This window comes from Cryptosporangium sp. NPDC051539, assembly GCF_044454545.1.
Lineage (GTDB): Bacteria > Actinomycetota > Actinomycetes > Mycobacteriales > Cryptosporangiaceae > Cryptosporangium.
Genome location: NZ_JBITDV010000003.1, coordinates 212,263 through 269,933, shown reverse-complemented (window position 1 = coordinate 269,933; position 57,671 = coordinate 212,263). Strand labels below are relative to the sequence as shown.

52 protein-coding genes and 1 pseudogene (1 of these 53 running past the window's edge) are annotated in these 57,671 nt (G+C 67.8%); 29 read left to right on the top strand and 24 right to left on the bottom strand.

Annotated elements, in window-relative coordinates; translation table 11 throughout:
* Positions 1–63 precede the first annotated feature (63 nt).
* Together ACIBZJ_RS11530 and ACIBZJ_RS11525 are read right to left on the bottom strand one after the other, a co-directional pair.
* Positions 64–480: a nitroreductase/quinone reductase family protein gene (locus ACIBZJ_RS11530; protein ID WP_395928253.1), complete on the bottom strand. Its 417-nt coding sequence runs from the start codon at positions 478–480 to the stop codon at positions 64–66.
* A 14-nt stretch (positions 481–494) separates the two neighbouring features.
* The gene (locus tag ACIBZJ_RS11525; RefSeq protein ID WP_395929089.1) at positions 495–1,679 is read right to left on the bottom strand and encodes an MFS transporter; all 1,185 of its coding nucleotides are present in this window, start codon (positions 1,677–1,679) and stop codon (positions 495–497) included.
* Positions 1,680–1,769: 90 nt separating this feature from the next.
* Between ACIBZJ_RS11525 and ACIBZJ_RS11520 the strand changes: the two genes are divergently transcribed.
* From ACIBZJ_RS11520 to ACIBZJ_RS11475, 10 genes are all read left to right on the top strand, one after another.
* Positions 1,770–2,705, top strand: a complete 936-nt coding sequence (locus ACIBZJ_RS11520) for a LysR family transcriptional regulator (RefSeq protein WP_395928251.1) — start codon at positions 1,770–1,772, stop codon at positions 2,703–2,705.
* Positions 2,706–2,715: 10 nt separating this feature from the next.
* Positions 2,716–4,053: a PQQ-dependent sugar dehydrogenase gene (locus tag ACIBZJ_RS11515; RefSeq protein WP_395928250.1), complete on the top strand. Its 1,338-nt coding sequence runs from the start codon at positions 2,716–2,718 to the stop codon at positions 4,051–4,053.
* 54 nt (positions 4,054–4,107) lie between these two features.
* The gene (locus ACIBZJ_RS11510) at positions 4,108–4,500 is read left to right on the top strand and encodes a DUF6313 family protein (protein WP_395928248.1); all 393 of its coding nucleotides are present in this window, start codon (positions 4,108–4,110) and stop codon (positions 4,498–4,500) included.
* A 323-nt stretch (positions 4,501–4,823) separates the two neighbouring features.
* Positions 4,824–5,984 (top strand): DUF6879 family protein, encoded by a 1,161-nt coding sequence (locus ACIBZJ_RS11505; RefSeq protein ID WP_395928246.1) that lies wholly within the window; start codon positions 4,824–4,826, stop codon positions 5,982–5,984.
* A gap of 134 nt (positions 5,985–6,118) precedes the next feature.
* Positions 6,119–6,976 carry a tetratricopeptide repeat protein gene (locus ACIBZJ_RS11500; RefSeq protein WP_395928243.1) on the top strand — a complete coding sequence of 286 codons (858 nt, stop codon included), beginning with the start codon at positions 6,119–6,121 and terminating at the stop codon, positions 6,974–6,976.
* 17 nt (positions 6,977–6,993) lie between these two features.
* Positions 6,994–7,611 (top strand): HDIG domain-containing metalloprotein, encoded by a 618-nt coding sequence (locus ACIBZJ_RS11495; RefSeq protein ID WP_395928241.1) that lies wholly within the window; start codon positions 6,994–6,996, stop codon positions 7,609–7,611.
* 275 nt (positions 7,612–7,886) lie between these two features.
* The gene (locus ACIBZJ_RS11490) at positions 7,887–8,405 is read left to right on the top strand and encodes an RICIN domain-containing protein (RefSeq protein ID WP_395928239.1); all 519 of its coding nucleotides are present in this window, start codon (positions 7,887–7,889) and stop codon (positions 8,403–8,405) included.
* Positions 8,406–8,619: 214 nt separating this feature from the next.
* Positions 8,620–10,416, top strand: a complete 1,797-nt coding sequence (locus tag ACIBZJ_RS11485) for a DUF4062 domain-containing protein (protein ID WP_395928237.1) — start codon at positions 8,620–8,622, stop codon at positions 10,414–10,416.
* A complete protein-coding gene (locus ACIBZJ_RS11480) occupies positions 10,416–11,390 on the top strand; it encodes an AAA family ATPase (protein ID WP_395928235.1) in 975 nt (324 codons plus the stop codon). Before ACIBZJ_RS11485 ends, ACIBZJ_RS11480 begins: the two co-directional genes overlap by 1 nt.
* Positions 11,383–14,769 carry an SCO2524 family protein gene (locus ACIBZJ_RS11475; RefSeq protein WP_395928233.1) on the top strand — a complete coding sequence of 1,129 codons (3,387 nt, stop codon included), beginning with the start codon at positions 11,383–11,385 and terminating at the stop codon, positions 14,767–14,769. Before ACIBZJ_RS11480 ends, ACIBZJ_RS11475 begins: the two co-directional genes overlap by 8 nt.
* A gap of 117 nt (positions 14,770–14,886) precedes the next feature.
* Here the strand turns inward: ACIBZJ_RS11475 and ACIBZJ_RS11470 are convergent, their stop codons facing one another.
* From ACIBZJ_RS11470 to ACIBZJ_RS11460, 3 genes are all read right to left on the bottom strand, one after another.
* Positions 14,887–15,297: a peptidase inhibitor family I36 protein gene (locus ACIBZJ_RS11470; protein WP_395928231.1), complete on the bottom strand. Its 411-nt coding sequence runs from the start codon at positions 15,295–15,297 to the stop codon at positions 14,887–14,889.
* Between the two features lie 179 nt (positions 15,298–15,476).
* Positions 15,477–16,037 carry a hypothetical protein gene (locus ACIBZJ_RS11465; RefSeq protein ID WP_395928229.1) on the bottom strand — a complete coding sequence of 187 codons (561 nt, stop codon included), beginning with the start codon at positions 16,035–16,037 and terminating at the stop codon, positions 15,477–15,479.
* A 55-nt stretch (positions 16,038–16,092) separates the two neighbouring features.
* A complete protein-coding gene (locus tag ACIBZJ_RS11460) occupies positions 16,093–16,626 on the bottom strand; it encodes an SAM-dependent methyltransferase (RefSeq protein ID WP_395928227.1) in 534 nt (177 codons plus the stop codon).
* A 75-nt stretch (positions 16,627–16,701) separates the two neighbouring features.
* Here ACIBZJ_RS11460 and ACIBZJ_RS11455 point away from each other — a divergent pair, with 75 nt between their 5' ends.
* The 3 genes from ACIBZJ_RS11455 (at position 16,702) to ACIBZJ_RS11445 (ending at position 20,669) form a co-directional block, all read left to right on the top strand.
* Positions 16,702–18,123, top strand: coding sequence for a hypothetical protein (locus ACIBZJ_RS11455; protein WP_395928225.1), 1,422 nt, complete (start codon positions 16,702–16,704; stop codon positions 18,121–18,123).
* Between the two features lie 100 nt (positions 18,124–18,223).
* Positions 18,224–18,772: a hypothetical protein gene (locus ACIBZJ_RS11450; RefSeq protein ID WP_395928223.1), complete on the top strand. Its 549-nt coding sequence runs from the start codon at positions 18,224–18,226 to the stop codon at positions 18,770–18,772.
* A 919-nt stretch (positions 18,773–19,691) separates the two neighbouring features.
* Positions 19,692–20,669, top strand: coding sequence for a hypothetical protein (locus tag ACIBZJ_RS11445; RefSeq protein ID WP_395928221.1), 978 nt, complete (start codon positions 19,692–19,694; stop codon positions 20,667–20,669).
* 654 nt (positions 20,670–21,323) lie between these two features.
* Here the strand turns inward: ACIBZJ_RS11445 and ACIBZJ_RS11440 are convergent.
* The gene (locus ACIBZJ_RS11440; protein ID WP_395928219.1) at positions 21,324–22,100 is read right to left on the bottom strand and encodes a hypothetical protein; all 777 of its coding nucleotides are present in this window, start codon (positions 22,098–22,100) and stop codon (positions 21,324–21,326) included.
* 319 nt (positions 22,101–22,419) lie between these two features.
* On the opposite strand from ACIBZJ_RS11440, the gene ACIBZJ_RS11435 reads away from it, so the two are divergent.
* Together ACIBZJ_RS11435 and ACIBZJ_RS11430 are read left to right on the top strand one after the other, a co-directional pair.
* Positions 22,420–22,947 carry a hypothetical protein gene (locus tag ACIBZJ_RS11435; RefSeq protein WP_395928217.1) on the top strand — a complete coding sequence of 176 codons (528 nt, stop codon included), beginning with the start codon at positions 22,420–22,422 and terminating at the stop codon, positions 22,945–22,947.
* Entirely contained in the window at positions 22,947–23,420 is a 474-nt protein-coding gene (locus ACIBZJ_RS11430) for a winged helix-turn-helix domain-containing protein (RefSeq protein WP_395928214.1), read from the top strand. Before ACIBZJ_RS11435 ends, ACIBZJ_RS11430 begins: the two co-directional genes overlap by 1 nt.
* A gap of 22 nt (positions 23,421–23,442) precedes the next feature.
* Here ACIBZJ_RS11430 and ACIBZJ_RS11425 read toward each other — a convergent pair whose 3' ends face one another.
* Both ACIBZJ_RS11425 and ACIBZJ_RS11420 read right to left on the bottom strand, forming a co-directional pair.
* Positions 23,443–24,114, bottom strand: a complete 672-nt coding sequence (locus ACIBZJ_RS11425; protein ID WP_395928212.1) for an HAD family hydrolase — start codon at positions 24,112–24,114, stop codon at positions 23,443–23,445.
* 27 nt (positions 24,115–24,141) lie between these two features.
* Entirely contained in the window at positions 24,142–25,521 is a 1,380-nt protein-coding gene (locus ACIBZJ_RS11420) for a helix-turn-helix domain-containing protein (protein WP_395928210.1), read from the bottom strand.
* A 701-nt stretch (positions 25,522–26,222) separates the two neighbouring features.
* Between ACIBZJ_RS11420 and ACIBZJ_RS11415 the strand changes: the two genes are divergently transcribed.
* The 3 genes from ACIBZJ_RS11415 to ACIBZJ_RS11405 all read left to right on the top strand — a co-directional run bounded on the left by ACIBZJ_RS11415 (position 26,223) and on the right by ACIBZJ_RS11405 (position 29,488).
* The gene (locus tag ACIBZJ_RS11415; RefSeq protein WP_395928208.1) at positions 26,223–26,738 is read left to right on the top strand and encodes a hypothetical protein; all 516 of its coding nucleotides are present in this window, start codon (positions 26,223–26,225) and stop codon (positions 26,736–26,738) included.
* A 468-nt stretch (positions 26,739–27,206) separates the two neighbouring features.
* A complete protein-coding gene (locus ACIBZJ_RS11410) occupies positions 27,207–27,653 on the top strand; it encodes a hypothetical protein (RefSeq protein ID WP_395928206.1) in 447 nt (148 codons plus the stop codon).
* A gap of 32 nt (positions 27,654–27,685) precedes the next feature.
* On the top strand, positions 27,686–29,488 hold the full coding sequence (locus ACIBZJ_RS11405; RefSeq protein WP_395928204.1) for an FtsK/SpoIIIE domain-containing protein: 1,803 nt from the start codon (positions 27,686–27,688) through the stop codon (positions 29,486–29,488).
* Positions 29,489–29,901: 413 nt separating this feature from the next.
* Here ACIBZJ_RS11405 and ACIBZJ_RS11400 read toward each other — a convergent pair whose 3' ends face one another.
* Positions 29,902–31,359 (bottom strand): recombinase family protein, encoded by a 1,458-nt coding sequence (locus ACIBZJ_RS11400; protein WP_395928202.1) that lies wholly within the window; start codon positions 31,357–31,359, stop codon positions 29,902–29,904.
* 47 nt (positions 31,360–31,406) lie between these two features.
* On the bottom strand, positions 31,407–31,739 hold the full coding sequence (locus ACIBZJ_RS11395; RefSeq protein WP_395928200.1) for an SAM-dependent methyltransferase: 333 nt from the start codon (positions 31,737–31,739) through the stop codon (positions 31,407–31,409).
* Between the two features lie 182 nt (positions 31,740–31,921).
* Between ACIBZJ_RS11395 and ACIBZJ_RS11390 the strand changes: the two genes are divergently transcribed.
* Together ACIBZJ_RS11390 and ACIBZJ_RS11385 are read left to right on the top strand one after the other, a co-directional pair.
* Positions 31,922–32,512, top strand: a complete 591-nt coding sequence (locus ACIBZJ_RS11390) for a hypothetical protein (protein ID WP_395928198.1) — start codon at positions 31,922–31,924, stop codon at positions 32,510–32,512.
* Positions 32,513–32,573: 61 nt separating this feature from the next.
* Positions 32,574–32,720 carry a hypothetical protein gene (locus tag ACIBZJ_RS11385; RefSeq protein WP_395928196.1) on the top strand — a complete coding sequence of 49 codons (147 nt, stop codon included), beginning with the start codon at positions 32,574–32,576 and terminating at the stop codon, positions 32,718–32,720.
* Between the two features lie 77 nt (positions 32,721–32,797).
* Here the strand turns inward: ACIBZJ_RS11385 and ACIBZJ_RS11380 are convergent, their stop codons facing one another.
* A complete protein-coding gene (locus ACIBZJ_RS11380; RefSeq protein ID WP_395928194.1) occupies positions 32,798–34,039 on the bottom strand; it encodes a hypothetical protein in 1,242 nt (413 codons plus the stop codon).
* 346 nt (positions 34,040–34,385) lie between these two features.
* The gene (locus ACIBZJ_RS11375; protein ID WP_395928192.1) at positions 34,386–37,304 is read right to left on the bottom strand and encodes an AAA family ATPase; all 2,919 of its coding nucleotides are present in this window, start codon (positions 37,302–37,304) and stop codon (positions 34,386–34,388) included.
* Positions 37,305–37,553: 249 nt separating this feature from the next.
* Here ACIBZJ_RS11375 and ACIBZJ_RS11370 point away from each other — a divergent pair, with 249 nt between their 5' ends.
* The gene (locus ACIBZJ_RS11370) at positions 37,554–38,960 is read left to right on the top strand and encodes an MFS transporter (protein WP_395928190.1); all 1,407 of its coding nucleotides are present in this window, start codon (positions 37,554–37,556) and stop codon (positions 38,958–38,960) included.
* A gap of 49 nt (positions 38,961–39,009) precedes the next feature.
* Here the strand turns inward: ACIBZJ_RS11370 and ACIBZJ_RS11365 are convergent, their stop codons facing one another.
* Positions 39,010–39,546 carry a TetR/AcrR family transcriptional regulator gene (locus ACIBZJ_RS11365; protein ID WP_395928188.1) on the bottom strand — a complete coding sequence of 179 codons (537 nt, stop codon included), beginning with the start codon at positions 39,544–39,546 and terminating at the stop codon, positions 39,010–39,012.
* A 72-nt stretch (positions 39,547–39,618) separates the two neighbouring features.
* Between ACIBZJ_RS11365 and ACIBZJ_RS11360 the strand changes: the two genes are divergently transcribed.
* Positions 39,619–40,665: an aldo/keto reductase gene (locus tag ACIBZJ_RS11360; RefSeq protein ID WP_395928186.1), complete on the top strand. Its 1,047-nt coding sequence runs from the start codon at positions 39,619–39,621 to the stop codon at positions 40,663–40,665.
* 24 nt (positions 40,666–40,689) lie between these two features.
* On the opposite strand, the gene ACIBZJ_RS11355 is transcribed toward ACIBZJ_RS11360, so the two are convergent.
* The 7 genes and pseudogenes from ACIBZJ_RS11355 to ACIBZJ_RS11325 form a co-directional block, all read right to left on the bottom strand.
* A complete protein-coding gene (locus tag ACIBZJ_RS11355; protein WP_395928184.1) occupies positions 40,690–41,487 on the bottom strand; it encodes an ABC transporter ATP-binding protein in 798 nt (265 codons plus the stop codon).
* Positions 41,484–42,281: an ABC transporter permease gene (locus ACIBZJ_RS11350; RefSeq protein WP_395928182.1), complete on the bottom strand. Its 798-nt coding sequence runs from the start codon at positions 42,279–42,281 to the stop codon at positions 41,484–41,486. The genes ACIBZJ_RS11355 and ACIBZJ_RS11350 overlap by 4 nt, the downstream gene beginning before the upstream one ends.
* Positions 42,278–43,114: an ABC transporter permease gene (locus ACIBZJ_RS11345; protein ID WP_395928180.1), complete on the bottom strand. Its 837-nt coding sequence runs from the start codon at positions 43,112–43,114 to the stop codon at positions 42,278–42,280. The genes ACIBZJ_RS11350 and ACIBZJ_RS11345 overlap by 4 nt, the downstream gene beginning before the upstream one ends.
* 28 nt (positions 43,115–43,142) lie before the next feature.
* Entirely contained in the window at positions 43,143–44,105 is a 963-nt protein-coding gene (locus tag ACIBZJ_RS11340) for an ABC transporter substrate-binding protein (RefSeq protein WP_395928178.1), read from the bottom strand.
* 29 nt (positions 44,106–44,134) lie between these two features.
* Entirely contained in the window at positions 44,135–45,193 is a 1,059-nt protein-coding gene (locus ACIBZJ_RS11335) for a TauD/TfdA family dioxygenase (RefSeq protein ID WP_395928176.1), read from the bottom strand.
* Positions 45,194–45,340: 147 nt separating this feature from the next.
* Entirely contained in the window at positions 45,341–45,469 is a 129-nt protein-coding gene (locus ACIBZJ_RS11330) for a hypothetical protein (RefSeq protein ID WP_281174610.1), read from the bottom strand.
* A gap of 191 nt (positions 45,470–45,660) precedes the next feature.
* A pseudogene (locus ACIBZJ_RS11325) lies at positions 45,661–45,936 on the bottom strand (hypothetical protein); the annotation flags it as partial.
* Positions 45,937–46,152: 216 nt separating this feature from the next.
* Here ACIBZJ_RS11325 and ACIBZJ_RS11320 point away from each other — a divergent pair.
* Positions 46,153–46,677: a hypothetical protein gene (locus ACIBZJ_RS11320; protein ID WP_395928174.1), complete on the top strand. Its 525-nt coding sequence runs from the start codon at positions 46,153–46,155 to the stop codon at positions 46,675–46,677.
* Positions 46,678–46,757: 80 nt separating this feature from the next.
* On the opposite strand, the gene ACIBZJ_RS11315 is transcribed toward ACIBZJ_RS11320, so the two are convergent.
* Entirely contained in the window at positions 46,758–47,219 is a 462-nt protein-coding gene (locus ACIBZJ_RS11315; RefSeq protein ID WP_395928172.1) for a hypothetical protein, read from the bottom strand.
* 758 nt (positions 47,220–47,977) lie between these two features.
* Between ACIBZJ_RS11315 and ACIBZJ_RS11310 the strand changes: the two genes are divergently transcribed.
* Entirely contained in the window at positions 47,978–48,463 is a 486-nt protein-coding gene (locus ACIBZJ_RS11310) for a fructosamine kinase family protein (protein WP_395928170.1), read from the top strand.
* Positions 48,464–48,560: 97 nt separating this feature from the next.
* Here the strand turns inward: ACIBZJ_RS11310 and ACIBZJ_RS11305 are convergent, their stop codons facing one another.
* From ACIBZJ_RS11305 to ACIBZJ_RS11295, 3 genes are all read right to left on the bottom strand, one after another.
* Positions 48,561–49,364 (bottom strand): nuclear transport factor 2 family protein, encoded by an 804-nt coding sequence (locus ACIBZJ_RS11305; protein WP_395928168.1) that lies wholly within the window; start codon positions 49,362–49,364, stop codon positions 48,561–48,563.
* 256 nt (positions 49,365–49,620) lie between these two features.
* The gene (locus tag ACIBZJ_RS11300) at positions 49,621–51,189 is read right to left on the bottom strand and encodes an ABC transporter substrate-binding protein (RefSeq protein WP_395928166.1); all 1,569 of its coding nucleotides are present in this window, start codon (positions 51,187–51,189) and stop codon (positions 49,621–49,623) included.
* Between the two features lie 597 nt (positions 51,190–51,786).
* Entirely contained in the window at positions 51,787–52,062 is a 276-nt protein-coding gene (locus ACIBZJ_RS11295) for a hypothetical protein (protein WP_395928164.1), read from the bottom strand.
* A gap of 725 nt (positions 52,063–52,787) precedes the next feature.
* Between ACIBZJ_RS11295 and ACIBZJ_RS11290 the strand changes: the two genes are divergently transcribed.
* The 5 genes from ACIBZJ_RS11290 to ACIBZJ_RS11270 all read left to right on the top strand — a co-directional run.
* Positions 52,788–53,798, top strand: a complete 1,011-nt coding sequence (locus tag ACIBZJ_RS11290) for an ABC transporter permease (protein ID WP_395928162.1) — start codon at positions 52,788–52,790, stop codon at positions 53,796–53,798.
* Positions 53,795–55,780, top strand: coding sequence for a dipeptide/oligopeptide/nickel ABC transporter permease/ATP-binding protein (locus ACIBZJ_RS11285; protein WP_395928160.1), 1,986 nt, complete (start codon positions 53,795–53,797; stop codon positions 55,778–55,780). The genes ACIBZJ_RS11290 and ACIBZJ_RS11285 overlap by 4 nt, the downstream gene beginning before the upstream one ends.
* Positions 55,781–55,856: 76 nt before the next feature.
* Positions 55,857–56,819, top strand: a complete 963-nt coding sequence (locus tag ACIBZJ_RS11280) for an ABC transporter ATP-binding protein (protein WP_395928158.1) — start codon at positions 55,857–55,859, stop codon at positions 56,817–56,819.
* Between the two features lie 136 nt (positions 56,820–56,955).
* Complete coding sequence (locus ACIBZJ_RS11275) at positions 56,956–57,624, top strand: hypothetical protein (RefSeq protein WP_395928156.1); 669 nt, start codon at positions 56,956–56,958, stop codon at positions 57,622–57,624.
* Positions 57,625–57,658: 34 nt separating this feature from the next.
* On the top strand, positions 57,659–57,671 hold the 5' portion of the coding sequence (locus ACIBZJ_RS11270) for a sensor histidine kinase (protein ID WP_395928154.1). Its footprint extends 1,970 nt past the window's final position; 13 of the gene's 1,983 nt are visible here — the first part of the coding sequence; its start codon is at positions 57,659–57,661; its stop codon lies off the right edge, out of view.

Genomic DNA, 57,671 nt, shown 5'->3' with positions numbered 1-57,671 from the left:
CACCCGGCGTCCGGGGTCGCCCGGCGACCGGGCCGGCGAGGGATCCGGCCCGGCCGGTGGACCTCAGCGCGGGGTGACGACGACGACCGGGAACTTGCGGTCGGTCTTCGTTTCGTAGCCGGCCGCGTCCGGCCAGTACGCGCGCCAGACGCCGTAGAGCGTCTCCCAGTCGGCGTCGCGCTCCGCACGCACGACCCGGTGGTCGGCCTGCACGGTGTCCGAGCCGATTTCGACCGTGAGCGGGCCGTCGACGGCCTCGACGTTGGCGACCCACTGCGGCGTCTCCGGCGCCCCGCCGCCGCTGCCGCACACGAGATACGAACCCTCGTACGGCGCCGCGACCAGCGGGTTCACGAAATCCTTGCCGGACTTGCGGCCCGGTACGTGCAACAGCAGAACGGTCTTGCCCTCGAAGTGCCCACCGAGCACACCGTCCTTCGCGCGGAAGTCGTCGATCACCGTGTCATTGAAGGAAGCCATGGGACGACGCTAGCTCAGCGGATTCGCCGACCGCGGCGCAGCAGCACCGGCGTCCCCAGGACCAGCACACCGGCCACCGCGATCGCGATCCGCGGGCCGGTGATCGCGGCCAGCACCCCGCCGAGTGCGCTGAGCGCCGCGATCGAGGCGCTGCTGCTGATCGACCAGGCCGTCAGCACGCGGGCCAGCCGATCCGTGGGCGTCTGCTCCAGCCGGTAGGTCGCCAGCACCGGCTGGTACAGGCTCATGCCGACGATGATCGCCAGTTCGACCACGATCACCGTGACCAGGCCGGTCACGCCCGGACGCACGAACGCGAGTCCGACCAGCGGCACCACCCGCAGCGTCCCGACCACGCGCAGCACCCACCGCCGCCCGAACCGGGCCACCACCGGCCGGGCCAGCCGCGATCCGATCAGCCCGCCCACGCACGGCGCGGCGAACGCCAGCCCGTACTGCCAGGGCGGAAACCCGAGCTCGCCGAGCAGCAACACCGCCAGCAGCGGCTCGGTCGCCATGATCAGCCCGTTGACCAGCAGGTTGTTCAGGAACAAGGCGCGTAGCGCGGGGTGCTCGAGGAGGAACCGCCAGCCGGCCCGCACGTCGTGCGTGCGTCGGCCGGTCCGCTCCGGCCGCTCCTCCGGGCCGCTGGCCCCGCCCAGGCACAGCGCCGACAGTCCGTAGCTGACCGCGTCCGCCACCACGGTGGTGACCGGCCCGAGCACCCCGATCGCGGCCCCGCCGAGCGGCGGCCCCACCGCGAGCGAACTCCACGTCGTCGACTCGAACCGCGCGTTGGCCGCCAGCAGGCCGTCCGGCCGGACGACCGCCTTCAGGTACGCGCCTGCCGCCGCGTTGAACGCGATCTTCCCCGCGGCCATCACGAGGGCGACGCCCACCAGGTGGACGTAACTGAGCACGCCCAGTGCGTAGGCGATCGGAATCGAGAGCAGCACCGCGAACCGGACCAGGTCGGTACCGATCATCACCGGACGCTTGCGCCGGAACTCCACCCACGGGCCCAGCGGAACCGCGATCAGCGCCCCCACGGCGGGCGCCACCGCCGACAACGCCGACACCGCGGCCGGCCCCTCGTGCAACACGAGCACGGCGATCAGGGGAAACGCGCCGAAGCCGAGGCCGGATCCGTACGCACTGACCGCGAACGCCGCCCAGAGCCAGTTGAACTGCCGTCCCAGTGACACCGGGCGATTTCATCGGCAGGCTGGTGCGCGAGCAAACAACGGTGGGCCTGGCGCGTCACAACCGCCGGTTGTATTGCTAGGTCCGTGGACCTTCACGCCGTGCGCACGTTCGTCACCGCGGCCGAGACCGGTCAGTTCCAGGACGCGGCCGCCGCGCTCACGATCACCCAGCAGGCGGTCTCCAAACGCGTCGCCGCGCTGGAACGCGACCTCGGTGTCCGGCTCTTCGCCCGCACGCCCCGCGGCGTCGTCCTGACGATCGACGGCCAGGCCTTCCTGCCGCACGCCCGCGAGCTGCTCCGCGTCGCCGACCGCGCCGACGCGTCGGTGCGTCCCGGCCGGCGCGCGTTCCGGGTCGACGTCCACAGCCGGCGCATCGCGCCCGCGGTGGTGCTGCAGGATTTCTACCGTCTGCACCCGGACCTCGATCTGGACGTCGTGACGATGCTGAACGCCGACGTCGACACCGCGATCGCCGAAGTCGCCGCCGGAACCGTCGATGCGACGTTCCACGCGGTGCGCGGACCGGTGCCGCCACCGGTGAGAGCCGTGCGGGTGATCGACGACCCGCATCACCTGCTGGTCGGGCCGGACCATCCGCTGGCGTCGCGCGCCGTCGTCACGCCGGCCGACCTGACCGGGCACCGTCTGTGGATGCCGGGCCTGGAGCCGGGCACGGAGTGGGCCGACTACTACGACGAGCTGGCCGAGGCGTTCGGCCTGACGATCGACGTCGGTGGGCCGGTGTTCGGGTACGAGGCCCAGCTGGAGGAGATCGCGGGCTCGGCCGAGCTGGCGACGCTGGTCGGCGAGGGGTCGCGGTACCTGTGGCCGGACCGCTACGACCTGCGGCGCATCCCGATCCGGCACCCGACGCCGGTTTACCCGACGTCGCTGATCTGGCGGGACGACAATCCGCACCCGGGGCTGGCCGCACTGATCGGCTTCTTCGACGACCGGCGAACCGGGCCGGGGAGCACGGACGTGTGGATACCGAGCTGGGTCGACCCGACCGGGTAGGAATGGACAGATGAAGAGCGTCGCGCGGGCGGTAGTGGCCGGTGGTCTGGTGTGCGCGTTGGCGGCGTGCTCGACCGGCGGGCGGGCCGACGACACCCGTCCGAAGGAGACCGTGCCCCCACCCGCGTCGGTCGCCGACGCCGACGTGCCCGCGCTGACCACCACCGTCGTGCGTCCGCTCCGTGGCACCGGTGACGAGCCGTTCGACGAGACCCGGCGGCTGAAGGCCCCGCCCGGCTGGACGGTGACGATCTGGGCCCGGGTGACCGGTGCGCGGCTACTGGCCTGGACCCCCGACGGCCGGCTGCTCGTGTCCCGGCCCGGCCCGGGCGACGTCGTCGAGCTGGTGCCGGGCGGCACGCCGACCCAGCGGACGCTCGTCCGCGGGTTGAACCAGCCGCACGGCCTGGCGTTCGCGGGCAACACCCTGTACGTCGCCGAGAGCGATCAGGTCGACGCGTTCACCTATCGGGCCGGAAGGGTCTCGGGAAAGCGCGTGGTCGTCGACGACCTGCCCGACGCGAAGAGCCCGGAACTCGGCGGGCACTACGCCCATGCGCTGAAGAGCGTCGCGATCGGGCCCGACGGCGCGCTCTACGTCTCGATCGGGTCGACCGGCAACATCTCGGCCGGAGACCGGGACGCCGACCCGGAGCGGGCCACGATCCTGCGGGTGCCCCCGGGCGGTGGCAAGCCCGAGGTGTTCGCGCGGGGCGTCCGCAACGGGACCGGCCTGGCGATCGCCCCCGACGGCGCGGTGTGGACCGCGGTGAACAACCGCGACAACATCGAGTATCCGCACCGGGGCTCCGACCGGGGCGAGGTGCTGCAGTCGTACGTGAACGACCACCCGCTCGAGCCGCTGGCCCGGCTGGTTCAGGGGCGCGATCTGGGCTGGCCGTACTGCAACCCGGATCCGGACCTGAAGCCCGGCGAGAAAGACTCGCCGCTGAGCTACACCCGCCGCCCGCTCGTGCGTGACGTCCAGACGAACGCCGACGGGTCGAAGCTCGACTGCGCGAAGCTGCCGCCGGTCGAGCAGGGGATGGGCGCGCACTCGGCGCCGCTCGGGCTGAGCTTCGCACCCGCCCTGGCCGGTGGGTACGGGCCGGGAGCCCTGGTGGGGATCCACGGCTCGTGGAACCGGCACCCGCCGCGCCCGCCCGAGGTCGCCTTCTTCGCGTGGCGCGGCAACACGCTCGGCCCTCAGCAGACGCTGCTCACCGGCTTCCAGAATCCGGACGGCAGCCGCTGGGGCCGCCCGGTGATGGCGGTACAGGGCCCCGACAAGGCTCTCTACGTCAGCGACGACAAGGCCGGCGCCATCTACCGCGTAGTGCCTCATTAGCAAGCCCCCATGTGGAGGGTGCCCCGCTACGGAGAGGGCCGCTACGGTGCTCCCATGGAGCCGGATCCTCCAGAGCCGTCGCCGGTTGAGCCACCTCCGCGAGAGTCGGTATGGGATCTTGCCAGGCGGGCGCTCCGAAGCCGCGAGGCGATGTCCGGGCTCGTGCATTGGCTGGTAGTCCGCGGCTCCATCATCTTCGCTCTGTTCGCAATAGTTTATGTGGCAAATGGCTTGCTGATCGGTTGGCAGTCCACGTACGACGTCACGTTGGGCATTCGCTCCCCGGGTGATACGTCGGTAGCCTGGGCTGCCTGGCCCCTGTCGTTAGCCGGCTGGCTGGCCATGCCGGCCGTGGCCGGAGCTGTGGCCGGGTACGTGCTCAGCGTTGCGATCACGAATCGGCGCCAGGACTCCATTGCTCAGAAGTTCGGCGGCCAGGATGTTTAGGCGCCGCCCGGCGATCATTCCGCGCCTGCGCGACCTCCGGAAAGAGGACTGCGGCTATGAGATCCCGTGGTACTTCGTCGATGACTTCGTGCGTATTCATCCAGACCAGTGGACGTCGGCCCAAAAGGACTGGGAACGACTAGTCATGCACGTGCTGGACACCGACGCGGTAAGCAGAAGAGCGTCCGGTCGCCGGGCGATGAAACAGGCCGTTGAGGCCGCCGTGATTTTCCTGGTCGCCACGCCGGCTGACGACAAGCCGGTCTGGCCGTGGTGTCCAATTTGCCGAGCGAAGTCGGATCGATCGGTAAGGAGGGTCACAAATGGCAACTGAGCGATCGACGCGTGCTGCGGGCAGCTTCGAAGCGCTGGGCAAGCGACTCGTGGCCGAGACCTTTACTGACAAAGACCTCGCCTGGGTGGACGGATACGTCGCCGCTGCCGTGCGGGAAATCAACGAGCCCCGAGCTCGGCTGAATGCGGATCGGCTGGCGCGCAGGGTCCCGGACGTTCCGTTTCGGTCGCGATCCGCAGGCGGGATGCGTCAGATGTCCATCGCGGTACTGGCTGGAACTGTCGTCTTCGGTCTCGGAGCTGTTTCCGGCTTCGGTGTCGGCGCATCTCCGCTGGTTTCACTCGCGATCGCGGTCGTGGTAGCCGGCTTCGCCCTTCTGTCGCAGATGGTGGCCGGTCTGACTACTGAATTACGCGCACTGACGGTTCAGCAAATCAGTCACGAGGATGGTATGCGGAGTTTGGTTGCGGGTGCGTTCGCCCAAATCAACGATTCGGCACGCCTGTTCGGCTTGCTGGAGCAGACGGCAGCGCGGACGGATCCGGTCACCCAGATGGTGCAGCATGCGATCCTCATCAAGCCGGGCGACTCCGATATCGTGTACGAATTCGCGCAGAACGAAATCAGCCGTACCTCGTCGTTTTTGAAGTCATTGGCAGCCGGGGAAACCACGTATGAGGGAGAGGATCAGGATTGGCTGATAGGCCTGACCGACGTCGCGCGGTCGAGCATCGACGCAACCACCTTCGCGACCATCGACGCCGGAGACGAAAGCTCCGATCGCGGTTTCTGGAAAAGTCCGCTCGGTCGTCGCTATCTGACTGCGCAGCAGGAAGCCATCAGTACGCGCGGTGTGACGATCCGTCGCGTCTTCGTGGTCGACGAGGCGGACTTGATCAACAGCAGGAGTCTGGTCGACATCGCTGCGGCTCAGACTCGGGCCGGCGTCCAGGTCCGAATCCTCGACTTCAACCGAATAAAACGCTTTTACACCGACTTCCGGGAATTCACCGTGTTTGATGGCAGCGTCAGCCGCGAAACAGTTGTTTCCGCCGGCGCCGGGGCGGAAGCGCCCGCGATCTTGAATACCAAGCTCGTGCTGGACATAGGGCAGATCCGGAAGAGGGTCGCCGATTTCGAATACCTGTGGTCCTTGGGAGAGGCGTTCGATCGCACGCCGGGCGGTTAGCGTGCCCTGTGGTGTTGGCGGGGCCCGTCCGTCGCCGGTGGGCTGACGCCGCCCGACCGGCGGTGCCTCGCGCACGAACGTCGACGGGTGATCCGTCCGCCGATACCGGACGTCCTACGAGCGTGGAGCTACGCGTGCGACGGCGATCGCCGGAAGAGCTGTACCAGGAGGGGCGTCGCCTCGATCTCCTGGGTCACGAGGCGCGGTCGGTGCCGTTCTACGAGGAGGCGGCGGAAGCCGGCCACGGCCCGGCCTGCAACGAGCTGGGCAAACAGCGGATCCGCTCGGGCCGGACGATCGAGGGCCTGCACCTGCTGCGGAAAGCCGTCGCCGCCGGAGTTCCGGAGGCCTGGCTCAACCTGGCCGCCGTCCACACCCGGCGCGGACAGACCGCCAAGGCCGACGAGTGCCGGGCCGGCGCCGAGCCGCTGCTGCGCGAACTGGCCGGCACCGGCGACCTGACCGCCGCACTGGGGCTCCGCCGCCTGTACCGCGATCGCGACGACCGCGCCGCCGCCGACGCCGTGGTCGTCACCGCCGCCGAGCACGTGCGGACCAGCACCGATCCCGACACCTGGTGCGGCTTCGGAGCCCTCCTCGACGACGCCGGTCGTGTCGCCGAGGCGGTCGAGTGGTGGCGCAAGGGCGCCGAACGGGGACACGTCGAATCGATGTACCTGCTCGGCCTCGGGCTCCACGACCTGCGGGACGAGTCCGCCGAGCACTGGATCGAGCGGGCCGCCCGCAAGGAGAACGCGTACGCGATGGGCTCGCTCGCGCAGCTGGCCCTCAGCCGGGGCGACGAGCGCACGGCCGAGCAGTGGCTGCGCCGGGCCGCGAAGGCCGGCTTCTCCGGCGCGATGAACAACCTGGCGGTCCTGTACAAGGAGCGCGGCGACGTCGTCGCGGCCGCCCGGTGGTACACCGAAGCCGGGAAGGCGGGCGACCCGAACGCGGAGTACAACCTCCAGGAGCTGGAGTCCGGCGACTGACGCGTAGGGTCGTCGGGGTGAACTTCGGGACACGGATCCCCGCTTCCACGGTGATACCGGACGAACAGGAGATCGAGGCCCTGCACCGGCGCTACGCGCCGAACGAGCACGCGTTCGACCTGGTCTTCACGCATTGCCTGATCGTCCGCGACCTGGCCACCCAACTGCTCACCACCACGGTGGACGCCGACCTGGTGCGCGCCGGAGCGCTGCTGCACGACGTCGGGGTGTACCGCTTGTACTCGCCGGACGGAGTTCTCGATCACGCCGGCTATCTGCGCCACGGCGTGCTCGGGGAGGAGCTCGTCCGCGACGTGGGCTGGCCCGATCGGCTCGGCCGGTTCTGCTCGCACCACACCGGCGTCGGCCTGACGCGCGCGGACGTCGTCAGCCAGGGCCTGCCGCTGCCGGTGGCCGACTACCTGGCCGAAACCCCGGAGGAAGAACTCGTCCTGTACGCGGACAAGTTCCACAGCAAGAAGACCCCGCCGGTGTTCGTGTCGGGCGACACCTACGCGCGGTCGGTGAGTCGGTTCGGCGCAGGCAAGGCCGAACGCTTCGACGCCCTGCGCAGTCGGTTCGGTGAGCCCGACCTGGCCGCTCTGGCGACCAGCTACGGCCACGCGGTGATCTAACGCGCCTCCGCGGGTGAGGGACGTGGCCCGGGGACAGAGTTTCCCGTTCGCGGTGGCCGGCGGCCGGTCCCCGCGGAACCGTCGAGATCATCCGGGACGGCGCCTGGGTGCTCTGAATTCGGTTCGCTCGGGAATTGCCGTCCGAACGTTCCGACTGTTCTTTCGCCGACATTGCGCGCGGGCGCCGACAGTAGCCTCGGAGCAATACAGCAAATCGCGAATTCGGAAAGCATTCGCGAAAGGGAGGCGTTTTGCGCAAACTAGTGACGTGGCCCGTGTCGCGCGGGTTGGCGATCCTGCTCTCGCTGATGGGCGTGGTGGCGTCCACAGTAGTCATGAGCGGCACCGCGGAGGCGGCCGTCCCTCTCTGGGAGATCCAGTCTCCTCCCGGTTTTCAATTCGGTTGCCTCGACATCAAGACCGAGGATCCGCCGAGCAACGCCCAGCTCCAGCTCTGGCATTGTTCCGGCGGGGACGAGCAGCGCTTCAGACTACTCAATGCGAGCGCACCGGGCATGGTGGAGATCGTCGACGCCCGGAACGAGAACTGTCTCGCGGTGCCGCCGCCGAACCAGTTCACGCTTCGAGCCGACCTCAAGATGATGCCGTGCACCGTGCAGCCCAATCAGCTCTGGACGCTGGAGACGAGCGGCGGATACACGACGATCCGACAGGTCGGGAGCCAGTTCTGCCTCGACCGGCGTGACGCCGGTGTGAGCGACGGTACGCACATTCAGCAGTGGACTTGTACGGGGAACCCCGCTCAGAAATGGCGATTCTTCTCGCACTCGTGACCGGGCGACCGGTAGCCGGTGCGGAGGCCGTCAGCGCCACCCTGCCCACCCGGGCCGGGTGGCGCGTGCCGGCCGTTGTCGAAGGCGGGATCGACCCCGGCATCGCGGGGCCGAGTCTTGACAGCGTCTCGCGGATCCGATTCGGTGCGATCCGGGGGAAGCACCATGAGGGGGGTGCGCGGTGCCGAAGGCTGGGGCGCGGTGGCGTGTCTTTTTGTCGCACACCTCGGAGTTCGCGGAGTACCCGGCTGACCGGTCGTTCGTGTCGGCCGCCCTCGAGGCAGTGGCGCACGCAGGCCATGTTCCGGTCGACATGCGTTTCTTCCCGGCCGCGGACCGCACCGCCGCGGTCGAGTCCTCGGGTCAGGTCGGCTCCTGCGACGTCTACATCGGAATTCTCGGGCGCCGGTACGGCAGCATCGACGAGAACGACGAGCAGCGGCGCTCCTACACCGAGGCCGAGTACGACACCGCGACCGCGCTCGGACTTCCCCGCCTGATTTTCACGCTGGCCGAGGACGCCGACGTCCCCGGCGACCTGTTCACCGCCGCGACGGGCGGCCCCCGGCAGGACGCCTTCCTGCAAAAGGCCCGGCAGAACAAGGTCGTGCAGGCGTTCGCCCAGCCGCAGGCCCTGGGCCACCAGATCTACGTCGCATTACGTGCCCTGGCCGACGGGATCCCCGGCCCGGACGGGGGCCGATCCCTGCCGAAGCTGCGGTCGGTGGACCGTCTGATGCGCGCCGTCCGGACGCTCGGACCGGAGCTGGCCGACGGGCTGGAGTGGACCGAGGAGTCGCTGCGGTCGCTCGTGACGGCCCTGCCCGCCGAGCCTCGGCCCGCGGCACGCCAGGCCGGGCTGCTTCTCGAGCGTCTCCTGCTGATCCTCCCCACCGTCGACCTCGTCGCCGACTTACGGCCGACCACGGTTCAGCTGCGCCGGGCGGTCGCGGCGCTGGGCCATTCCCCGGTGGCCCAGCAGGCCTTCAGCGGGCCGCTCACCGACGCCGACTACACCGCGCTGGTCGACGCGGTGGTGTTCGGGCCCGGTGCGGCCCGGGCGCCTCGCGCGGCGTTGGCCCGTTTCCTCGTTGAGCTGGCCGTCGCGATCGGCCGCGATCCGGCCTCACCGCGGCTGCAGGACTGGGCCACGAGGGTGGAGGCTTCGCGGCAGTACAGCGACGCACTCGCCGCCCAGGCGCGGCGGCACGGTGAACGCCGGCTGCGGCTGATCGTCAGCCTGCACAGCGGTCTTGCCGGCGACTGGCCCGACCAGCTCCACGCGTGGCTGCTGGACGGCCCCGAGCTGGCCCTGCGTGCGGATTTCTCCTGCCCGACGCTGGACCGGCTCGGCGCCGAACGCGCCTACGCCGAAGCGCTCCGGTGGGGGAAGGACTACGCACACGGACGCGGCGAGCGCCTGCGCCACATCGACGTCGCGCTCCCGGCGCGGCTGATGCTGACCTGGAAACCGGAGACCGTCCGCTACGGCGACCCCGCGACCGGTACCGGGCCACGCATCGGCGCATCCCACGACGTGATGGTTCGCTGGAGCGAGCGGCTTGCTCCGGCCCGTCACCACGCGTGGATCAACCAGCATGCCGCCGACTGTCTGCACGAGATGGCCCACCGCGCCGGAGATCCGGTCGAATGGCTCGGCCACACCCACGTCGCCGACCTCGGGCGGCTGCGGGAGCAGCTGGCCGACCGCCGACCCGGCCGGGCGCTGGGACTCTCGTCCCACCCCGGTGACCGCGTCGAGCTCCTCGAGTTGCTGCTGGCCTACCAGCCCGTCGTCTTGTGGCCGGAGGCGGGCGCCGATGTGGACGCCCGGCGCCGGCGCGCGGTCGACGGGTCGTGGTACGAGCTGCCCGACGGGCTCGTCGACGCTTACCGCTCGGGCTGGACGGGCGAAGCGCACCCGCTGGCCGGGGTGCGTGCGGCCTGGCACGACGACGTTTGGCTGGCGTTTTGCCGCAGCCATCAGCCGCGAACCTCCCGGGAGTTGTGATGAGCTGGGTCGGTCCTTACCTGGGCGACGGCGAACCCCGCCCGCTGGTCCTGCCTCCGGCTCCACCGTGGCGACAGTCTCCCCGTCCGGTGGCCAGGACCGTCTTCCAGCCTCCGGCCGGGCTCGTCGACGCGGTCAACGCCGCGCTGCGGCTCCGTCGTCCGCTGCTGGTCACCGGTGCACCGGGTTCCGGTAAGTCGACGCTGGTCGAAGCGGTCAGCGACGAACTGGGACTGGGCCGGGTCCTGCGGTGGCACATCACGTCTCGGACGGTCGTCACCGACGGTCTCTACCACTACGACGTCCTCGGCCGGATCCACGCGCAGCAGCTCCGCCGGGCGGCCCGGGGAGACGCCCGCGGGCGGGCGACGCGCGCGCTGCGGCAGCGTTCCGGTGACGGTATCGGCCCGTACCTGCGGCTGGGACCGCTCGGCACCGCGCTGCTCCCGGGCGATCAGCCCCGAGCCCTCCTGATCGACGAGATCGACAAGAGCGACCTCGACCTGCCCAGCGACCTGCTCGACGTCCTCGAACGCGGCAGCTTCGAGATTCCCGAGCTCGCGCGGTACGAGCAGGACACGGTCGACATCCGCGAGTGGGACGGCCCCCGCCGCCATTCGATCCGAGCCGGCCAGGTCCGGTGCGTCGAGTTCCCGTTCATCGTCATGACCAGCAACGGCGAACGCGACTTCCCGGCCCCGTTCCTGCGCCGGTGCATCCGCTATCAGATGCCGCGGCCGACCGCGGCGGAGGTGACCGCGATGGTGCGGGCCCACCTCGGCACCGAGAGCCTGGCCCCGGCGCCGGTCACGGACCTGATCGCGGCGTTCGTCGAGCGGCTCGACCAGGGCGAGTCGCTGGCCGTCGACCAGCTCCTCAACGCGGTGTTCCTCCTGACCGGGCCCGATGCGCCGGAGGGGATGCAGCGCGAGGGGCTGGTGACGATGCTGATGCGAGAGCTTTCGCGTGCCTGACCGGCTGGGCGTCCTCATCGACCAACTCGCCCGGCAGGGCGTCGACGGCGACGCGACGATGCTCGCCGAGGCGATCTGGCTGGCGGCCCTCGCGGTCGGCGAGGGCAGGCCAACGCCTGCGGACGTCCCCGGCCCGGAGACGTCCGCGTCTGCGACTCCGGGGGGCGGCGGCCCGGCGCCGGGCGAACGGTCGCCGGCACCACCACGCCCGGCCGAGCGTGCGGTTCCTCAGCTGTCCGACGAGAACGAGGCCGAGATCAGGCCCGTTTTCGCCACGTCGGCGACCGACGGGCAGCGGCTCGCCGCGGCCCCGGCGCAGCATCCCAGGACCACCAGGACGGCCGACGGGCTCCCTCGTCCGCTGGAGGTCGCACGGGCGCTGCGCCCGCTGCGCCGCCGATGGCGCCATGGCCGGCGCGCCGAGCTGGATCTGGACGACACCGTCACGGTGTACGCCCGGACCGGGGAGCTCATTCCGGTGTTCCGCCCGGCCCCGGAACGCTGGTTCGACGTCACGCTGCTCGTCGACACCGGACTGTCGATGACACTGTGGGAGCAGGCGACGGACGAGCTCCATCGGCTGCTCGGACAGGTCGGCGCGTTCCGGACCGTACGCCGGTGGACGGTCGCGCTAGATCGGAGCGAAGCGGAGATCCGGGACCAGCGTGGACGAGTCACCTCGCTGCGCCGGCTCCGGGCCCCGGACGACCGGCATCTGGTCGTGCTCCTCAGCGACGGCACGACGACCGCCAACCGCCCGGAGACCACCTGGTCGGTGCTGCGACAGCTGGCCTCGTCGGCGCCGACCGTGCTGGTCAACCCGCTGCCGATGACGATGTGGCGGCAGGTGGGCCTCGACCTGCCCGGTGCGCGCGTGGGCCCGGGCCGGGCCGGAGGTCGTAACGACCGACTCGTGTTCCGGGTTCCGCCGCTGGCCCGGCACGCCCGGCCCGACACCGGCTGGCTCCCGATTCCGGCGATGACGCTGGCGCCGGAACGCATCGCGCGGTGGGCTCGGACGCTGATGAGCGTCGACCCCGACGGGTGCGACGCCCTGCTGGTGCCGACCCGGCCCGCTCCGCCGGACCATGCCCCCGGCCCCACCCCGACCGCGGCCGCGCTGGTCGACGCTTTCACGTACGTCGCCTCACCGGACGCCGCGCGGCTGGCCGTGCTGGCTGCCGCGCATCCCCGGTTGAGCCTCGCTCTGCTGCAGTTCATTCGCCGTGAGTTGCTCCCGTCGGCCGCTCTGACCGCGGCCGCCGAGGTCGTCGCCGGGGGACTCTTCGAACGGCCGACGCTCGCCGACGGTCTCGTCATGCTGCGGTTCGAGCCGGGCGTACAGGAATTGCTCGCGAGCCGGCTCAGCGCCCACGACGCCTGGGACCTCTACGACCTGCTGACCGCGCGACTCGACAGCCCGACCGGCGATCCCGACGCGCTGACGGCCGAACTGCGTTCGTTCCGGACCGCCGAGCAGGAGCTGGAAGCGCTCCTCGGTCTGGACGACGACGGGGAGGCCGCTCCGGGCGGCGAGACCGAAGCGCCGGGGGTCGCGGACACCGACCGGCGGCCGACCGGGACCCGCCGCAGCCTGGGCCCGGCGATCACGCCCCAACAGCACATCCTCGACGTCTGGCAAGCGCTCGTGCGGCGGTCGGTGCGGAATCAGGAGTGGCAGTGGGGAGGCGCGGACGGCCGAGACTCTCTCAGCGACGCCGCACAACTACTCTGCCTGCTGTATCCGGCCACCGCCCTCAGCGAGCTGAAGGTGGACGGCCCCGACGAGACCACCGACGCGGTGCTCGATGCGCTACGCGGAATCGGCGACCGCCTCGAGATTCCGCGCTTCATCCTCCGGACGGCCCACGACTACCTGTCCAGCTACACCGACGAGTCCGATGCGCCGATCTTCAGCGGCGGCGTAGCCGACCCCTCGGATCCCGAGGGGATCGCACCCCCGGTCGTCGAGTCCTACGCGATCAGCCTCACGCTGACGCTCGCGATCGTCGGCTTCACCAAAATCTTCCGCAGGGTAGCCACCCGCACCGACCTGGCCCGAGAGATCGACGAGGTCACCGAGCTCGCGAGCCGGCGCCTGTCCGCAGCCATGATCGGGCTCCTGCGCAGCTTCACCGTCCGGGTCTTCGACCCCGAGTCGAGCCCCGGCACCGCCCTGCTACGTCCGATCCGGACGCCCGGCGAACCCACCGTCGAGGCGGTTCATCGCCTCCGGACGCAACTCCAGGAGGTACGGGCCGGGCTCCGCGACCTGTCCATCGGATCAGGCCAAGGCGAGGACCTCGACAACCCGGACACGCTGTTCACCTGCGGCTGGTCCTGGAGCGTTCTCCGGGAAGCACCCGGGATCGAGACCACGGAGTACGTCGGACCGCAGCCCGACGGCCTCGCGGATCCGGAGCCCTACCTGTACTTCACCGTCGACGCGATGACCGGCATCCTCGACTTGGCGAGTGAACGCACCCGGGTACTGCGTCTGCTCAACGAAGAGCAACAACGCCTGGCCCAGGCGCTGCAACTGCGCTACGACCTCACCCGGTCCTACTGGGCGTCCATCGCCACCGGGCCGGAGGGCCGCTGGCCGCTGGAGACCATCCCCTGGCAGACCACCGACGGCGAACAGTCCCTCTACTTCACGCTCCAGGTGGCCCGCCTGGTCCTCGCCGACCTCGAGCGGCGACGCTCGACCGATCTGCCGATCGACCGCCTCCTCACGGTCTACGCCGCGATCGCCGACCAGGGGGGCGTCACCCGCCCACCCATTCCGGGCGACCCCGCCGTGCACTTCCACGAACCAGGCCAGGCGCTGGCCTTGCGGGGCATCGACAACGCCTACTGGTTCACGTCCGACCTCGCCACGTCGCTCCTGCGTCAAGTGATCACCGCGAGCCTGCTCGCCCGCAACGTCGGCCTCCGCCGCGACCTTCTCGCCCTCAGCGATCAGATCTGGCACCACCTCGACCGGCGTCGCCACACCGCCGGCGCCGGCGAAGGCCTCTGGGACGCACCCGGCCAGGTCTTCCCGGAGGCGGAGCCCGCCGACGACGTGTCCTGGCGCCGGACGTTCCGTTCCGTCGAGACGCTCGTCCAGATGGCGTACGTCCGTGCCGCCACACCGACGCCGTCCGGTGAACTCACCGACTTGGCCGCCGACCTGCTGGCCGGCGCGGAAATCCTGCTCGAAGAGCACACCGCACGGGACGCCGACCCGAGCCACCTCCGCCAACTCGAAGCCCGCCTCCGGGAAGCCCGGTCCCTGCTCAGCACCCGGCCCGGGGCCGCCGCCGCACTAGCCGGCCAGGTGCTGGCCGACCTGGACCGCATCGCCCTCGGAGAGGGGCCTCAAGCCAGGCCGTAGGCGCTGCAGCTCGCCGGGAAGAAACGGTCCAATGGCCCGCCGGCCGAAGCCGGCGGACCATGGAGTCGCACTCGGGATCACGCGCTACTCACCATCGGAGGAGCGCAGTGGGCCGATTCAGCCGCACGCGTCGATGTTGCTGACCCATCGGTGGGACCGGAAATACTCGCCCCCACCGCCGATCTCGTAGTACGAGCCTCGCGGATCGTAGTCGGAGGGACTGGTGTAGTTGGCTCCCGTGTAGAGGCACACCCCTCCGTACGCCGTGCTGGTGCCGTGGTTGTAGACGTACCGCACCGGCCTGGTCGCCGCCCAGGAACAGACGACGGGTGCGGACCGCCAGTCGGCGTCAGCGTTGCTCCAACTGCAGCGGCTCGAGCTGTGGTCGGCCACCGGCCAGATGCAGAAGCTTCCCGACGGGCACGACGGCGCCGCCAGCGTCGAGACATCCGCTCTGGCAGTTGCCGTCTGGCCGGCGGCAGCCGGCTGCACCACCACGAGAAGCGACAGAACGACAGATAACGTCAACACAAGGACTTTACGAGCAACACCCATGAAAAGGCCTCCGGGCCGTCTGGAAGCGTTCGGCTCGCGAAGTGTTCGACATGGACCTTGCGCGAAGCTTGCTCCGAACCGGGGGCGAACTCGCGGTGCCGCCGCCACGGACATGCCGCCATTCTGCGCGTGGCGGAATCGGGTGCCGTTCGTCACTGAGCGTCTGCCGCAGGCGTCGGCAGGACGACACCGCTACGGGATCTTTGCGCACCGGCGAACTGGCCGTCCGTCGGATTGTTGTCGTATCCCCATCCGTACGCGCGGACGACAGCCGGGTCACCGGCACCCTCGACCGTGACATTCAGTTCGGCGACGGGCATCACCTGGTGCGGCGGCATCGACTTGTGCGGCAGCCAGAAGCCGATCTCACATTTGCACTCCGTAGGTCCGCTCGCTGCCTTTGCGCGTGAAGTGGTCGGCCTGCGGGAGGAACGCCCGGATGTCACTGTCGGTGAGGACTCGCAGGCTCGTGGCCAGGTGGCGGCCGTGGCAAGTTCGCCGGCGGGATACGCGAGCGGCAGCTTCGGGGGTGCCACCGACGGCGAGGCGAGCGCGACCACGGCTACCGGCGCCTTCTCGAAGTCCTCGGCCTCCTGGCGGCGGTCGTCGTCGCGCTGGGTGAAGCCGTACAACGACCGGACGACGCAGCCCAGCACCAGTACCGAGACAACAAGTAGCGCAAGGGAGATCAGACCTCGCGCGGACGCGCCCACCGCCACAGCGTTTCAGTACTCCCTTCCCCCATCACTGTCCACACAGGTCAGGTCATCAGGGCTTCCGGGCCACCCCGCCGTAGACGGGAGCACGCTCGCCCGGCTCCTCGGAGCTGATCCGATCGTTGGCGTCCGGACGCCACCGCTGCGTGAGGACCACACCCGGCTCGACCAGCTCCAGACCGTCGAAGAACTGTGCGATCTCGTCCCTGCTGCGAGGGCGGAGCACCATTCCCTGTGCCCGGTACATCGCCTCGGTCTTCGCGGTTTCCTCGGGCTGGAATTCGGCCGTGAGGTGCGACATCACCAAATACGAGCCCGAGGGCAGCGCCTCCACCAGCGTGCCGACCACTCCGTAGGGATCGTGTTCGTCGTCCAGGAAGTGACCGATCGCGAGCAGCAGCAGGGCGACCGGCCGGTCGAAGTCGAGCGTCTCCCGGGCGGCGGCCAGGATCGTCTCCGGGTTCCGGACGTCCGCGTCGACGTAGCTGGTCGAACCCTCGACCGAGCTGGTCAGCAGCGCCCGGGCGTGGACCAGCACGATCGGGTCGTTGCAAGTCAGGTTGTGGACACGGAGGCTGGGTCCCACTGTCCCTCAAGCAGACGAGACGTTACCGCTGTAAGCCGTTGGCGGCCCGCCGCCTAAGCCGCCATGATGCACGCTATGAGTCCGCTCTCCGTCCCAGAGGCGCCCAACGACAAGCTTCATTGGATGACCGAGCGAGCCGTAGTCGAGTTCGTCGAAAAGGCTGAAACGCTGCTTGAGTTGTCATCACAGGCGATCGACGATGAAGACGGCCGTTTCAGTCGCCTAATAGACTTGGCACTCTCCGATGGCGAATTTGACGATGAACAGAGCGACGAGTTTCACAAACTCCTCGGCGAAGCAGGGCAGTGGTATCGGGATTACGTTGCCGCGATGGAGAGAGGGGAGTACACGTTCCGGCCTGATCGACTGCCCGTGAAAGATCGGCACGTGGCGGAGGTCTTCAATAGGTTCCACTATCGTTCTATGCGCAAGGTAGTGGCGCCGAATAGAGCGAATCTAATCCGGTCATCACTCCTGACGGTACTCGTAAGCTCTTTCGAGCAGTTGATATCCGTGCTCGCGCGAGAACTCATGCTGCTCGAACCGTCCTTGATCAAGGGTGACGACTCATCAATCAGCTTTGGGCAGCTATCACGGTTTCGTTCGATCGAACAAGCTCGCGAACATATCGTTGATAAGAAAGTTGATGACCTACTGCGTGGTGAGTTCGCGCAGTGGTCTAGCTGGTTCTCTCGAAAAGAGATATCCCTTCAAATTGAAGACTTCATGGATAACCCGGAGCGGGTTCAGGAAGTCTTCGCTCGTCGGAATGTGATCGTCCACAATGATCGACGAATCAACAGGCAGTACCTGCTGAAAGTAGGTAGCCAGGATTTCGACCGGCTCGGGGACCGCCTGGAGGTCAGCCATGACTACCTGTCGGACGCGATTCAGGAGTTCGCAGCGGTAGGGCTCTTGCTCGTCTCTTCCATATGGATGAAGTTCACAAAAGTTGGACCAGAGCACACGGCCGCTTGGTTGGATGACCAGCTCGACGTGTTGAGAGACGTAAGTTTGCACCGCGCGGTCCTAAAAGTCGCGACGGTTGTGCTTGAAAAGAGTCGCGGCCGGTTGCCGCGAAACTACGAACTGTCTTTGAAGGTGAGTCGATGGGTTTCGCTGCGGCAACTGTCTCAAAATGAAGTAGCTCTTAAAGAAGTTAAAGCTTGGGATGTGACCGGCCTAGATTTGTACTTCTGTCATCTCAAAACAGTGCTCGAAGGTGACCTTACCTGTATGTTGAAGACCGGACGACAATTGATCCGGGAAGAACGATTGAGCATCTTCACGCTTCGCGCCGATCCGGCGTACGAGCCTCACCGAGAATCATCAGAGTATCGCGAGCTATTGCGGGCGGTGCGCTCTATCGCAGCGGCCAAAAGAGTGCTAGCTCAGCCTATTTCCCCTGAAGATCGCAAAAAAGCTGCTGCCATCGCTGCTGCTGCTGCGATGGAAGCCGCTGCCGCCATGGACGCCGGTGCCCCGCAAGCCGAGTAGCCCAGTCTCAGCTACCCACAGGCTCTCCGCGTCACTGCTACTCCTTCAATTACACTATGCAGATAGGGAGATATGAACTATGGATCCTGCACTTACTACATTGAGCGTGCAGCTGGGCCAGCTTGCCGCGCAGAATGGCGCAGCATCGGTGTTCGACCGAATTCGGACCAGAAAGGCGACCAAACAGCACCAAGAAACAATTGCGGAACTTGAGGAGATTGTAAACGACTTGCTCGACGACAAAGCACAGCTAGTGCGAATTGCTCAGGGTTTCGAGCAAGAGCTTGTTGCGCAGCGAATCGCGGACAGCGATGTCGAGTACATCATCCAGAATGTGATTCCTGTACTCGAAGAAGCCATGCGAGGTTCCGAGGGCGCGGCGGTTGCGCAAGCTCAAATCGATGTAATCAAATCGATCCTTTCGGTTGAGACCGTTAAAGTGATGCAACTAATTGGTTTCAACTTCCGGCAAGCCATTGGCGAGCCGCTGACGACGCTCGTTAGTCAACTCATCCTGTCCAGGGCTGCGCCGAGCACCGCGCAAGCCGCGGAATTGCAGCGAATGGCCCTTGAGTTGCAGCAGAAGCTTGCGGAGATTTCCACCGACGACGCCGCTTTCCAGCGCTATCGTCTTCTCGTCACCGGCTAGCTCCTACCGGGCCGTTCCAGTTTCATTCGAGGTCCGCCGGCCCTTCGGCGATCCGGCGGCCCAGAGCCGACCGGCGAACCGGGCCCCTGCTCACACCCCAATGAAGGCTGCACGACGATAGGAGTCGTCCCGGTACAAAAGCCGAGGTTGATCACATAGTAAAGCAGAGCGCACTTCTTATGGAGAGATCACGGCCGTCCCACTTCGATCCAGCTAGGAGGAGCCAGCGGCCCACGGATCGCCGTAAACGCGCCGCTACGGCAGACGGATCGTCCGCAGGATGTCTCCGCCCTTCTGTGCGACGCCGTGGCGGCGCATGCGGTGATCGGCTTAGCCTCCAGCGCATACCCCGGACGCGAAACGCCTGCGGCGTCAAGCGTGCGCGGATCGGCGCTTGCACCTAGTCAGCGCATCCGGTACTCCCTCTTGGGGGAGCGCCGAGCGTTTCCTCGCGTGCTGCACCATTTGCAATAGGAAAGCGCGATCTTATCCGGGCGTCCTGCGTGTCCGGTTCAAAATGATCAGTGCGTTCAAGGTCTCCGGCCGGGTAGGGTCAATAGGCTTCTTGTCGGCGCGTGAGGAGCGAAGTCCAGACTCGGGGTGGGGGATGGAAAAGGGCACACGAATCACGGCTAGGACGCTACTGCTGCATGCGCCCGTGCCACCCACGGCGCCAGAAGACTCGGCGATCGCGCGGATACTGGTAGGCGCCACAGTAGCCAGCATATTAGAGATAGCTTTCAGTTGTCTCGTCGGCCTAGGTTGGCTTTTTTCTGCGGCGCAGCTTCCCATATACGGCGCTTGTCTTTTTGCCGCTTATCGCTGCAACGCCCGAAAAATGGTTCAGGCTTGGCAAGAACTTCGCTCCGTGGGCCCAAACTTCCCCGCGTACACAAGCAGCCGCGGCACCGAGAGAAAGATGTTCGCGATTGAGCCGGGTAGATGGACCGCATCATTACGTGAACTTCGAAGCGAACAAAATGAGTACAGACGCGAACACGGGAGAAATGCGGACACCAGCCATATTAAGGCGGAGTACCGCCTAGTTATAGCCATCGTCGAACATAGTTTCAACAATAGGGACCTTGGCTATGCGGATGGGGAGTCATTGGGGGGCAAACGTTCTGATCACCCAATGTTGGTGCAAGAAAGATTGGTATTCAATTCCGAATTTGCCGATGAGGCTGACGAAGAGGCCGCGCGGATAGGCTCCGTACTACTGCTCGAACTGATGGAGTTTTTAGCGGAGAGAAGCCAGGAGGCCAATAGCGCCGAAGTTGTCCTTTCGAAGATTAGCGACGGCGTCGAATTTTCGACCTTCCTTGATGTGGTCCGAGCAGCTTCGGCGTGGGGCCTGATCAATATCAATCTCGGTCGACCGGAATGGTTAGCCGTGCTGGTTCAAGCGACGTTCGGCTCGACAACGCCCTTGGAAGGTATCTACCGATCCGCTTCTATTAGCGTCACTGATGCGGGCAAGATATGGAATGAAGCAGGTAAAGCGATGGAAGCGTCTGCTAGGAGGTCACGAGTGAATCAACCAAGCGGTCCGACATTTAACATCGACAACACAGGCGGGACAATCTTCGGGTCGACGTTCGGCGGGGGGCGAGTTGAGTTCGGCGGAGTCGAGTACTCCGCTGGTGCATCGGTCCCGCCCGACAAGGCTGCTCAGGCGCTCAAAGAGCTCTTGCGTGACCCCGAAATTCCGTGGAATCGGTCAGAGTTTGCGAAGTTACGACAGATAGTTACCGATGCGCCAGTTGAGCAAGCGAAAGAGTCAGGACTCCTGGCCACTTTCCTCACGCGGCTTGGAGAACTGGCATCTGGTATTGGTATCGGCATTGCGGGAAACGCCGCGTATCAACTATTACTAAACTTTGTTTCTATAAAGTGACTGTAATGCTCGTTAGTTACCCTCCGCCACCCGCCGGCAATGCCTGCACGTTGAGCACCTCGGGAGACTGAGTGATCCAGCCTCCACTGACGCGCGTGCCAGTAGCAATAGCACTGGCGTTCGTTGTTTTCGCCTTCTGGTTTGCCGCCGAGAAGTTGGGCGACTTTTCTGCCTTAGAGCGGTCTAATGCACGTGCACCGAGTAATGGCGACTCGCAGTCTGCCGCTGCGGGGCCAAGCGCTAGCAGACTGGGACGGGGGCCCGATTCGGCTCGGCCCAGCCCATCGATGATTCGAGTAGGAGGAGTTGCGCTTACGGTGCGATCGATAATCCCTTACCGCAATGGTGAGGTGGTAGTCCACATTGAGCTGCGCAACTCCGCCACTTCGTATGCATATCTTTTCGGCGAAGAGCAGGCCCTAGCTGATGTAAGTGGAGAAAGGGTTATCGGCGTTGCAGACGTTATTTCGGTCGGGCCGGGCGAGACTGCGAAGGCCGACCTACATTTTCCGACAACAGCTAGCTTTGTGCCTTCACGCATCGAATTCAACCTTGCTAGCGACAGCGCAAGTATGCAACTTCGCTAGCGGTCGGCGTCCCGAGCCCTGCATCACGAGCTGAGCCAATTCCACACCTCAACGCGGTAGCGACTGGTTATCTCTTCAATCGGTTCTCCAGTGCGGAGGCAGCGTACCTGACGCTCGGCGCGACCTCTGAGGTCTTCTGCATGAGGCGCACTGCGAGGTCGACGTCATCCACATGGCGAACCATATATCGAGTCTCGACAGCGGAGGGATGAATATCCGGATTCGTCTCCATTCGCACGATGGGTTCAAGCGCGAGAAGGAACTCATTGGAATCGAGGATCCGAGTATCCATTCTCTCTAGTTCCTTTAGTAGCAGTCCGACTTTGCTCAAGATATCGTCAGCTATAAGCGATTGTCGACCAACGGCTTCTCGAGCATGCGTGACAAAGAGTTCCCAGTTTAAGTGCGCAATTACAATCTGCTCGCCGAGTCGGTCAACGGGCGAGAAGTTTTCGGAGAGCTGGTCGCTAATCTCTTCAATGAGCGCTTGCGCGCTGAAGGGATCGGCAAGCTTGCCCGTCATTCTACAGCTGTTCACTTGTTCACGTAAGCGATAGAAGTCACCAAGAAGGGTGTCGGTCACGGCGGTTCCGCCCAGTCTCGACATGCCGGAAAGAGCTTCGGCCAGTCGTCGCATCGTTCGATAAGACAGTTGCGCCGCAGCCTGGCTATCCAATAGCGACGTACGCTGTTTAGCGAGCGTATCGAGTACGAGAACGGCGAGCGGAAGCCCGAAACTGGCACCTGCGGCTGAGGTAAGTAGATTAATTGTGAACGGAAGGTCGCCCCACCAATCGAGTATGTCCCCGGTGATACCTAAAGTAAGAAGTACCCCGCTCAGCATCCAGAGCGAAAGGGCTCCTAGTCGCATCGCGAGGCTGTAGGTCCGCCACCACGCCCGTATCCGTTGGTACATGTGTTCATTCAAGCGGACTACGGACACCGATTGCAGCGACTCGTTCGTTCGTACTCCTCCAGCAGTGAGACTAGGCCCGGGACTAGGTCAAGGAGACTAGTCGCCGGACCTGTTCAACCGATCCGGGATGCGGTCGGATGAACCTGCGTCAAAGACAGGCGGCCCGGGACGGTGCGGGAACACCGACCCGAGCCTTGATCCCACCCTTACGCGGAAGGGCACGGACCCAGTGACGAACTCTATCGACATGCCCGCAGGCGGGTTCCGGGTTGAGCTGGATGACGGTCAGGTCGTCGAGTCCGACGGCAGCATGGTCACAGACCCGCAGAGCGGAGACCAGATGCCGGCGCTCGTCCTTCGCATGACTGGCGCTCGGGCTCACGTCTTGGCCCATGTACTCGACGACTGGTCACGGGTGGCGTTCGTGTTCGCCTCCCTACGGTCGTCCGCCGTGACCGAACGGGCCTTGGCCCGGACCCTTGATGCTGGGGCGGCGCTGTCCGGCGATCCTAGGGCCGGACGCTGCGCACTGCGGATCTCGACCGCAGTCACGACTGAGCAGCGCTTCGCGGCGCTGGCTGTGCTCCGGCAGCGCGAACAAGGACTCTCCGAGCTACAACGGGTGGCTGTCGTCGATTCTGCCGCACGCTGGCTGGCTGAGGACGCGGGCGAGGAACTGGCTTGGGCGCTTTTGCAGGCGGTGTGCTCGGACAAGACGACGACGACGCATGTGTACCTGGCGCTGGTGGGCTCGCCCGACGGCGGTGAGCAGTGATGCACGGCGACCTTGGCCACCCAGCGCCTGCCTTCCGGCACGTAGCCGACGACTTACGAAGGCAGATTCGGAGCGGCAATTACGCGGCAGGAGATTGCCTGCCGGGAGATGCCGCCCTGGCCGAGCGATATGGCGTCTCGGAGACCACAGTTCGCGACGCAATGGAAGCGCTCGTCTTCGAAGACCTTCCCGCTCGTCCCGGCAACAAGCCTCGTACGGTGATGACCGAAGACGGGTACACCCTTATCGTCGGACGGACGATCACGCTCGCGCAGCGCAGGGATGCCGGCGACTTGGTGAGGCTCTGGAACCCGTGCCTGTCCGACTTGCAGCGGGTCGCGGTGGTCGACGCGCTGGCCTACTGGCTTGGTGAGGACGGGGACGAGGAACTGGCCGAAGCGCTGGCCCAACTGGTTCTGGCCGATTCTGGGAAAGTCCGCGAACTAGTCGCCGTCTTCACCGAGCAACCCTGACGCGGATGCCGCAGCCCTCGTGCTATGACTCGTTCCTGGTAAGGCGAGCGCAAAGGTCCGCTAGGTCGCTGACGGCCATGCTCGGCGTGATGCCCCGGAAGGCGTCAGGAGTCGCAGCGTCGCCGGGCGGCTGTACGAAGCCCCAGGGACCGCGTTGCACCCAAACCGTAAATAGGCCGGCTTTCGCCGCTGGGTGAACATCGTTGTCCAGCCGATCGCCGACGTAGGCGATCTCCTCCGGTTGGTGCCCGGAGACCTCGATGAGCTTGTGGAAGAAGGCCACGTCCGGCTTGGTCGCGCCCCAGTCGTCCGAGGTCGCGACCAAGTCGGATGGGAGGTTGAGTTCGCGGATGAACTGGCCCGCACGGGTGGTCTGGTTACCGGCGATGCCGACGAAGTAGCCGGCGTCTCGCAGGGCGGCCAGGCTCGGGCGCGCGTCCGGGTAGAGGTTGAGCGCGTTCAGGTACTCACCCATACCGGCGCTGATACGTGCGTGACGCTCCGCATCGAGGTCAAACCCTGGCTTGAAGTGCTCGAAGACTGTCCGGTAGTCCTCGCCTCGGGCCAGCACCGCGCCGAACATCGCGGAGAAGGTATGGCGGGGCACGCCGAGCCAGTCTGCCCATGTGCCGTACTCGTTGGACTCGTCAATCAGGGTTTCGCCCACGTCGAACCAGACAGCGCGGATCGGCACAGCGGTGCTTCCTTCCGTCAGAGAGCTTCAGGCGAGGGTGGTTAGCTGCTCGTCGAGCAGACGCACCGCTTCAGAAGTTTTCCACGGGGCGACTGCGGCTCGAAACTCGCGGATGCGGTCGGCCCCGGTGGCGTATCCGGCCTGGTGGAGTTGGTCGGCTGCGTCTCCGACGATCCGGCACGCCTCGTCGAGGTTGCCGCTGTGCAGTTCGACCGTGGCGCGGTCGACGAGGAACACCGCTCGCTGCTTGACGGCCGTGCGCGGCAGGTTGCCCAAGGCAACTCCGAGGGACGTCCCCGCCTCGCTGAATCGGCCGGCTCGCATCGTGGCGTACCCGGCGAAGCCTTCGAGGCGGGTCGAGTCGTAGTAGTCGAACCAAGCCAGCTCCTTGGCGCCTCGCGAGTTCGTCAGAGCTTCCCTGGCTCGGTCGATCGCGGTCAGCGCAGCCTTGGGGTTCCCGGCGTTGGTCTGCATCTCCGACTCCACGGCGGCCAGCCACGAAGCGACCGGGCCATGCGGGCGGTTGGCGACGTGGCGGTTCGCGGCTTGCAGGTAGTCCAGAGCTGCGACGAATCCGTGCTCGCTGGCAGGGATGAACGCCGTGTGCGCAAGTGCGGAGGCGGCTTGCAGGTGGTCTCCAGCCTCGCGAGCGGCTTCGTGGGCGAGGTTGTAGTACCCGCGAGCGCCCATCGGGTTGTGTAGGTCGAAGAACGCGAGCCGTCCGGCGAGGGTCGCGACCCGTGCGCGATTCTCCAGCAAGCGGATCCGCTCGGCAGGCGCCGGCCCTTGCCGAAGGAGGTCGCTAGCCGTGGCGAGGTGCGCGACGACCGGCGTCATCAACGCTGTTGGTGCGGTGGAGTGATACAGGGCCTGATAGCGGTCGGCCAGTTGATCCAGGTCCGCGACAACTCCAGGGGTGGGCCTCCCTGAGCGGGTGGTCTCAGACTCCGTCGGCGAGAACGCGCCGACGACCGGCGTCAACCCCATGAGTTTGAGTAGTGCGCGGCGGTGCATGAGCTCGTCCTTCCAGACGTCGAACATCCTCGGCTGAAGGATCGCCCCGGCTTCGCCGAGTTGATCCAGCACCGAGGCAGCACCGCCGAGCGCGTTGACCAGCGAATCCTCGTCCGACGGGGGTCCGGTCGGACTCGTCCGCCTGACGGCGGCCGGGCCGAGTCGGAGATAGTCCGCATCGACCTCGAAAAGCTGGCACAGCAGGTCCCGGTAGCGGTTGCTGACGCCCTTCGCGCCGCGTTCCCACTTGGCGACCATGTCGGCGTTGATTCCGACGCGTTCACGGTGACGAACCCAGGCCAGGCGCGCGATCTGTTCCGCGAGTTCCTGCTGGGTCCAGCCGCGCTCTTCGCGCAGCTCACGGATCCTCGGACGCCCGGTCTCCGTGGTCACTGCTGGCCTCCCGGCTGGGTGCTGCCTCGTGAATCCGACATTTCCTGGAAGTGCTCGCGCTCGGTAGGCGGGACTAGCCGGCGGACTAGTTCGGGACTAGTTCCGGGATGGGCCAGCCCGGCCTACCGGACGGTTCCATTGAGTATGCGAGCGAACACGTACCGGCACGGCCAACAAGTTCACTCGCTGGCTAAAAAGCCGAGAGATCAACGCCCCTAGCACCAACCGAGAGGAGACCGAATGAACCAACACCACAGTGGATTGACCGAACAGCGGTGTCTGTGCGGTGCGGCTGCCGACCGCATCGGCACCTGCCGGAAGTGCTGGGCGCGTAGCCGCTGGCTCCGCCGACGGACTCATCGGTGACCAGCCCTACCGGGGACGGAGCCAACATCGAGCGTCCCAACCCGGGTCGCGACCGCGAGCATCGGGGGTCTTATCTGGACTGTGCCGATTTCGCAGAACAGGTGGTGGCGCTGAGCGGGAGAGTGAAACGTGTTAGCGGTTGGACCACAGGTAGGTATGCGCCACCCGACTACCCAGTGCAAGCAGAGGGTGCGGTCGTGCAAACGCGTAGCCCGGCTCCGTCTCACCCGACTCCACCTCGCGCGCCCTTGTCGTCCTCGGCCCCGTCGTCCGGGCCGGGCATGGGGCGCGGTCGGCGGCGCCGCCGGCGTTTCACTGCGCTGCTCGTCGCGGCCGTGGTTCCGGTGTACTCCCTGCCGTACCTGTATTTCGGTCTCGGGGCGCGGCAATGGGTAGCGCAGGTCAACCGTCATCCGTCGGAGGTCGCGTTCGATTGGGGCCGCTATCTCGGGTCAACGGCGATCGGCTCGCCACACCAGGGCCTCGCCGACGCAAGGGCGGAGGAGTGCTCCGGTTCGCGTCCGTCCGCCGACGCGCTTTACGGCGAGTTGGAGAAGGCTGCCGACGCGTCGGATGCGCAGGGTGGCTGGCACCTGACGGTCATCCCTGGCGATGCGGATGTGAATCGTGCCGGGCCGGTCACCGCGACGGCGGATGTTCCGGCCATGGTTCGCGTGACGTTGTGGAACGTGAAAGTCACTGATGCCCACACAGGTGTGCTGATCAGCCACGACGGACAGATTCGCGCGAAGCACCAGTGGGTCGTTCACCTACGTCGGACCTGGACCTACCCGGTGTGGCAGGTCTGCGGAATAACCACCGATCAGCCTCTACTCGGCCCCAGCAACTAGCGCACGAACCAGACCTCCCGCCGATCGATCGGCGGGTGCCGTCCATGGTGCCGTGTGCGCTGACGATGCCTTGCCGACCTCGATCGTCGGCTTCCACACGGACGGTCGCCGGGCGGCTGGCCGCGCGGTGATCCCGTAGCCGTGCGGACGTCAACCCAGTTCCGCAACCACCCACGAAAGGGATGCACGCATGACGCGAACGACCTCATCGCCCCACACAGCCGGCGCTCGCCGGATCAACCCGCCGACGATAGGAGGCCCCCGCTGAATCAACCTGAGAGCACCCCGGACCCCACCCCCGACGGAGGAGCCCGACGACACACCCCCTGCTTCCCCCGCATCCCCAGCCCCGCGACACCGGACCCCGAGGCTCCTGGCCCCGCCGAGATCCCGGCGGAAACCAACCCAGCAACCGACCGCAATGACGCCGTGACCAACGCCGTTAGCGCGGAACACCTCGATCACGCGGTGGACCGGATCGAGGCGGAGACGGCGCGGCTTGAGGCCCGTCTCAACGAGTTGTCCCGCCAGTACGCCGACCTTGTTGCCGCCGCTCGCGCGGCCCTGCTCGCCGAAGTGGACGGCGAGACCGACCCGCTCTGTTACATCCGCGACCAACTCCCGCCCGCGCCGGCCGGACACCGCCTCGCCGAAGTCGAGCCCGGCCGATGCCTTGTCTGCCCGGAACCGGCGTACGTCGTGATTGCCGACCCGGCCGGACAACAGGCGCGTGTGTGCGCCACGCACTGGCAGGAAGCACTCCTGCACTCCAACGGCCGGATCCGCGCGGTTGGACTCGCCGCAACCCCCGAGTCCGCCGGGTCCGACACCGAACCCCACGGCCGACCTCGCACGGACCCGGATCCGGACCTGGACTCGGGTCCGGACGACCCGATCGGAGGTGGGGACCGATGACCGGACGCCACCGCGACCGCCACGGGTACGGAGTGGGGCTCGGCATCATCAGTCTCGCTCTCGGCCCCGTCGGCATCCTGCTCGGACTTCTCCTCTACGCCTGCATCCGACTCAGCGGTCTCCTCGGCCGGCTCGCTTGGCGCTACCGATCCGAGCTCGCCCCGATCGCTACCGCCAGCGCCCTCGCGGCATGTGGCTGGTACCTGCACTACACCCACCCACGGTGGGCGGTCTGGATCGCAACCGCGGCCTGGACGATCACTCTGGTTCTGGCACTGGTGCCCTCGCGGTGGGCGCCGGTATGGCGATGGCTACCACGCCGTATCGAACGCCTCTACGCCGCGCTGTGCGTGGCGCTGGCCGGATCTTGGCTCTCGGCCGTTATCACAGTCGGACCCGGTACCGGACCGCTCCCGGGACTCGGGTTGCTATTCACGCTCGGGTGCGCGATCCCCTGGTGGGCGCACCGCCGGCGGCGCGCCCGGATCCAGGTGGAACGGATGCTCGCGGCGTGGCCACAGCTATCCGAACGGCTCGGGCTGGGCGGATCCTCGGTGCAGTCCGCGACCGTCGACCGGAACGGCCTACGGATCCGGCTCCGTCTGCGGCAAGGCCAGACCGCCCGGCAGACGATGGCCGCGACCGAGGGCCTCACGTCCGGGCTGGGCGCGCGGCCCGGGTCGGTGCGGGTCGAAGCCGATCCACAACGCGCAGACCGAGTCGTGGTGAGGGTTGTGGAGCACGATCCGCTCGCGCACCCGATTCGCTACCCGCTGCCTGGATCGTTGTCCATCCGACGGCCGATCCCGCTCGGAGTCACCGAGGACGGCGACCCGCTCACGGTGCTCTTGCGCGGCCGTAACGCGCTGATCGGTGGAGTCACCGGGGCGGGTAAGTCCGGAGTCCTAAACGTCCTCCTGGGCGGGCTCACAGCGTGCCCAGACGTGGTGCTGTGGGGCATCGACCTCAAGGGCGGCATGGAACTCATGCCGTGGATGCGCTGCCTGCAATGGCTCGCCGTCGAGCCGCAACAGGTCCTCAAGATGCTCACCGACGCCGTGGTCGAACTGGACCGGCGTACGGCGCTGATGACCGCACGCGGACAACGCCTGTGGGAGCCCAGCCCGGACCATCCGGCGCTGCTGATCGTGGTTGATGAGTGGGCCGAACTCCCGCCGGCCGCAGCGTCCCTGGTCGACTCGATCGCTCGGCGTGGCCGGTCGGTCTGCGTGAACCTCCTCGCCGCGACCCAGCGACCGACCCAGCGGGCCATGCAAGGCGACGCCGTCCGGTCCCAAATGGACGTCCGAATCGGCCTACGGGTCCGCGAACCCCGCGACACCGACCTCATCCTCGGACAGGGCCACTACAGCGCCGGATGGCGCCTGGATGCTCTCGACGCCCCCGGCAAACTGCTCCTCTCCGACCCCGAACACCAGACCATGCGCATGGCGCGCGCCTACTGGATACCCGACGAAGCCGTGACGGCACTCGTTCGCGAACACACCCGCTACCGCCCACACGGAATACCGGAACGCGACGAACACACTCCATCGCAGCCGGACTCTTCCAGCGGTGGCAGCCCCTTTACGGGCCATACGGAGGTTTCTTCGCCCCCGCGTCGCACTAGTCCGGAGAATCAGCGATCGGCCGGCGAATCCAACATCCTCGATGCGCTCTCGGCCGCACCCGCCGAAGGCTTATCGATCGGGGAACTCGCTGAGGTAACCGGAATTCCTCGCCGAACTCTCTACCGGCACTTGCGAACACTTGAAGACCAAGGACAGGTCACCCAGCCTGAACGTGGCTACTGGGCGTTGCCCGATCGAGGGTGACTCACCGTCGCGACGCCATCGTGCCGTCGCGCCATCGTGCCACGTCCCGCACGCACGCCTGCGCGTACGGGGAGGCGTTCGGACTCTGGCACTGGCACAACGGCACGAGCACGCAGCGTCACTAACATTCAACCGAGACCCGGACGGGAGGATGCCTCACGACACACAATCCCGATGACCAATCCGACCCGGAAGAGGTGAATGCCGATAGGCCGGACGCGCCGGAAAAACCGGTGGTGATTCTCCAGCCCGGAGAATTCCGGCTCCCAGAAATCCTCCGGCACATTCGAGCCGGAAGAATTGTGCTCCTCGTACCCGCGCCCCGATCCGACCCGCCAGCCAACTCCTGACCGCCCGCAAATGACGAGAGGCTCGCCCGGCGCCATGCCGAGCGAGCCTCTCTATGCGTGGCCCTATTCCTGTGAGCGACCTTCTGAGCGGAAACAAAGTCCGTTGCCGAGATCAACGATGCGCTCGCGTCCGTCGCCATCGTCCAGACCGATCACGTCGTCGGCCGTTCCGAGAGCAACCACCCACTGCGCCTCGTGGCTAGTGAGGCTCAGCCCCCACGACGCCTTGACCGCGCGGACCATGCCGCGCCGCACGGCATCGTTACCGGCGTTCCACATCTGACCTACGGTCTGCCCGGTGGGTGCGTAGTCGTACCGGTCGGGCACCAGCGCGAACCCCTCCACGCGGGCCTTCATCGACCTGCGCTGAGCGACCAATTCGTCTAACTCGTCGTCGTCCTCGGTAGCCGACAGGCGCGCCTGTAGCTTCCGCAGGTCCGCGTGCAGCGCGTCAAGCTCATGCGCGTTCCCCGCCACCCGCTGAAACGCCAGGACCGGTGTGTCATCCTCCGCGAACCGATCAGCGATCACATCGACCACCGGTTGGGCGTCGATCCCCGGGAACGAACCACACGCCAGGCGCCGTTTCGCGTGACCGCCACACCGCAGCTTCGGAGTGCGTGGGTTACCTGCGGGAGTCAGTCCGGCATTCATGAAAATCTTCCCGCCGCACGCGGGGCAGTCCAGAATTCCGGAGATCCAGTTCGCCGGCCGCGCTACCGGTCGCCCACCCTTGTTCCCGCGACCGTCGGTCTTGTTCGCTGCGAGCACCTTGTTCGCGCGCCACCACAACGGCGAGCTGACCACCGGTGCTACCTCATGTGGCCACGTCTCGGTCACGCCGGCGTGGGTGTATGAGCACTCCTCGATGCCGGTGTGGTTTGCCTCGAACCGGATCACGTTCTTCACGCTCGCCGGATACAGGTCATACGCCCGTGCGACCGAAGCCAGCGACTCCCCGCCCGCTACCCGCTCGAAGATGTCCACGACGGCCATCGGGTCGGTGCACCACGCTTGCTTCGAGTACCGCTCGCCCCTGGTCTCCCAGAAAGCGGGCAGCGGACCGTGGTGCGCACGGTTGTCGCGGATCATCATGACGCCGCGATAGGTCGTGTTCTTGACCGTCTTCGACTTCTCCGCGTTCGCGTGCTGCGTAACGAGCGTCACGACGCGTCCGGCGAAGTCCGTGCGTCCGAACTGAGGCTCGCTGATCGCGCGAATGTCGCCACCGGCCGCCCGGATGGCAAGGAGGATCTCGGCCTGAGCATCTAAGTCCTCGCGACGGTCGAGACGACTCGACTCCGTGACGATCAAGACAGAGTAGTCGCCCCGGGCGATGTCGGCGATCGCCTCGCGTAACGCCGGCTCCTGCTCCCCGTGGCTGGCCGAGTAACCGTGAAGCCGGAACCACTTGACGATCGTTGCCCCACGCTCAGCTGCATCGGCGACGATAACCTTCTCCTGCGACGCAGCATCCTGGCTGCCCGTGCTGACCCGCACCATCGCTGCTTCGAGCGTCATGAGCTGGCCTCCCGGTGGAATTAGCGTGCGTGCACACTACCCGGAAGCTAATGGTCGTTGTCGACGTAGACGATCCGCGACGACGGCGTCACCGACTGCGCAACCTCGTGGACGTTCGGGTAGGTCGGCAAGCCGGTTCCGACGTCGAGGAATTGGTCGATGTCCGCCTCGGTGGCCAGAAACGTCACCGCTCGGCGGAGGAAGTCTCGGTTGGCCAGCGCACCGATCTCGCTGCCCGGGTTCGCGCGCATGGCATCGGCGACCCGGCGGTCGGCGGCAAAGTTGTCCTTACCGCCGAGGAGCGCGTCGTAGACCCGGGCCGGATGCGGGAGGCCGGTGTCGAGCTCGGAGGGCGTCCGGTTGTCGATGTTCGCGTCCACGGACGCAGAGTAGCGGACCGTCCGTCCAGGACGATCCCTCCCGCTCCCGCTCGGTTTCGAGCCGGGCGAGGGCGGCGTTGAACGCTGATGACCTCGAACCCGATCCGGGCGTAGTGCGTTGAAGAGGTAGCGGCCACACGATGGCGGATTCGTGCACCAGTGCTGTGACCGGAGGAATCGCTATGCCTACTCGACGAAAACTCGCAGGCGGTAGTCCGGTCACCGAGGTGGTCTTTGGTCTCGTGCAACTCGGCGCTGTCGTCACGCTCGGTGCGGGGATCGCTTTCGGGCTCGCCTATGCGGCCGGTGGTCGGCACGTCTCACCCGTGGCCCTCGTCGCCGGTGCCGCCGGTGCGGGCGTCCTCGCGGTAGCCACCCTCGCGGTGGCTGTTTTCCTGGTCGCGTCGACGGCGACCGTCGTCGGCGCCATTCGGACAGCAGGTCGGCGGCGTCTGGGCGCACTGGCGGTGCTGCTGCTGTTGACCGCGCTCTTGGTGGGATTGGCCTGGTTCCTGTTCGCCCAGGATCTGACCCGAGCCGACCAGCGGTCGAGCGTGATCGGACTGTTCGTCAGTATTGCTTCGGTGCTCGTGGGAGTCGCCTCGCTACTGCAGTCGATGTACGTCTCGGGCCAGATCTGCCGATCCGCCTCGTCCGGCGTCCGTGTGTTCGCGGGGCGGGAGAACGATGCTTGTCTTCCACCGGCCGCCGGGCAGGTGGCGCGACCGACTGCGCGCCTACGAACTGCAGATCGGCGGCGTCGTCGTCGGTGAACTCAGGCGCGGACCGGAAATCGAGATTCCGGTCGCGGCCGGTCGGCACGTGGTGCAGGCCGTGCTCGACTGGTCCGGGAGCATTGCGCTTCCGGTGGAGGTGCCTCCGGGAGCCGCCGGACGGGTCCGCGTCGCTCCGAACGGCAATTCGTTCATGGCGTGGCAGATGCTCAGCCGCGACGGATACCTCGAGATCAGCCTCGGCTGACCCCCGTCAGGCGTGCGAGCGCATCGGCGAGTGGAGGGCCCGCCGGACGGCGGGCCCTCCACTCTGCCGGCCTGCGATCAGGTACCGGTCTCGGCTCGCTGATCCGCGTCCTCATCGGACGAGTTGAGCTGCGAAGACCAGGCCGTCACGTATTCGCGCCAGTTCTCGCCGCCGGCACCGGCCACCGACCGCACCTCGCGTGCGGTCCAGCGGTAGTCGGGATCGGTGGTGTGCGCGATCATCGCCGCGACCCGCTCCTCGCCGGTCCGGAGCGGAACGATCCGGTGCGTGCCGGTGTCGTCTGCCACGGACTGCTTGGTGGCTTCACCGTCGCGCTGCTCGCCGCGCGTGCCGCGCCGGGAGCCACCGGACCGGTTGCCGGACAGGGCCGCACTGGTGAGCCGCTCGGCGGTCCGCTCGGCGGCCTCGCGAGCGGCGACCAGGTCGTCCTCGAGTTGCTTGGACCGTAGCTGGGCCGCCTCGCGCAGCGCGGACTCACGGGTCAGGATCGCCCGCAGTTGCTCGATCTCGGTGGTGAACTGGGCGCGCGCGTTGGCGGTCGCGGCGTTGAGTTCGACCACGCCCCGCTCCAGCTCGGAGGTCAGGTCGACGACCTGAGCCTCGGCCGCCTCGCGGGCGCTCCGCTCGGCCCCGACCCGCACGTCGGCGGCCTCGGCGGCCAGGCGCAGCGCCTCCGAGTGGGCCTCATCGGCCTGGAGCCGCTCGGAACGGACCCGGTACACCTCGCCCTCGCGGACGGCGAGCATGACGGCTGCGCGCTTCCGGCTGATCACCAGCCGCTTGCCGAGGCCTTGCTCGGTCCGGAGGGCGGCGACCGCCTGGGCGCGTTCCCACGGCAGGGCCGTGTCCGGGTAGAGCTGCCGGGCCCGCTCCAGCGCGACCTCGGGCTGGTCGATGCCCTCGTACGAGGCGACCAGGACCGCGCGCTTCACGAGGCTGCGGAAGCGGCGACGGAAGCGCATGGGGAAGCCGGGCTCCGGAGGGGCGAGCAGTCCCCGTGCGCGCAGCGCCTCCCGGCTGCCCTGGAAGATCTTCAGTTGCCAGAGGCCGACAGTGATCAACGACGCGGGGCCGTAGACCAGGGCCGAGCCCGGGTGGTCGCTGGCGAGCGCGTGCGCGATCTGGGTGGCGACGCTGATGAAGGTCAGCGTCCAGATCGCGGCCCACAGTGCTGCCGTGGGGTCACGGGCGAGACGAGCGCGGTAGGCGTGCCTGACCAGGAAGACGATGACGCATTCGAAGAGGCCGAAGAGCAGGTAGCCCTCGGGCCCGGCGATGCCGAGCCAGTCGTGGGCCACCGAGACCCATCCTTGCGCCACCCAGAACGAGGCGATCAAGGACAGTCCGACCAGGATGATGCTGCCGAAGCGGTCAGGCGGCGCAGATGAGTTTTGCGACGGGTGAGCATTCACGATGCTGATGGCTCCGTCTGTTTAAGAAGTGATCAGATCCCCGATGGCCCAGGAGTGTAGGCCCCCGGGGCGGCTGCTACCTACTGGGCTGCGTGATGCACCGAATATGCCCTGTGTCCACTATGGCTGGTGTGCGCCCGGCGCCCTGATTTGCGCTTGAGCTGGGACTTCGCGCTTCGAGCGCCCGCGGGCCTACGCCCGCCCACGCCCCGGCCGACCGTGCGGAAGAAGGTCATGCCGGGAGGAGGCCGTGCCGGTGCGCCACCGTCGTCGCCTCGGTGCGGCTGCCGGCGCCGAGCTTCGCGAGGATGTTCGAGACGTGCACGCTCGCGGTCTTCGGGCTGATGTAGAGCGTCCCGGCGATCTGGCCGTTGGACCGGCCTTCGGCCACCAACGCCAGCACCTCTCGCTCCCGGTCGGTCAGCTTGAACGCGTTCTCGGCGTCCGGGCCCGGGACGTCGGGCCGCGCCAGCCGGAGCCGCGCCCGCCGGACCAGTGCCCGGACGTCCTGGGCCGTGGCCGCGGCGAGATCGTCGGCGTAGGCGAGGCACTCCTCGGCGTCGGCCGCGGCACCGGTGTCGAGCGCGGTGGCAGCCCGCGCTTCGGCCAGCCGGAACAGGCAGTAGCACAGCGGGAACAGCTCCGACGCCTCTCGGCACGCGGTCACCGCCGCCAGCCACGCGCCCACCTCGCCGCGCCCGTCCCGGCGGGCGAACTCGGCCCGCGCCATCGCCGCGTTCGCGGCTGCCGATGGTGTGGTGGCCGGGAGCGTGTCGATCAGTTTCCGCAGGGCGTCGAGGTCACCGTCGGCACCTACCGCGGCCGGCCGGGCGTCGGCCTGGATCCGGGCACCCAGCCAGGCGAGCGGCCAGCAGTACCGGACCGCCATCGGGACGATCGGCGGTCGCATCGCCGGGCGGATGCGGTTCCAGGCCACCTCGAGGTGGCCCGCGGAGCGGGCCACCTCGCCGTCGAGGTAGGCGAGCGGGACGGTGTACTGGGGCTCGGAGCTGTCGGCGAGGTAGCGGGCGACCACCTCGCGGTCGGTCTCGGCCGCGTCGGTGTCGCCCTGCCAGAGCGACAGTTCGGCGCGCAGCAGCAACAGCGAGGCCGCGAAGAGGCTGGCCGGGTCGTCGGCGAGGGCCTCGGTGATCAGGTCCTGCGCCTCGCGCCATTGACCGAGCCGTAGCAGCGGTTCGACGAGGTTGCTGGTCAGCATCGCGCCCCAGGAGCGGGCCCAGCCGACCCGGCCGGTGAGGTTGATGCCGTCGCGGGCGGTCCGTGCTGCCTCCGCGTGCCGGCCGGCCATCTCCAGCACGTCGGCGAGGTTGATGTAGGCGCGCAGCGCCGTGCTGTCGAGTTGGTGCCGGCGGGCCAGGTCCAAGCCGTGGCGCAGCGAGGCCAGCCCGGCCGGGAGGTCACCCAGGTACGCGGAGAGCGAGCCGAGGGTGATCAGCGCTTCGGCCTCGTAGTCGGTTGCGCCGGCCTCCGCGGCGGCGTTGACGGCGCGACGTGCGGTTCCGATCGCCTGCTCGTCGGCCTCTCCGCGGCGGATCGCGCCCGCGAGTTCGGTCAGCACCGCCGCATGCGTGACGGTCACCGGCTGTTCCGGCAACAGCGCCAGGGCCTCACGAAGCTGTTCGATGACCTCCTGCCCGCGGCCGAGGCCGGCGAGCACGTGGGCGCGCCGCTCGACGACCCGCGCTCGGCGTACCGGGTCGGCGACGGCGACGGGATCGGCGAGTACCTCGTCTGCCAGCGCCAGGCCCCGCTGGGGCTCGCCGGCGTTGAAGGCCGCGTCGATCGCGGCGAGGTTGACGTCGGTCCAGTCGAGTCCCGCGCGCTCGGCGGCGTCGTCGACCCGGGGCCAGACCTCCAGTGCGCGCTCGAAATGCGCCAGCGCCTCGGCCGGGGTGGCCGCGTGCTGACCGGCGAGGACGGAGGCCGACAGCGCCCGCGGGAGATCGAGTGCCACGTACCAGTGATGGGCCAGCGTCGCGGCGATGTTTCCGCTGTCCTCGCCGAGCAGCGTGGCGTCCCGGCTCAGGGCCTCGCCGTAGGCGGCGTGCAGTCGCACCCGCTCGCCCGGCAGCATGTCGTCGTAGAGCGCGTCGCGGGTGAGCTCGTGGCGGAACTCGTAGCCGTGGCCGCTCGGATCGATCACCAGCAGGTGATGCTCGACCGCCTCGCGCAGCGCCCGGTGCAGGTCGGCCGAGCCGGTGTCGGCGACGGCGGCCAGCAGGCGTTCGGAGATTCGGGGACCGGCCGCCGCGGCGGTCCGCAGGACGGACTGCGCGGCCTCGGAGACGGTTTCGGTACGCGCCAGCAGGACGTCGCGCAGGGACGGTGGAAGCGCGGACGGGTCGGCGCCGCCCTCGACGGCCGCCAGGATCTCCTCGACCAGGAACGCGTTGCCCTGCGACCGTTCGAAGACGACGTCGAGGAACGCGGCGTTCGAGCGCCTCCCACGGATCGCGCGGAGCTGTTCGTCGACCTCACGGCGGCTGAACCGGCCGAGTTCGAGGCGTTCGATCGTCCGCATCCGCTCCCAGCCGGTGACGAGCGGGCGCAGCGGATGGCGTCGGTGCAGCTCGTCCGAGCGGTAGGTCATCAGCAGCAGGACGCCGAGTTCCTGCAGTGTCTGGGCCAGGAACGCCACCAGGTCGCGGGTGGACCGGTCGGCCCAGTGCAGGTCTTCGACGATCAGCAGGAGCGGCCGGCCGGCCGCGATCCGGGTGATCACGCTGAGGACGTGTTCGAGGAGCTGGCTGGTCGGACCCTCCGGCGTCGTGGCGGAGGCCGGCCCCAGCTCCGGAAGCAGCCGGGCGAGCTCGCGGCGGGCCGGGCCGAGCAGGCGGTCGAGCTCGTCGGGGGCCGTCGAGCGCGACAACGTGCGCAGGACGTCCACCAATGGAGCCAGTGGCAGGGCGGCCCCGCCCAGGTCGACGCAGCGCCCGCGCAGCACCCGGACGCCGGCGTCGGACGCCTCTCCCGCGATCTCGGCGACGAGGCGGGACTTGCCGACGCCGGCCTCACCGGAGAGGACCGCCACCGCGGGCTGTCCGGCGGTCACCCGTTCGAGGAGTGCCCGTAGCCGCGCCAGTTCCCGGCGACGGCCCACGAGTACCGAGCTCACCAGCCCTCGCTCCATCACTCCAGGTTGGACGCTCGGTGGCCGGTTCGGGTACCGGCCTAACGACTGATGGTCTCCGCGGCGCCGGAGCCGGCCTGCACGGCGGGCGAGCGCGCGCAACCGGTTCCGGTGTCGCGTTCGCGACTGCCGCAGACGCCCGGCCGTGGCGTCGAGAACGCGTCTGACCTGGGGTTTCGGCGGATCTAAGGTACCGATAGGAAGGTCGCCCGATGCGCCGGGAAACGCCTTAGCCCGACTCTGAATCGCATGGAGATGCTCACACTCGTACGGACGAATCGGACGCTGCGGCGGCTGCTGGCCGCTCTGGCGGTTTCCCAGGTCGGCGACTGGCTGTACAACCTCGCGCTGCTCGCCTTCGTGTACGACCGCACCCATTCGGTCGGGTGGACGGCGGCCACGACAGCGGCGCGAGTGGTGCCGATCGTCGTGCTGACCCCGCTGGGCGGCGTGCTGGCCGACCGGTACGACCGGCGAGCGCTGATGATCGCGTCCGACGTCGTGCGAATGGCGACGATGCTGTTGCTGGCCTTCGTGGCGCTGGCCGGGTTGCCGGTGGTGCTGGCGCCCCTGCTGGCGGCGATGTCGACGGTGGCGTCCACGGTGTATCCGCCGGCCGTGGCGGCGTCCCTGCCCACGATCGTGGACGACGCCGAGCTGGCCGGGGCCGGCGCCGCGCGGAGCGCGATCACGTCAGCATCGATCCTGGTCGGTCCGGCCGGTGGGGCGGTGTTGTTGCTCTTCGGGTCGCCGGTGGTCGCGTTCGTGATCAACGCCGGGACGTTCGGGCTGTCGGCGTTGTTGCTGCTGGGGCTGCCGGCGATGCGGGCGGCCGGGTCGGAGAGCTCGGGGCTCTTCGACGATCTGTCCGCGGGGTTCACGGCGTTGCGGGCCAACCGGGCCGCGGTGTGGCTGATCGGTGCCGACGTGATGTGCAGCCTGCTCTACGGGGCCCAGACCGTGTTGTTCCTGCTGCTCGGGCAGCAGCTCGGGAGGGGCGATTCCGGGTACGGGGTGCTGCTGGGCGCCGTCGGGGTCGGTGGGTTGATCGGCGCGGCGGTGACTGCGCGGCTGGGCGTCGCCCGGCAGACCCGGGGGGCGATCGCGATGGTGCTCCTGTTGGTGGCGGTGGCCACGGCGGGTCTGGCGGTGGCGCCGGGGTTGGCGGTCGCGGTCGTCCTGGCGGCGCTGGTCGGCTGCGGCTCGATGGTGGTGGAGATCGTGGTGGACACGGTCCTGGCCCGGACGCTGGACGAAGCGGTGCTGGCCCGGGCGTACGGGTTCTCGTATCCGGCGGCGATCGCCGGGATCGTGATCGGTTCGCTGGTGGCCGCGCCGCTGGCCGGGGCGCTCGGGACCGCGGGGGCGATGGTGGCTCTGGCGGTGCTGACGGGGGGGTATGCGCTGGTACTCGGCGTCGCGGCCCGGCGTCCGGCGGCGGCCGGATACGTCCACGCCGGGCCGGCGATCGGCCGTGCGGTGGTGCGGCCGGTCGGTGGGCCGGCGTCCGAGTGGTCCGGCGCGTGGCGTGCGCCGGCACCGCGTCCCGCGACGGGGCCCGCGAAAGGTCCCGCGCACGGACCCGGCCGGGCGGTGGGGCGGGCCTCGGTCCAGCCGATGGCGCCCGGTACGTCGCCCACTTGTGCGGCGGGCTAGTCGATCGACCTGGCTCAAAAGAAGAGAGATCGCTCCCTTTGGGGTCCGCCTAGCCGTTGATGGTCGCCATCAGTGCTGCGGTGAAGGGGGCAGGATCCAGGTCGCCGCGGATGGCCAGCTGCTGGTTGTAGCTCATGCAGAGGCCCACGAACGCTTCGGCGATCTGCTCGGCCTGAGGGCGCCTGGCGTCGGGGACCAGTTCGGCGATGGCGGCGCGCATGGCCGCGAGCTGCCGCCGCACCACGGCTGCCAGCGGCGGCGATACCGCGGCCTCGGCGTAGATCTGGGCCACCAGCTGGGCGTGACCGGTATCGCGCGCTCGGGCTCGCACGTGTTCGAGGAATCCCGCGACGGCCTCGCGCGTGAGTGCCCGCGGCAAGACTTCGGTGCCCTGCTCGCAGACGGCGATGACGATCTGTTCCTTGCTGGCGAAGTACCGGTAGATGGCCCCGTTGGAGAGTCCGGACTCGGTGATGATGTCGGCCATCGACGTGTGGGCGAAGCCGTGGCTGGCGAACCGGGCGCGGGCGGCGTCCACGATCTGCTGGCGCCGAGCTTCGAGATGAGCCTGGCTGACCTTCGGCATAAAAGAGTGACTCCTCTTTTTGCTGTTACTGTCAGGAGCGTACCGCTCCGCCCCGGGCTCCCAGGAGTTGCCTTGCGCTACCAGACCTTCGGCCGTCTGACCGGACTTCGCGTCTCGGAGTACGTGCTGGGAACGGCGAACTTCAGCACGACGGGCGTCGGTGCCGGCCCGGACGCCGCACGGCGGATCTTCGAGGCCTTCGTCGCCGCCGGCGGCACGACCTTCGACACGTCCAACATCTATCAAGATGGCCAGGCAGAGACCGTTCTCGGCGAGTTGCTCGGGCGTCAACGGGACGACTTCGTGGTCATCACCAAGTACAGCGGGACGAGGCAGGCGCAGCCACGCCCCGGCACGACCGGTAACGGCCGCAAGATCATGGTTCGATCCCTCGAGGCGAGTCTGCGCCGCCTCGACACCGACTACGTCGACGTCTTCATGCCGCACTTCCCGGACGGCATGACGCCCATCGAAGAGATCCTCGCCGGGTTCGACGACCTGATCCGCTCCGGCAAGATCCTGCACGGCGGCCTGTCCAACTTCCCGGCCTGGCGGGTCGCCGGTGCGGTCGTCCGGGCCGACCTGCGCGGACTGGCCCCACTGGTCGGCGTGCAGACGGAGTACAGCCTGGCCGAGCGATCCGCCGAGCGGGAAATGCTGCCGATGGCGCAGGCTCACGGTCTGGGAGCGGTGACGTACTCCCCGCTGGCCGGGGGACTGCTCACGGGCAAGTACCGGCGGGGTGAACAAGGCCGCCTGAGTGCCCGAGGCGACGCGATCGAGGGCACCACGCAGCGCGCCTCGGTCGTCGATGCCGTATTGGCCGTCGCCGACGAGGTCGGCGCCAGCGCGGCGCAGGTTTCCCTGGCCTGGCTGCGGCGCAGGGCGGCGCTGGCACCCACGGCCCTCGTCCCGATCGTCGGCCCGCGCACGCCGGCCCAACTCGAGGAATACCTGGGATCCCGGCACGTCGAACTCGGCGACCAGCACTACCGGCAACTGGACGAGATCAGCGCGGTCCGATTGGGAACCCCGCACGAGGACGTCGCCGCCGCCCTCGGCCACGGCGCCGACGGGGACCGCACACTGCTGAAACCTCCTCCCGTTCCGGTCGTCTGAGTGCTCCCCCGCGGGGACGTTCGGTCAGCTTCCGGCCAGTGACGAGCGCCGTTCCGACGCCATCACGAGGCTGTAGACCTCGCCCCGCAGTTCCCCGAAGAGCGCGGTCTGCTTGGTGGTGACCTGGTCGCGGGGGCGTTCGAGGCCGATCGGGATGTCGGCGACGACCGTCGACGGACCCTGGGAGAGCACGACGACCCGATCGGAGAGGTAGACGGCCTCGTCGATGTCGTGGGTCACGAACAAGACGGTGGTGCCGGTCTCGGTCCAGATCGTCAGCAGCAGGTCCTCGAGCGACGTGCGGGTCTGGGCGTCGACGGAGGCGAACGGTTCGTCCATGATGAGCACTTCGGGGTGGACGACGAGGCCGCGGGCGATCGCGACGCGCTGCTGCATACCGCCGGAGAGCTGCCAGGGATGCAGGTCGGCGGCGTGTCCGAGCCCGACCATCTCCAGGGCCTGGGCGACGCGGGTCTTGATCTCCGCTCGGGGAACCTTGCGGTCCTTGAGCGGTAAGGCGACGTTCTTCGCGACGGTGAGCCAGGGAAACAGGGAGCGGCTGTAGTCCTGGAAGACGACCGCGACGCCGTCGCGGGGCTTGTCCAGCGGTGTGCCGCGGAAGGTCACCGACCCCCGCGACAGCGGTAGCAGACCCGCGATGCACATCATCAGCGTCGTCTTTCCGCAGCCGGACGGGCCGACGACCGAGACGAATTCGTTGGGTTTCACGTCGAAGGTGATGCTGCGGACGGCGGGGACGTCTCCGGCGCGGGAGCGGTAGGACTTGCCGAGGCCGGCGACCTCGAGGACGGCGGTGGTCATTGGGACTCTCCCCGGGCGACGTGGTGCCAGCGCAGTGCCGACCGCTCGAGGGCGGCGAACGCGGCGTTGGCGAGGATTCCGATCAGGGCGATGAGCAGGATCGCCGACCAGAGCTGCGGGAACCGGAACAGCCGCTGCTGCTGGGTGAGGTAGTAGCCGAGGCCGGAGGTGGCGGCGTAGAGCTCGGAGACGACCATGAGCACCATCGCGGTGCCGACGCTGACCCGCATGCCGGCGACGATCGCGGGGCTGGCGCCGGGCAGCAGCACGCTGAGGAAGTAGCGGCGCCGCGACAGCTGCATGCTGCGGGCGGTGAGGGTCATCGTGCCGTCGATGCCGCGGGCGCCGTCGTAGGCATTGATCAGTATCGGCCAGAGGCAGCCGAGCGCGATCAGGAACACGTTCATGCTGTTGGTGATGCCGAAGACGACGATCGCCAGCGGCAGCAGCGCGGTGACCGGCACGGACATGCCGAGCCGGATCAGCGGGTTGAAGAACGCACCGGCCGGACGCCAGACGCCGAGCAAAATGCCGCCGCAGATCCCGACCACGGACGCGATCGTGTACCCGGCGGCGATCCGCCCGATACTCGGCAGCACGTTCGTCCGGAATTCCTCGCTCAGGAAGAGGGTTCCCGGCGAGCCGGCGAACCACGTCGTGCCGAACGTCCGCAAGATGTCCGACACCGGCGGGACGAACAACGACTGGGCCACCGTCCGGGTGAGCAGTTCCCACACGAGGAGCACGACGGCGAGCAACCAGACCCACTGCAGTGGGCGCAGGACCCTCCTCATCGGGAGCCTCCCCGCTGGGCGTTCGCCCACGGCAGTAGCGCGCGTTCAGCGAACGTGAACGCGTAGTAGACGACGACGCCGAGCAGGCCGGTGAGCAGAATCCCGGCGTAGACGAAGTCGGGGCGCTGCGCCTGCTGGTACGTGGTGATCACGGTGCCGATGCCGGTCGTGGCGCCGAGCAGCTCGGTGGAGAGCACCACGATCAGCGCGATCGAACTGGCGACGCGGATGCCGGTCGCGATCGACGGTGCCGCGGACGGCAGCACGATGCGGGTGAGGAGCCGGAAGCGGTTCCAGCCCATGCTGCGACCCGCGGTGAGCATCTGCGGCTCGGCGTCGCGGACGCCGTACATCGCATTGAGCAGGATCGGCCAGAAGATCGCGTAGATCGCCAGCGCGAGCTTCATCTGGAATCCGAGGCCGAACATCAGGATCGCGACCGGAAGGAACGCTGTCGACGGGATCGACCGGCCGGCGTGCACGACGGTCGACGCGGGCCGGTAGAGCGTCGCGAAGTAGCCCATCAGCAGGCCGAGCGGAATGGCGACGACGCTCGCCAACGCCAGCGAGGCGAACCAGGCCCACAGGGTGTGGCCGGTCTGGGTCAGGAACTCGGGGTCGACGAGCAGCTCGCCGGCGCGGGCCAGCATGTCGGCGGGGTAGGGGAGCGAGTCGTCGGAGACCGCGCCGGTGCGGACGGCCAGATCCCAGACGACGAGCATGGTGACCGCCCCGGCGACGCTCAGCACCCAGTCGGGGACCGGGCGCCGCCGGCGCACCGTCGAGGGTGCGCCGGCGGACAGGGCGGGGGGTGCGGCTTCCGTGGTCGTCATGCCGCCTCCTCTCGCGGTGCCGGTCGGTTCAGGACCGGGCGAATTCAGGGACGAAGGCATCGAGCTCGGGCTTCTTCGGCAGGATCTTCTGCTCGACCATCTGGGCCGCCATGGTGTTCAGCGCGGCCAGGTCGATCGAGGGTGAGAACGCGTTCTGCGGCTGGGCCTCGAGCACGTCGGCGGGTACCTTCTGGCAGGCCGAGAGCAGCTCGAACGACTCGACGGTGTTCTCCGGTTTGCCCAGTGCGTCCATGGTTTCGACCATCGCGTCGTGGAAGCGTTTCGCGGTGTCGCCCTTGGCGACGAAGGCCTTGGACGCCACGTAGGTGGCGATGTAGACCGTGCCGGCCGACGCGAACGGGTCGGCGAGGCTGCGCACCTTGCCGTTGTTGTCGCCGAGCAGCGAGTATCCGAGCTGGGCGGCGTCGACCTTGCCGGAGAGCAGGGCCGGAACCTGGTCGGAGAACGGCAGCGCCACGAACCGGACGCTGGAGACGTCGACGCCGTTCTGCTTGAGCCAGGTCGACGTGACGATCTGGTTGAGACCGTTGAGCTCGTTGACCGCGATCGTCTTCCCGGCCAGGTCCTTCGCGGACTGCAGCGGGGAATTCGTACCGACGAAGACACCCTGCGCGGGCTTCGCCGGGGGCGTCGCGTTCGTGTTCGCGCCGGCGACCATCTCGATCGGGAACCCGGTGTTGTACGCGTTGATCGCCGAGTACCCGTTGACGTACCCCAGGTCGGCGGCGCCGGAGAGCACCGCGGCGACGGCGGCGGAGCCGCCGGTGGACTTGACCAGTTCCACCTTGAGGTCGTGCTTGGCGAAGACGCCCTTGGCCTCGGCCCAGGTGTTCCAGATCTCGCAGCCGAACGAGGTGACCTTGATCGTGGCGGGGCCGCCGCCGGCGGTGTCGGTGCCGCCGTCGCCGCATGCGGTCACCGCGAGGGTGAGGGCGGTGAGGGTGGCGGCGATTCTGAATCGTCTGTTCATCAGGGGAGCTCCGAATCGGGGTGTGGGGGTTACTGGCCCCAGTCGTGGCGGGGCAGGACTGCGTCAGCGATGCGGAAGTTGCCTTTGCTGTCGTCCGCGGTGCGTGACTCCTCGCGGCCGACGACGACGTGCTTGCCGAAGCCGGGGACGAGCGGGCGCCCGACGTCGCGCTTGAGCCAGAGCCGGAGCAGATGGCGGCGCCGCTCGGGTTCCGGGTGGTCGACGAACGACGTCCGGGAGTGCAGGGCCGCGTAGTTGAGCAGCCATTGGACGTCACCCGGCCGGAAGTCCATGTCGAGCGCGATGCCTGGTTCGTGGGTGATCGCGTCGAGGAGGTCCAGGGCTTCGTTCTGTGTCGCGGTCAGCCGCGGGAGGCCGTCGTGGCGTTGCGCGGAGCGGATCATCGACGTGCCCGCGTACATGCTGAACACGCCGCCGGTCCAGCTGACGATCGGCGAGGTGTAGTAGTCGGCCGGCGCGTCCGGGTCCTGCTTGCGCCAGTCGAAGTACCAGGGCTCGAGCAGCAACGCCGCCAGGTCCGGGCGCCGGGAGAGCACCTCGTTGAACAGCGTCGCGCCGCTGACCAGGCTGCTCGCGCCGCCCTCTTTGGCCGCCCGCAGGCACATCAGCGCGACGACGTCGGAGGAGTCGGAGTGGAAGTCGAGCCGGTCGCGCACGCGGGACGGCAGGGCGTCGGCCTCCTCGAGGGTCTTGTCCGAGGTGGCGATGACGTGGTCGAGTAGGTCGCCGAGCTCGTTCTGCCGCATCGGGACGCCCAGGTGCAGGCCCATCACGTAGAAGATCGCGCCGGCCAGGGCGTCGTCGTAGGTGTGGGTCGGCAGGCCCCGGACCAGGACGAATCCGCGGCCCCGGTCGAGCGACTCGCCGAACGCGGCGATCGCCTCCGCGCTGCGGGGCAGCGGATAGTCGGTGGCGGTGACCGTGCGCAGGTCAGGGTCGTCCTCGACGAATCGCTCGCCGACGGTACGGAGTTCGTCGACCTGCTCGGAGGTCAGTTCGACGATCCAGCCGTGGTCGGTCGAGAGGTCCGCGCCGCGCCAGGCGAACGGGCCGACGATCGGTTGCATGAGTGTGCCTCCAGGTGTGCGGGAACGGCTGGGCGCACGCCATCGGGCGGAGACACGAAGCCCCGGCACGCATGGCGTGGTCGGGGCATTGGGATTCGTCCGTCAGCTGACGACGGACAGACTTCGGCCCCGAGACTCCGGAGCCAGCTACCAGCGGCAGGTGGTTTTGCCGGCCGCGGTGCCGAGGCGCATCGAACGATGACGCGGCTCGGGCGCGAGACGGACCGAGCGCTCGAACACGGCAGAAGCGCCGCAGGCGGCGTTCTCCGTGGTCATGAGGGCTCCTCAGGTCCGACGCAAGTCGTTTCGGCGAATCTAGGGAACTACGGGCGTCGCGTCAATAGAGATGGCGTTTCTCATACTGAAACGAGATTCCGATCCGCTGGCGTCGGCAGGTGGTCGGGCGGGGAGCCGGCGTGGGCTGCGGAAGTCGTCCGGGCCGAGGCGGGGGCCTTGACCTCGACGCAGACCACGCGGCTGGGCCGATCTTCGAAGGCGCCCGAATGCGCGGCCAGCGCTTCGCGGCAGACCGCGCTCCCGCGTGCCGCTACGGCCTGCTCGAAGCTGTCGAACTCGATCAGGACGGTGCGCCCGGCGATTCCGGCGTCATGCGCGACGACCCGACTGCCAGACGGCGCCGGTCCTCCCAGGGGCTCGTCTCTGTGTCTGAGCGCGGGCACGCCGGGCCGCCATCTTCGATCGAAAGCCGCTCCGGCGGACCTGCCGGAAGTGGCCGTCCGGATCGGGCATCCGGCAGTCGAATGCCGAACCACCGTGGCCGCTCGGCCGGCCGCGGACGAGGCCGCGCCCGTTTCGCCCCTCGTTGCAGGTGCAGGCCGAGCGCCGGGAGCGCCCCGCGGCCGGGAGAGCAAGGTCGGAGTTGACGCTCGCAACTGCCGATGACAGTGCGCCAAAGTATCCAGTTTGCCCGCCCTGTAAATGTTGTGAATAATTGAGGGATGGGGTCGAACAACGTCGAATCGGATCTTGCGCGAGACGCTTTCATTGCTGCGCACGGCCGCTTTCAGCATGACCATCAACGGCTAGAAGCGGCTCGCATTTACGCATCGTTCGGCGAGACGCTTTGGTGGATATTCGCGTTGGACGAACACTACCGACACGGTAGGTCGGATCCGAAAGATTACGAGCAACACCGGAACGAGGATCCGCACGGACGCGTCGTTGCCGGTCTACGTCTGGCACGTAACCGAGTGGGCCATCAGTTGACGCAGATGCTCGAGCATCCCATGGAGCGCCTCGCTGAGGAGCAGCGTCTTTCGGATCCCTTCGCCCATTTCGCACAATTAGTCTTCCGGCCATTTGAACACCTCCCGGATCCTGATCGAGGTTTCGAACGGGAGAATCAGGTAAAGGCATACAAGACTTTCCTAGTGGGCAGGCCTGCTCGCTACGTGCTTCGAGACGCGAATTACTTCTTTGTTCGCCAACGAGACAAGATCGACGTTTTCCTGGGCGCCGGTTGATGTCACCGCGTCGAGACCCTGCCCGGCGCGGCCCATACGCGTACTCAACTGCCGTGATTAGAGAGTCGTGCCCTGTGGTTTCAGGAGGTTTCGAACGTTGGCAGCCCAAGGGTGGTCAGTAGTTTGAGGAAGTGGTCTTCGGCGAAGGTCGCGCCGCCGTCCAGCACCGCCTCCACAGCTTCAACGCTCGGGGTGTATCCCGCCTCGGTCGCCCAAGCGACGGCGTGTGGCGCGGCGATGGCGGCGGGTGGGGCCAGCTCGTAGAGCGGGCGACATGCTTCGTGGTAGCGGTCGGACCAGAATTCATCGAGGTCTGCGGGTAGGTCCTCATGCTCACCCACGTCCAGGCAATCGGTGTACGGCGAGCCGAGATAGTCGACCAGTCGCTCCAGCATCAGCCAGCCGCTCCATCGGCCGGCCTGCGGGCTGTAGCCGATGACCTGAGCGCCGTCGCTGTGGAGCACGATGCCGGCCAGTACCGGCCGGCCGGTCTGCGCCAGCAGCGACACCAGCAGATCGTCCTGGTCGTCGGCACCAGTCATCGGTGGCCGCCAGTCCGCTGGGGCGTGGTGGAGCTGAACCAACTGCCAACCTTCTGCGCCGACGCCGTGCCATACGCTGTGGCCAGCGAGGTGTCGTGCGCCATCCAATTCAGGAAGCGGCCGGACGCTGGCGGCTACAAGGAACGTACCGGAAAAGCCCACGGCCACGAGTATGGCTAACGGCCCCACTGTGGACACGTCGATGGGTCGGCCGACGAGCTGATTCCGTCCGGTAGGCAGGCTATCTATGCGCTCATCTGCCGCGTGGAGTGGTCCTTCAGGGCTGCTCGAAGGGCACCTTGTCCGTTGCCGGATCGACCACACGCTTTACGTGGACCGTGGAGAAGATGTCGACGGGGCGCTCGGAACAGATGGGCTGACGTTCGTCGTGACGTGGGCGTACTCGTCGCCGACGTCGTACCCCCACGCGATGTCAGATCTCATCAATACTCGGGGACGGAGTCCGCTCCGCGTGCCGGAAACCTGATGCCCGGGATGGACCGCCGTATCGAGCAGTACGGCGGGCACGCCACTGTCCCCGATGGCCTGGTCGTCCCTCACGCACGCGGTAGCTCCGGGCCAGCGGGAACGACGCACTCAACGGCGGTGGGGACGGCTGCTCCCGGCCATGCGTGACCGTCATCGGTGAAAGTTCGCCGCCTGATCGACTTTGACTAGCTGCGGTGTGCAGCTGGCGCGACGCGCTTCGCCGGAGGTGGCCCGGTCCGGCTGGGTCCGCCCGGGCAGCATTCGGATCGATGCCGCAGCGCAACGCCTGGCGCCACGACGGGTTCGCGTTCTTCGCCGAGCACCGGGTGTTGCGCTGGCTGCCCGAGCCACGGGTCGCCGCGAAGCTCGACGCCACCGATCGCGTCGCGCTCGAACGGCTGTGTGTGGAGCTGCCGGATCTCCTGCCCGTCCGTCCCGCCTGCCTGACCCGCGGCGACTTCTGGACGCAGAACATCCTGGCCACCGCCGACGGGACACCGGCCGTCATCGACCCGGCCGTCTCGTACATGTGGGCCGACGTCGACCTGGCGCACGTGTGGGCGACGCCGCGTCCTCCGGAGGCCGAGCGTTTCTTCGCCGTCTACGGCGAGCTGACCGGCGCGGAGTCCGGCTGGGTCGACCGTCTCGCCTACGTCCAGCTGCGTCAGCATCTCGCGTTGATGGCGATGTTCGACGACGACTGGGGGTCGACCGACGCGGTGCGCACGCTGGTCGCGCCATTCCGCCCGCGGTGAGCGCGCGCTGCCCGAGGACCTCACCGGCCGGTTCGCTCGGCCGGCTGCGGAGGCCGGCACCCGGTGTGGACGGGACCGGATGGCCACGGACGTGCCGTCAGGGCGTGGATCCGGGTGTGAGCGCCGGGATGTCCCAGTGCTCCACGATCCGGCGATCGACCAGTCGGAAGATGTCGACACCGAGGCCGGTCACCTTTCCGACGCGGACATGCTCGAGGAACCACACCAGATCGCCTTCGGCGACAGTGACGACCACCGTGAAGCTCGGTCTGAACTCATCCGGAAGGCCGCCGATTTCCTCCAGGGAGCGGCGGATGGCCTCAGGACCGTCAGGGATGTTCTCGTTGTGCTGGAGGTAGACCTCGCCCCAGTGATCAGCCACGACGGTGTGGTCGAACTCGATGAATCGGGCGAAGGCCGCCGACGCGACCTCGCGGTTGATCTCCGTCATAGCGGCTTCCCCGTGCCCCGTACCGTGAGTGCGCTGGTAGGCATCGCTGAACACTGACCTTCCGCTGACCGTGCTCGACGGCACGGCGGCGTGGAGCTGCCAGTGCTCCGCGACCTGGTCGCCGGCGAAGCGGAAGAATTCACACCAGGACTCACCGCTGAACTCGTCACCCGGATCCGTTGAAGCCTGCCAGTGCACGGCCACGAACTCCTCATCAGAGACGGTTCGCTTCACCGTTGCGACAACTCCGGGAAGGCGAGTCTGCAGCTCCAGGTAGAGCTGACGCGCTCCGGCCGGCCCATCGCTGAGCGGCTGGGAGGAGCGGTGATGGCGGGCCTCTGGAGAGAAGATCGTCTCGAGGACATCGCCGCTCTCGACGTGGAGGCGTCCGGCCGTCAGGGCGTCATAGATGCGCAGTACCGACTGACGTCGGCGTTCGGACTCGGGCATGAGCTGTGATTCTCCGGTCGTAATCAGAGGTGCGGCACGAGGCGCAGCTGAGCGAACCGGCGCACGGCGCGTCCTTGATGACATCAAGCACCTGCGTCTGGACTGACACGTCGAGCGCGCCGGCCGGGTCGTCGCGGACGAAGAGGCTCGGATCGCTCACGCGGCCTTCGCCGTAGAACATTTGCTCTTGCCTCCCCTCTTCTGCCCGCCGGTCAACTTCGGGTGTCCCCGTCCGAAGCGGACGGGGACACCCGTGTCACTTCTCCGGACGCCAGGCCTCGTTCGCGATAGGGCTGAACGGGTTCATTTCGATGGTCCAGAAAGTCTTGCTCACGTTCTTGACCTTCGAGCTGATGGCTTGCAGGGTGGGAATGCTGGCGATCGGGACCGCGTAGACCAGCTCGTCGAGGCGCGCCGTGGCCGTCCTCATCTTCGCCTCCTGATCCTTGGTGTCTGCGGTAGTGGCAGCCGCGTGCATCAGAGTGACCAGCTGGGGATCGAGGGGGACGCTCAGCGGGTTCGCCAACCCCATCGGCCGGAACATGGTGTAGACCGCCTGCGAGAGGCCGTTCGCGCCGTTGGTCATGATCACCGCGTCGTACTTGCTGATCTGTTGGGCGACCACTCCCGGGGACGCGTCGCTGGGCACGAGATCGAGCGTCACGCCGACTTTTTGATACGCAGCCTTGAGCGCCTGACCAACGGCGCTCGAGGGATCGAAGAACGCGGGGTCGAAGACCTGGATCTTCAGTCCGTTGGCGTACCCCGCCTCGGCGAGCAGCTGCCGTGCCTTCTGCGGGTTGTACGCGTACCGGTTCACGTCGCCGGCGTTGTAGCCCTCCGCGCCGTTGGCTATGTAGGAACTGGTCGGGACCGCGTCGGTCCCGAAGATCGCCTTGGCGATGTCCTGGCGCGGAGTCGCGTAGGCGAGGGCCTGGCGAACCCGCTCGTCGGCCAAGGGGCCCTTTGTGCGCTTGACCAGCGCCATCGAGGCAAATGACCCGAGCGGACCGCGAGCAATCGCGGCGCCGCTCTGCTTGACGGCGGAGACATCCGTCGGGGCGATGTTGAGAGCCCAGTCCACCTCGCCCGACCTGATCGAGTTCAGCCGGGTCTGCGGGTTCATCACCTGCTTCAGGACGATCTTTTCGTACTTGATCGCGTCCTGGTTGTAGTACTCGCGATTCGGGACGTAGACGTACTGGACCGACTTGGTGGTCTGGGTGGGATCAAGCTTGTAAGGCCCGATGCCGTCCGTGTCCGCGAGCAAGAGTTTGCGGTCGGCGGCGCTCTTCGGACCCACCACATATCCGAGACCGTTTTGGCCGGAGAGCATGTAGAGGGCGTTGCGGGTGGAGACGGGCTCCGCGAACTGCACGTCGACCTTGTCCGATCCGGCGGCCTCAGCCTTCTTCAGCGGGTAGCTCAGCGCGGCGAACGGCCCCGGCGCCTGGAGGTACGAGTTCAGCGACGCGGCCGCGGCCTGACCATTCAGCGGCGTGCCGTCCCCGAACTTCGCCCCCTGACGAAGCGTCAGGCGGAGCGTGCGGTGCTCCTTGTCGACCCACGCCCAGGAGGCGGCCAGATTTGGCTTCAGCTCGCCAGTAGAGGGAGAGATGTGGATCAAGGAGTCGTACGCGACGCTGCAGAAGATCACCGGGACGCAGTTCGCCGTATCGAGATTGAGCGGATCGCCCGAGACCGAGATGGTCAGCGTCGCGTCCCCGGCTGAGGAGCCGCTCGAGCAGGCGGAGACGCCGGATGCCAACACCACGACGCCAGCGAGCACAGCCGCCGCCCGGCGTCGGGTAATTATGACGGACATAGACACCCCTGTCTAATGTTCGATGTTAGCGGCCATCAACCTAACCTTGACCACAATCTGCGTCAACGGTCCAGCGCGCACCAAGCTCAGGCCTAGTTTGTGCTGGCAGTCCGCCTGGGTTAAGTGTCAGACATTTAATTTTTCTTAATACCTGACAATTAGGTCAGGATTTCCGGTTCTCGGGCCGAGGAGCGCTAGGACATTCCCTGCGTCAACCTCGGGCAGCGAGCGGATCGTTTTGTGTGGGTCGAGTGAGACGTGCGGCCGTGCCGAGTCGTAGGAGCACCGTCTGGCCCGCAGCGCCGGATGACGCCGATCCGTGCTCGGGCCCGTGCAGGACCGTCTCCCGGACGCGGGCGAGCGTTGGCCACAGCGACACTCGACCGCGCGATGCCTCGCCGCCCCGAACCTGGCTCCACGCAGAGCCGGCGGGTACTCCGGATTTCTGCCATCAAGCCCGCCGGACCTCGGATCGAACGCCACCCGGGAGAAGACTGGGAACTCCGCGGGGCTGTGAGTCGGCTTGATCAAGGGCACCAGCCACGACGTGCTCTTCCGCCGGTCGTTCGACGCGGTGTTCCCTCGGACGCTCCCCGCTCACCGGGGCCGGCCGTGCCCACCGGGGAGGGCGGTGAGCCGATGGATGCGGAGGACGAGCTGATCGGGTCTGTCGTCCGCGCCCTGCGCGGGGACGAGGGGGGTGTCGAGCACGCACTCGACGAGTCGATCAGCCGCTTCCGCGGGAGTCATGACGGCGGCCGATCGACCGGGCACCACGCCCAGCGCGTGCTCCGCCGGATCAACGTGCCGGACCTCTACCGTCGCTGCCTCGAGGCCGAGGCTGACGGTGGCGACTTCGACCCGCGGTGCCACCGCGTGTCATGCTGTCCGACATTCAGCGATTCTTGAATGTCCGCCATTACACCACATGCCCAGCTGGGCTGTGCCGACCATTGACCACCGACGTGATCGACGTTACGGTAACGTTGCTAACGTCCTACATTCGGCCGAGGTGCACGTTGTCCATGGGATACCTTCGGTGCCAGGCGGCGTACTTACTCGCCGACATCGTGGCGAAGTCCGCAGCCGTCTCCGAGGGCTTGAGTGCCACGGCGGATGGAACGCTGACCATCACGACCTCGGGCGACCCTCCGGACCGCGAAACGGCGAACGCTCCCGGCCCGTTCGCGACACTCGGCTACTGGGCCCTCTACACCGTATCCGCTGACATCTCCGCTGTTCAGCGCGCGGGATCCGAAGTCGCTCGCGGGCCGCTGGGATCCTCGGTGCGGATACCGTTGCGACCTCGTGCTCGCCGATGGCGGCCGTCCATGACGAGCTCGCTGGGGACGGCATCCAGGCGGTGACCCACCCGCGCGGTGTCGATCCCGGGCAGCCCTCGTCGTCGCGCTCGGCGCAGCCGAGCCGTTCGAATGATCCACGCGTCTGTGACCTGCGTCGTATCTTGTCGCTAATGTCCGACAGCAGACCGAGAACTCAGGAGGAGACGTGTCAACTCGAGCCACACTGTTGTGCCGAGCCTTGTCGATGGCGACCGCGCGAGGCTTCGCCACCACCTGCGTCGCCGGGATCGGCGCGTGCGTGAGCATGCAGCGGGACGGTTACGCAGGCAGACGTGTTCCGAGGGCGACGGGCGGCGACTCGGCGTGATCCTGCTGATCCTTCGCCGCCTCGCTCTGGCGGTGCCCCTGCTGCTCGTCGTCTCCGCCCTGACCTTCGTGCTCACCGCCGTCGCCCCCGGCGACCCGGCAGCCACGCTCCTCGGCAGCTCAGCCACCCCGGAGTCGGTCGCCGCGCTCAACGCGAAGCTCGGGCTCGACGACCCGATCGCCGTGCAGTATTGGCACTGGCTGGAGCATGCGATCCGAGGCGATCTCGGAACCTCCGCGGTGACCTCGCAGAATGTCGGCGAGGCGATCGGAGCGCGGCTCCCCACGACCCTTTCGTTGGTCTTACTCGGCACCCTCGTCGCAGCGGTCGTCGGCGTCTGTCTGGGAATGGTGAGCGCCCTGGGGGGACGCGCGCTCGGCCGGGTCACCGACGTGCTGGCGGTGGCCGGTTACGTCATTCCCAACTTCTGGCTCGGTCTCATGCTGGTCTATCTCTTCGCCGTGAAGCTCGGCTGGCTCCCGGCCACCGGGTACGTCGCCTTCGGCGACTCGCCCCCGGACTGGCTGCGCTCGCTCGTGCTTCCCGTCGTCGCGCTGGCGGTGATGGGGACCACCGCGGTGGCGAAGCAGACGCGTGATGCCCTGCGCGAGGTGATGGGCCGCGAGTTCATCACGGTCCTGCGTTCGGATGGCTTCTCGGAGCGCCAGATCGTGTTCCGGCACGCGCTTCGCAACGCGGCGATTCCCATCGTGACGGTGACCGGCGTCTTGTTCATCGGAATGTTCGGCGGGACGGTGCTGATCGAGTCCGTTTTCGTCCTGCCTGGCCTCGGTGGACTCGCCGTCAACTCCGCCCAGACCGGCGACATCACCATGCTCCAGGGCGTCGCGGTCGTCTTCTGTCTGGCCGTAGTCGCGACGAACCTCGTCGTCGACCTCGCTTACGGATGGCTCAACCCGAAGGTGCGTGTCCGGTGAACGACGCTGCAACAGGTCCCGTCGCAACCCCGCCGCCGAACCCCCTGCGGCTCGTCGCTCGCCAATACTTCCGCAACGGTCTGGCCACCGCGTCGCTGGTCCTCCTGGTCGTGATCGTCGCGGCGTGCATTCTCGCGCCTTTGCTCACCGGGTCCGGCCCGAACGAGACCGACCTGAGCAACAGCCTGACCGGTCCCAGCGCCAACCATCTCCTCGGTACGGATCAGCTCGGACGCGACCTGCTGACCCGCCTCCTCTACGGCGGTCGCAGCACGCTCTTCCACGCCGCACTCGTCAGTGTCGTCGCCGTCGCCATCGCTGTCCCGCTCGGGATGGTGGCGGCGTACCTCGGTGGCTGGGTCGACCGCGCGGCGATGAGCCTGACCGACATCGGGCTCTCGCTGCCCGCCATGGTGGTGATGCTCGTCGTGGTGTCGGTCTTCTCCGGCCACCCCGCCCTAGCCATGGTCGCTCTGGGGTTCCTGCTGGCGCCCCCCATCGTGCGCAATGTCCGAGGACCGGCGCTGGCGGTAAAGGGTGAGCTCTTCGTCGATGCGGCGGTCGTCGCCGGGCTGCCGGCACGGCGGATCATCTTCCGCGACGTCCTGCCGCGGGTGATCGGCCCGGTTCTGGTCCAGGGCGCCCTGGCTGCTGCCATCGCGCTCCAATTCACCGTCGGCCTCTCGTTCCTCGGCTTCGGGGCAGATCCGCCCGACCCTGACTGGGGCTCGATGATCGCCGAAGGGTCGCAGGTGCTCAACACCAGCCCGTGGCCACTGCTGGCGGGCGGCCTGGCGCTGGGACTGGTCTCGCTCGCCCTTGTCCTCGTCGGTGACGGCATCCGGGACGCGGCCGTCGAGGCATGGAGTGGTGCCCCGCCGTCACGTCGCAGGTCACGGAAGATCGAGACGAAGCGGCCCGGCCTGTGGGAGCCGTCCGCCGGGCAGGGCGACCAAGAGGTCGCGATCGATCATGGTGAGCCCGCACTACTCACCCTGCGTCACGTCTCCGTGGCCCATTCCGTCGACGGCGGATCCACGTGCGTCGCGAGCGACGTCAGTTTCGCGATCGCGCCCGGCGAGTCGGTCGGCATCGTGGGGGAGTCGGGCTGCGGCAAGAGCTCGATCTCGCGTGCCATCGCGCGCCTCCTTCCGCAGGGCGGCCAGATCACCGGGGGCGTCATCGAGTTCGAAGGCCGCGATGTAGCGGCGTTGTCCGGGCGTCCCCTCTACGACTACCGCCGCCGTGCGGTGAGCTACATCGCGCAGGATCCGATGACAGCGCTCGATCCGACGCTACGCGTCGGTGTCCTGCTCAGGCGGATCGTGCAGGCCAGCGACAATGTCTCGCGCAAGGCGGCGGAGGCGCGAGTACTGGAGCTGCTCGAGCAGGTCCAACTGCCGAACCCGGCGGCAGTGGCCAGACACTATCCGCACGAGCTCTCGGGCGGGATGGCACAGCGGATCGGGATTGCTCGTGCGATCGCGACGCGTCCGCGGCTCCTGATCGCCGATGAACCGACCACGGCCCTCGACGTCACCGTCCAGTCCGAGATCCTCTCACTGCTGCGCTCCCTCCAGGAAGAGCTCGGCATGGCGGTCCTTCTCGTCAGCCATGACTGGGGCGTGGTGGCACAGGTCTGTGACCGGGCCCTGGTCATGTACGCCGGGGAGCTGGTTGAGCACGGTCGGCTGGACCGGATCACGCACGAGCCGGCACACCCCTACACGTCGGCGCTTCTGGCGTGCCGGCCGTCCGACATCCTCGATGACGACCTCCCGCTTCCCACGATCCGCGGGTCGGTCTCGACGCCCGGCGAGTGGCCGGTGGGCTGCCGTTTCGCGTCTCGCTGTGACTACAGCACCGAGTCCTGCAGGACGGCGCCGGTCGGACTCACGGAGATGGCGGACGAGCACGCCGTCCGCTGTGTGAGACCGCTGCGCGCCGGCAGTGAACAGAAGGAGGTCTCGGCAAATGTCTGAGACGCCTGTCCTCGAGGTCTCCGACCTCACCATCACGTACCGCCGTGGGGCCCATCGTGTGACAGCGGTGTCCGGCGTGAGCCTCGCGATCCGCCCGGGCCAGACGCTCGGCCTGGTCGGGGAGTCGGGCTCCGGAAAGACGACGATCGGCCGGGCCATCCTCGGACTGGTGCCCATCAGCAGCGGCCGGATCCTCTTCGAGGGCCGCGACGTGACGGGCGACGAGCACCGCCACCAGCGCCGGGCTCCGGGTCAGATCCGGGCCGTGTTCCAGGATCCCTACAGCTCGCTCAACCCGTCTTTGCCGGTGGCGGTGAGCGTCGCCGGGGAGGTGCCGAGGGGCCGGCGGGTGCGGAGCGAGACGTTCGCCCGGCTCACCCACCTGTTTGACCAAGTGGGACTGCCGCGGACGGTCGCCGCGAGCTATCCGGGGCGCCTCTCGGGCGGACAGCGACAGCGGGTGGCCATCGCACGCGCGCTCATGAGCGATCCGCGGCTGATCATCTGCGACGAGCCGGTGAGTGCGCTCGATGTATCGGTCCAGGCGCAGGTTCTCAATGTGCTCAAAGAGGCTCAGCGCACCAGTGCCCTCAGCTACTGCTTCGTCGGGCACGACCTCGACGTCGTGCGCTACATGTCTGACTGGATCGTGGTTCTCTACCGCGGCCAGGTACTGGAGGACGGTCCGGCCCAGACGGTGGCGCGCCATCCGCGCCACCCCTACACCCAGGCTCTGGTAGCCGCCTCGCCAGGTATGAACCGGCCTGCCAAGGCCGAACCACGCCGTAGTCGCGACCCACGGCCTGAGCCGGCGCTGGGGGAGGGCTGCCCCTTCGCCCCCAGGTGCGTCTTCGCGGAGGAGCGGTGCTGGACGGAACGTCCGCCCGTACACGTGGCCAGTGACGGCGGGCGAGTGGCGTGTCATCTCTACGACCCTGCCGCTGATACCACTGCTGGCACACCGGTCGGCTCGGCGGTGGGCGTGCTGCCGCTGATCGCGCCCTCGGGGTCGTCGGCGTCGTCGGGGTCGTCGGCGTGACGGCTCACCAGACAGCGATCGTCGGGGCCGAGTAGAGGGAGGTCGGAATCCCGGGCAGGCGGGACATCCGCGTCTGTCGGCCGGGACACGCCGCCCGGATTCTTCTCCCTAACAGGCTCGGGTGGAGGAGAAGTCGATGTGGCGTAAACGTGAGGTCAGCACCGCCTTGGTGTGCCTGGCTGTCGGCTCGGTCGGTCAGCTGGTGCAGTTCCTGGTGTCCCCGGTGAGCAGCGCCGGAACGGCGGCGGACAACGTAGCGGCAGCGGCGGCCGCACCGGGCCGGATGGAGGCGGCCGCCTGGCTCGATCTGACGATCCTGTTCTTCGTGCCGGTGGTCGTCCTCCTCGGGTACTTCGCCGGGGCCCGCACGACGAAGCTGGGCTGGGTGGCCACGCTGATCGCGGTCGCCACGACGCTTCCCGGCGTGGCCTACGTCCTGGCGCCCGATCCGATGTACCTGGCAGGCATCCCTGCGTCGGGAATTCAGGCCTACACCGAGCAGGGCGTGGTCTCGGCGAGCACGCTGCTCTTTCTCGTCGGTCACGTCTTAGGACTGGTGCTGCTCGGCATCGCGCTCTGGCGGGCGGGCCGCTTGCCTCGCTGGGCGGGCGTCTGCCTGGCCCTGTATCCGTTCGCGGAGATCGGTGGCACCGCGGCCGGGGTCCGGCCAGTGACTGTCGTGGGGTACCTCTTGCTGACCGCGACCTGTGCGGCCGGTGCGGCGGCGCTGGTGCGGACCGCGGGTGACCGGACGGCCCAGGTCAGCGCGCCGGACGTCGCAGCGGTTCCGTCGTCCGGCCACTGACGTGACGGTGCCGCGGCGCGGAGAATCACCGGGTGTGAATCTCCGCG

Coding starts and splice junctions, on each gene's coding strand:
- ACIBZJ_RS11430 (WP_395928214.1), top strand. CDS start 22,947: ATGCACGGCGACCTTGGCCACCCAGCGCCTGCCTTCCGGCACGTAGCC.
- ACIBZJ_RS11305 (WP_395928168.1), bottom strand. CDS start 49,364: ATGCCCGAGTCCGAACGCCGACGTCAGTCGGTACTGCGCATCTATGAC.
- ACIBZJ_RS11350 (WP_395928182.1), bottom strand. CDS start 42,281: ATGAGGAGGGTCCTGCGCCCACTGCAGTGGGTCTGGTTGCTCGCCGTC.
- ACIBZJ_RS11365 (WP_395928188.1), bottom strand. CDS start 39,546: ATGCCGAAGGTCAGCCAGGCTCATCTCGAAGCTCGGCGCCAGCAGATC.
- ACIBZJ_RS11435 (WP_395928217.1), top strand. CDS start 22,420: ATGCCCGCAGGCGGGTTCCGGGTTGAGCTGGATGACGGTCAGGTCGTC.
- ACIBZJ_RS11480 (WP_395928235.1), top strand. CDS start 10,416: ATGAGCTGGGTCGGTCCTTACCTGGGCGACGGCGAACCCCGCCCGCTG.
- ACIBZJ_RS11445 (WP_395928221.1), top strand. CDS start 19,692: ATGTTCGCGATTGAGCCGGGTAGATGGACCGCATCATTACGTGAACTT.
- ACIBZJ_RS11375 (WP_395928192.1), bottom strand. CDS start 37,304: ATGGAGCGAGGGCTGGTGAGCTCGGTACTCGTGGGCCGTCGCCGGGAA.
- ACIBZJ_RS11335 (WP_395928176.1), bottom strand. CDS start 45,193: ATGCAACCGATCGTCGGCCCGTTCGCCTGGCGCGGCGCGGACCTCTCG.
- ACIBZJ_RS11330 (WP_281174610.1), bottom strand. CDS start 45,469: ATGACCACGGAGAACGCCGCCTGCGGCGCTTCTGCCGTGTTCGAGCGC.
- ACIBZJ_RS11515 (WP_395928250.1), top strand. CDS start 2,716: ATGAAGAGCGTCGCGCGGGCGGTAGTGGCCGGTGGTCTGGTGTGCGCG.
- ACIBZJ_RS11275 (WP_395928156.1), top strand. CDS start 56,956: ATGTGGCGTAAACGTGAGGTCAGCACCGCCTTGGTGTGCCTGGCTGTC.
- ACIBZJ_RS11300 (WP_395928166.1), bottom strand. CDS start 51,189: ATGTCCGTCATAATTACCCGACGCCGGGCGGCGGCTGTGCTCGCTGGC.
- ACIBZJ_RS11400 (WP_395928202.1), bottom strand. CDS start 31,359: ATGACGCTCGAAGCAGCGATGGTGCGGGTCAGCACGGGCAGCCAGGAT.
- ACIBZJ_RS11390 (WP_395928198.1), top strand. CDS start 31,922: ATGCCTACTCGACGAAAACTCGCAGGCGGTAGTCCGGTCACCGAGGTG.
- ACIBZJ_RS11340 (WP_395928178.1), bottom strand. CDS start 44,105: ATGAACAGACGATTCAGAATCGCCGCCACCCTCACCGCCCTCACCCTC.
- ACIBZJ_RS11370 (WP_395928190.1), top strand. CDS start 37,554: ATGGAGATGCTCACACTCGTACGGACGAATCGGACGCTGCGGCGGCTG.
- ACIBZJ_RS11440 (WP_395928219.1), bottom strand. CDS start 22,100: ATGCTGAGCGGGGTACTTCTTACTTTAGGTATCACCGGGGACATACTC.
- ACIBZJ_RS11310 (WP_395928170.1), top strand. CDS start 47,978: ATGCCGCAGCGCAACGCCTGGCGCCACGACGGGTTCGCGTTCTTCGCC.
- ACIBZJ_RS11530 (WP_395928253.1), bottom strand. CDS start 480: ATGGCTTCCTTCAATGACACGGTGATCGACGACTTCCGCGCGAAGGAC.
- ACIBZJ_RS11505 (WP_395928246.1), top strand. CDS start 4,824: ATGGCAACTGAGCGATCGACGCGTGCTGCGGGCAGCTTCGAAGCGCTG.
- ACIBZJ_RS11510 (WP_395928248.1), top strand. CDS start 4,108: ATGGAGCCGGATCCTCCAGAGCCGTCGCCGGTTGAGCCACCTCCGCGA.
- ACIBZJ_RS11315 (WP_395928172.1), bottom strand. CDS start 47,219: ATGACTGGTGCCGACGACCAGGACGATCTGCTGGTGTCGCTGCTGGCG.
- ACIBZJ_RS11355 (WP_395928184.1), bottom strand. CDS start 41,487: ATGACCACCGCCGTCCTCGAGGTCGCCGGCCTCGGCAAGTCCTACCGC.
- ACIBZJ_RS11320 (WP_395928174.1), top strand. CDS start 46,153: ATGGGGTCGAACAACGTCGAATCGGATCTTGCGCGAGACGCTTTCATT.
- ACIBZJ_RS11455 (WP_395928225.1), top strand. CDS start 16,702: ATGAGTCCGCTCTCCGTCCCAGAGGCGCCCAACGACAAGCTTCATTGG.
- ACIBZJ_RS11345 (WP_395928180.1), bottom strand. CDS start 43,114: ATGACGACCACGGAAGCCGCACCCCCCGCCCTGTCCGCCGGCGCACCC.